A 56,722-nucleotide genomic window follows, 5' to 3' on the forward strand; every position below is an offset into this window, starting at 1 on the left:
ATTCACTCTGATCAAGGTTGGCACTATCAAATGAAACAATACCGCCATTCTCTTAAGAATTGTGGCATAACTCAAAGTATGTCTCGCAAAGGAAACTGTTATGACAATGCCGTTATTGAAAATTTCTTCGGTATTATGAAATCGGAATTTCTGTATCGAAAAGAATTTGAAAGTATAACACATTTCAAACAAGAATTAGCAAAGTATATAGAATACTATAATCATAAAAGAATTAAGGCAAAATTAAAGGGTATGAGCCCAGTACAATACCGGGCTCATACCCTAGAGGCTGCCTAATGAAACGACCTGTCTAACTTTCGGGGGTCACTTCATCTTGGATGGCTTTTGTTATGTTACGTGTATAAAGTTATTTTAAAATAACGACAAGATAATAGGTGAGATTATAACAATATTTGTGTAAGAGAATAAAAAATGTAGATAATTTCGATTTTCAAAAAAATCAATTTGAAAATATGTTTTTATTTTGCAACTAAATATGTTACTATATGTGTGATAAAAACAAAGAGGTCTGACAACTATACTCCACGTAATAACACTCTAATGATTTAAAAATTCAAAAAACTCAAAATTCAAAAATAACAATTGTATTAATGGTTAGAGTAAAAATAAGGGGAATGGAGAAATTATGGAGAAAGACACTGCTTTGTAAGGGGCATATTTTATCATCTTGAGCAGAGAGGAGGATGCATAGCATATTGTAAAATATAGAGATAAACAATGAAAAAATGCTATGCAAATGAAGAGCATGAAGGGACGTTTAAGGCCAGGTGATACGGTAGCAATTGGTTTAATGCTATTTGCATTATTTTTAGGAGCAGGAAATTTAATTTTCCCGCCAGTTTTAGGTCAACAAGCAGGAGAGAATGTTTGGATTGCTACAATAGGATTCCTTGTAACGGGAGTCGGATTACCCCTACTAGCTGTAACAGCTGTCGCGTTTGTAGAGGGGGACTTGAAAGCGCTATCTTCTAGAGTCCACCCTATATTTGCGTTTATTTTCCCATTGATTAGTTATTTAGCAATTGGACCATTTTTCGCGATTCCTCGTACTGGAGCTGTTTCGTTTGAAATGGGTATGAAGCCGTTTTTATCAGAGGCAATGGTTTCAGAGTGGTACATGCTATTTCTTTTCACGATAGTTTTCTTCGGAATAACGTGGTATTTATCATTAAATCCATCTAAATTAGTGGATTGGTTTGGAAAGTTTCTTACACCATTATTAGTATTAATTGTCGCTGTTATTGTCGGAAAGGCAATTATTGATCCAATTGGAGAGCCAGCTGCGCCGTTAGCTGCTTACAAAGAAAATGCTTTCTTTGGTGGATTTATTCAAGGATATTTAACGATGGATGCAATTAGTGCTCTCGTATTTGGGATTGTCGTTGTACAAGTTATCCGCTCTAAAGGGATAAAAGAGAGTAGTCAAATTGCAAAAATAACAGTCGTATCAGGTATTATTGCTGTACTTGGTTTAACGTTAATTTATTTATCACTTGCTTATCTTGGTTCAACAAGTACATCACTTGGTATTTCAGAAAACGGTGGTCTTATTTTAACGAATGTTGTAAATGAGCTATATGGGACGAGTGGTAAAATTTTATTAGGGCTTGTTATTATACTCGCTTGTTTAACAACTTCTGTTGGGTTAACATCTGCGTGTGCGGGTTTCTTTACAAACTTATTCCCAAAACTTTCGCATAAAACGATTGTAACAATGGTATGTGTATTTAGTTTAATTGTATCTAACCTAGGTTTAACACAATTAATCGCAGTAACATTACCTGTGTTAATGATCATTTATCCAGTTGCAATTGTATTAATCGTACTTTCGTATTTCCATAAGTGGATTGGGAAGCGTAATACAATTTATATTGGAGCTATTTTAGGTGCATTGTTAATTAGTTTCTTTAACGGTTTAGAAAGTGCGAAAATTAAAATTGACGCAATTTCTAATGTACTACAAATGTTACCGTTATATAACGAAGGAATCGGATGGTTAATTCCATCATGTATTGGCGGGATTCTCGGTTTCTTCTTCTATAAATCAAATGAATCAAGTGAATTACAAAAGAAAGGTGCTTAGGCACCTTTCTTTTTTTGAAGGGGATTTTTGTATTTTGTCTAAGTAATAATTGGGGGGAATGATAAATGGCTAATTTTGAAGATTTTTTAAATTTGGATTTGAGAATTGGAACTGTAATACATGCAGAGGAATTTAAAGAAGCGAGAGTACCAGCGATTAAATTAGCAATAGATTTTGGAGAAATCGGGATAAAGCAGTCAAGTGCCCAAATTACGAAAAGGTACAGTCCAGAAGATTTAGTCGGTCAACAAATCGTTGCGGTTGTAAACTTTCCACCGAAGCGTGTAGCTGGATTCAAATCAGAAGTGCTTGTGCTTGGCGGCGTTCCTGAAGCTGATGATGTTGTGTTGCTTCAGCCTAATATGGAATTGCCAAATGGAACGAAAATTAGCTAGGGTGAAGGTAGGGGCTAATATGGATATCGGACGAGAATATTTACAATGTGCGATTTCGAACTTTAAAGCAACAAAGAAGCAAGGGGAACGGGCACTTTCTCAATTATCATATGAACAAATACAATGGTATTCTCATGAAGAAACAAATAGTATAGCGATTATTATAAAGCATCTGCACGGTAATATGCGTTCTAGATGGACGGATTTTTTAACGTCTGATGGTGAAAAAACAGATCGTAATCGAGATGGTGAATTTGAGGGATGCTATCATTCAAAAGAAGAAGCCCTTATAGCTTGGCAAGAAGGATGGAAATATGTTTTTAATACGATGAATACTTTAACACCGGAACACTTATTGAAGACGGTATACATTCGCGGTGAAGCACATACTGTCATGCAAGCAATTGAAAGGCAAATTTCCCATTATGCATTGCATATTGGTCAGATTATTTACATTGGGAAGATGTTAAAAGAAAATGAGTGGGAATGTTTAAGTATTCCGAGAGGTCAGTCTGCACGTTATGTAGAGAAAAAACGTTCCACATAATAATAAGAAAGAAACCGATAAAAAATGGGAAAAAAGAGAATCAGCCAAATAATAGACGGTTCTGTAATCATAAGAATGCTGCCAAAAATAAGTCCATACATAATAAGAAAGAAATTGAAAAGTGTATTCACAGGGATAAATCGTGGGACGAACACTTGCTGTCGTTTAAAACAATCACTGTGAAATAAATAAAAGCGGAAGTACCATGTGGCGGTAATAAGATCTTTCTTTCTCACAATTCTTTTTTTGCATGTATGACAGATAAATGTTGGTTGCATTTCATTACGCTCCATTTTTTATTTTTATAATAATGTGAGACATAAGTAGGTACAACGTGTATGTTCCTATATACGCTCCTGCAATAAGGAAAAATGGATTCAGTAAAATCCCATGAATGCTCGTCATGAAAACTAAATCTTGTATTAAAACATCGTATATATTAATGGAAATAATTGTACCGAGTACATACAGTGCCAAGTACGCAGAAATATGTAGTACAATAAAGACTTTTGGATGCTTAGCGGACAAATAAAAAATGAATGATAGAGCGATTGGTAATATTCCTATTAATAGCTTCAATTCATTTCACCTCATTAACAATATAGCCGAAATTTTAACGGTCTATTCTCTAGGGCTTGTACATAACTTGAAATAGAGAGGTGATAGTATGAATCGGGGCTTTTTTTTTATGAAGTTTACAAGTATGCGTAAGTTAGTTTTATTTGTTATTACTACAGTGCTAGCGACTTTTTTTCTTATTAGTATGATGGTAACCTCTATGAAAGAGACGAAGTCAACGTATTTATATAATTGGTTAAATGAGTTATCGATGAATGGTTACATGTATGTACTTGGAAAAGAGAATCATTATTTTACACAGGAGTATCGAAAGTTGAATCAAGATTTTTCAATTTCTTCTTTTCTCTTTTCTATGGCTACAAATATTCGCTTTAATGATGTACGCAGTTTTGTCGGGAAAGAGCTACCCGGGTTTGGTAAGTACGATACAGAAATTGTTATTGCGGGTGAGGGCACAAACTATTCTAACTTACCGATAGAGTCGAGTGTACCTCTTGAAGAAGTAGTGAAAGAACGGACTAGTGGAACTGGACAAGCACCTAAACAAGATACGAATAAAGAGAAAAAACAGCCGTCCCAAACGACCGGGAAAAGACAAGTTGCGTTTATTTATCATACACATAGCTGGGAATCTTATTTACCTTTACTTAACTTAACGAATGACCCGAATCCGAATAAAGCAACGAGTTCTGTATCGAATATTTCTATATTAGGAGATCGTTTCCGTGAACAACTAGAAGGTGAAGGGATTGGAGCTACTAACGATAAGAGTGATGTTGGTCAAAAGTTAATAAGTAAGGGTTTAAACAGTAATAGTTCGTATAAAATGTCACGAGAAATTGTGCAGCAAGCTATGGCTGGAAATAAAGATCTTCAATACTTTTTTGATTTGCATCGTGATAGTGCTCGAAAGAATGTAACGACAAAAACAATTGGAGATAAATCATATGCGAAGCTTGCATTTGTAGTAGGGAAAGGAAATAAAAATTATGAAAAAAACTTACAATTAGCGACAGCTTTACATGAGGCGATTAATAAGAAATATCCAGGAGTGAGTCGTGGGGTCATTCAAAAAGGTTTTCAAACAGGAAATGGAATCTATAATCAAGATTTATCAGGACAAGCGATATTAATAGAAGTTGGCGGTGTAGATAATACGGAGGAAGAATTGAATCGATCAATTGATGCACTTGCTAAAGCATTTGGTGAATATTTTTGGCAGGCAGAAAAAGTGAATGGATAAAGTGAAACTTGAATTAGCCAGGGTATCTATCGATAATTATTAGCTCACTTCAATCTTGGAAAAGCGTAAGTGTAATGCTTACGTTTTTTGTGTTGGTTTGAAATGTGGATAGCAAGATGTCACAAAATGGACATGATTAATAATTATTATAGCGATATCGAAATTTGTCTAATTATAATAGGAGAATTAGAAAGGGATTTTTGAAATGGCAGAGAAAATCTTTTTACAAGGAAAATTTTTATATTATGAAATTGATAGGGTGATTTAGGTGATTAGGGAGATCAAAGTAGAAGATGCAGCATCATTTTTGCAATTAAGTAAGCAATTAGATGAAGAAACGAAGTTTATGTTATATGAACCAGGAGAAAGGAAAACTACAGCTGAGCAACAAGAAAAAATGATCCAGCGATTTATAGAAAATGAATATGCAACAATATTTGTAGCAGTTGAAGATGAGAGAATAATAGGTTTTATATTAGTGAATGGAAATAACATTCAAAGAAAGAGGCATGTGGCAAGCATTGTAATTGGTATTTTGCAAGAGTATAACGGGCGAGGTATTGGGACGAGATTGTTTAAAGAGGTTGAGAAGTGGGCAAAATTACATGATGTATGGCGTTTAGAATTAACAGTAATGGCCCACAATACAAGAGCTCAGGCACTATATAAAAAAGCTGGATTTGAGAAAGAAGGTGTCAAAAAAGCTGCTCTTATTATCGATGGAAAGGACATCGATGAGTATGAAATGGCCAAATTATTAAAATAAGAGGTCGTTATATGAAAAAAAGATGGGCACTACTCGGTATCGTAGCTGCAATAATTATTGTTGGAGTAGCAGGAATCAATTATAAAATGTATAAGGATAAGCAGGCGCGGGAAGTAAGTGTAAATAGTATATTTCCAAAAGCGAAAGAAACGATTGCTAATATGGATGGGGATATTGCGGTAATTAATAATCCGAATTCAATGCTTGTACTTGTGAATAAAAGTAGGCGTTTACCAGATGGTTATAGACCGCCAGATTTAGTTATTCCGAAAGTGCGCTACTCTAGTGAAGGTGATCAAGAAAAGAAAAAGATGAGAAAAGAGGCAGCGAGGGCGCTTGAGGAAATGTTCCAGCAAGCTAACAACGAGCGTATTTTCCTTTTTGCAGTTTCTGGATTTAGATCCTTTGATCGACAAAAAGCATTAAATACGATGTATAAAAAACAAGATGGGGAAGCAAAAACAGCAATGTCTAGCGCGGTTCCTGGCACAAGTGAGCATCAAACTGGATTAGCTATGGATATTACGTCTCAATCTGCTAAATTTCAGTTAGAGACGTTTTTTGGGGAAACGAAAGAAGGTCAGTGGCTTTCTGAAAATGCCCATAAATTTGGTTTTGTGATTCGATACACAAAAGCGAAAGAAACGATTACGGGCTATCGGTATGAACCATGGCACGTAAGGTATGTGGGAAATCCACAAGCTACATATTTGTATGATAATCAACTGACGCTTGAAGAAGTAACAGAGTAAATGATTGAGGGGAGAGACGTATAATGACGATGTTATATAAGAAAAAAGTACATGCATATATTACAAGAGAAAAAGAGGGGGTTATGCAATTACTGGTTTTTAAACATCGTGATATACATGAAGCTGGTATTCAAGTGCCAGGGGGAACGGTTGATGAAGGTGAAACGTTAGAAGCGGCTATATTGCGTGAAGTACAGGAAGAATCCGGATTACGTCATTTATGTATAGAGCGTTTTTTAGCAGATTACATTATACATGTGAAGGAAAAACAGGAATATGAAAAACGTCACTTTTTTCATGTAACTTTACTAACTGATGTAAAAGATACATGGGAACATATAGTAAGTGCTGGTGAGAAAGATCAAGGTTTAGCGTTTAGCTACGAATGGGTTAATATTGCAAAATGCCCTGAATTAGCAGGGAAACAAGGAGAGTTTTTACACTTATTGGATGAGATATATGTAAAGTAATAAAAGAGTCTGAAGCGAAAGTTCATTCGTTTCAGACTCTTTTTATTTTTTGGGAAATTAAAGGCTTTTTGAATAGATAAATTGAATTTCTTTAAAGGAATATTAGTTTGGAATAGTTGGGGTGAAAAGATGAAAAAGTAAGAGTTATACGCAAAAAAGTTGCTATAAGGGAGAATATAAATGGAGATTCAGTTTAATCCAGTATTAAAAAAAGAATTAACAATTCATGATATACAAACCGAAATGGAATCTGGGCAGTTAACTTCAAAGGAATTAGTGATGTATTATCTTCATAGAATCGCAAAGTATGACCAAGACGGACCGGAAATTAATTCTATTTTAGAAATCAATCCAGATGCTATTTTTATTGCAGAAGCGTTAGATTATGAAAGAAAGACAAAAGGTATAAGGGGTCCATTACATGGTATACCTGTTTTGCTTAAAGACAATATTGAAACGAATGACTCCATGCATACAAGTGCAGGTACGATTGCTCTAGAACAAAATATAAGCAGTGAAGATGCATTTCTCGTTACAAAATTACGAGAAGCCGGAGCAGTAATAATAGGAAAAACAAATATGACAGAATTAGCAAATGCAATGTCTTTTGAAATGTGGGCTGGATATAGTGCAAGAGGTGGTCAAACAATCAATCCATACGGAACGGGCAAGGACCATATGTTTGTTGGCGGATCTAGTACAGGATCTGCGATAGCAGTTGCCGCTAACTTTACAGTAGTATCTATTGGGACAGAAACCGATGCTTCTATTTTGAGCCCCGCTGTTCAAAATTCTGTAGTAGGTATTAAACCGACTGTCGGTTTAATTAGTCGTAGAGGAATTATTCCATTTACTTATTCGCAAGATACAGCTGGACCATTTGCTAGAACGGTAACAGATGCTGCTATTTTGCTAGGGAGTTTAATTGGAGTAGATGAGAAAGATGTTGCTACTCATAGAAGTGAAGGCAGAGCAGGATTATACAAAATATCTTAATGTTAATGGCTTAAATGGAGCGAAGATTGGTGTGTTTAACGATGCACCAAAAGATTATTACGAAAATGGTGAGTATGATGAAATCTTGTTTAAGGAAACGATCCAAGTATTACGTAATGAAGGAGCGACAGTAGTAGAAAATATTAATATTCCTTCTTTTCATAGAGAATGGAGTTGGGGAGTGCCGCTTTATGAACTGAAGCATAGTTTAGATAACTATCTTTCTAAATTACCTTCTACTATTCCGGTACATTCTATTTCGGAGTTAATGGAGTTTAATAAAAACATAGCAGAAAGAGCTTTAAAATATGGACAAACTAAGTTAGAGGGAAGAAAAGATTTTCCTAATACGTTACGAAATCCAGAATATTTAAATGCAAGATTAGAAGATATATATTTTTCACAAGAACAAGGCATTGATTTTGCATTGGAAAAATATAATCTTGATGCGATACTGTTTCCTTCCTATATAGCTTCTACTATATGTGCGAAAGCGGGTTATCCGTCTATAGCAATACCTGCAGGATATATGGAAAGCGGGAGACCTTTTGGAATTACGATTGCAAGTACTGCCTTTAGTGAAGGGATGTTAATTAAGCTAGCTTACGCTTTTGAACAGGCGACAAAACATAGAAAAATCCCAAACTTGTCATGAATAGAATAAATAAAAAGGACAGGGAATGCCTGTCCTTTTTGTTTTAGTGATTAAAGTGAAATATCGTTCTGCTCTGTTTTATGATATTTTAATAAACTAAAAGATAAACAAGCGGAACATAAAATAAGAATAGATGCGATGATATAAATTGTACGAACACCGAACATATCAGTAATAATGCCAACGCTAAGCATAGAAAGACCAGAAGCTGTTGAAAGAAGGGCGCCATGTGCTGTATACATTTTTGATAATAAAGAAGGGGTGACACTTGATTGTAAAACAGTCGTTTGAGAAATATCTCTAATTTGATAACATGGTCCCATTAGAACACATAGAAAAAGCGCAATAAATCCGCTGCTCGTCATACCATATAAAAATGTAAGAATGCTAAATATAAGAGAGCCAATCGACATAGATCGTATTAAATTGTTTTGAATATAGGAACTCATTTTCCATGCTAATAGACCACCGATTAACGTGCCAACATAATAACTTGTATTAATATATCCCCACCATTCTTCGCCTTTATGAAGAATAGTCGTAACATATGCCATCGTAATAGCACCAATCCATATTGTCCCGGCGAAAGTTTCAATTAAGTCCATATATGTAACGGTACGGAGAGAAGGATTTTGAAATAAGAGTTTCCAACCTTCCGATAAAGCAGTACTTTTTGAAGAGGGAGGATCTGATATTCGTTCAGTATGTATGGTACGTAATGAAAAGTGTAATGCAATACATCCAAAAATCATTAACATGTTATTAATCATGAGTGTAGATGTAGCGCCAATGAGAAGAACGATAACACTCGTAAATGAATAAGCGGCGGCTTGCGCAATTTGTGTTGAAAAGGAAAAGATACTATTTACTTTTACTAATTTTTCTTTCGGTGTAAGGCGCGGAAGAATGCTGTATAGTAATGGAGCGCTCCATCCACTACATAATGAAATGAAAAAAATAAAAGTTAATAGAGCTATAATGTTTGTGGATAAGACCGGAAACAAAATCATTAATAATAGTAAAAAGACTGTTTTTAGCCATTGTAGCGTATATAACAACGTATAAGACGGAAAACGATTTATTATTAGTGGTGCAAAGATGTTAGCAATTAGATTTGTGATAACTTGTAATAATGGAAAAAGAGCAGTAATAGTAGCTGATTTAGTTGCTATATAAATATGAGTTGTAATAATCATTACATATACGATGTCAGCGAGAGTAATGCATGTTTTGGAACCTAAGTAGTAGGTTAGTGACAGGTTTCTCAATAAGAATAACACCTCTATAAAAATAGTATTTAGTAATTAGAATAATTGTAATTTAAAAAATGAAATTTTTAAAGAATTTAATTTTTTGTCACTTTTTGAAAGGAATTTTCATGTATAATGAAGAATATATTGATATAGTATTATATTAATAATCATAGTAACAGTGAGTATGTACAATAGCTTGTAGCAAACGCCCAAGTGTAAGAAAGGGCGGATAAACCATTCTTTTCTTCATATACATATAGAAAATGAGAAAGAAAGTGAGGGTTGCATATGGCTGCTTGGGTAATTTGGTTTATAATAGCTGGTATTTTATTTATTGCAGAAATGTTGTCGATTACATTTTACATGCTTTGGCTTGGAATTGGAGCTGTTGTCGGAGGTCTTATTGCTTTGTTTGCTCCTGATGCACTACTGTTACAAGTTACTGTTGGCGCAATTATAAGTTTAACTTTGACATTCTTTACGAAAAGAATTTCAAAAAACTTTCGAGAAGCAAAAGGTTTTACGGATACAGTAGATATGCTTGTTGGTAAAAAAGGGATTGTTATGCAAGCGATTACAAATGAAGCGAATGGTATTGTGAAGGTGGATGGAGATACTTGGACAGCTATTGCAGATTCTTCAATTGATGCTGGAGAAAAAGTCGTTGTTATAAAGAGGCATAGTACTATATTACAAGTAAAAAAGGAGAGTGAATAAATATGGTAGCATTAACGTTAACGATTATATTCGCACTAATTGTAGTTACATTTATCGCATTAACAATTAAAATTATTCCTCAGCAAAAAGTTGGGGTTGTTGAAAGATTTGGTAAGTTTCAACGTATCATGCACCCAGGATTAAATATTTTAATCCCAATTGTAGATCGTGTTCGTGTATATCACGACTTACGTATTCAACAAACGAATGTACCACCGCAAAAAGTAATTACGAAAGATAATGTTCAAGTAGAAATAGATACAATTATTTTTTATCAAATTGTTGAACCAGAACTTGCGACATATGGTATTTCAAACTATGAATATGGTGTTCGTAATATTACTTCAGCAACGATGCGTCAAATTATCGGTAAAATGGAACTGGATGAAACGTTATCTGGTCGTGAAAAAATTTCAACAGAAATCCGCTTAGCGCTTGATGAAGCAACAGAAAAATGGGGCGTACGTATTGAACGTGTCGAAGTTGTTGATATTAACCCGCCAAAAGATGTGCAAGCATCAATGGAAAAACAAATGAAGGCTGAGCGTAATAAACGTGCAATTATTTTAGAAGCTGAAGCAGCAAAACAAGATAAAGTTCTTCGTGCTGAAGGGGAAAAGCAAAGTAAAATCTTGATGGCTGAAGGGGATAAAGAAGCGCGTATTCGCGAAGCTGAAGGTATAAGAGAAGCAAAAGAATTAGAGGCACAAGGGGAAGCGCGAGCAATTGAAGAAATCGCAAAAGCAGAACAAAACCGTATTGAATTGCTTCGTGAAGCGAATTTGGATGAGCGCATACTTGCTTACAAATCATTCGAATCATTAGCTGAAGTTGCAAAAGGACCAGCAAATAAAGTCTTTATTCCGTCTAATGCAATTGAAACACTTGGTACTCTTGGGGCAATTGGAGAAATATTTAAAGAAAAACAAGCGAAGAAACTACCTTCAAATGATACAGGAAAAGAACAATAAAAGTGAGGAAGAGAAATGGGATACCATTTCTCTTTTTTTTGTGCGTATATTCCGAAAAGCTTGTACATATTCATGTATAAAGAAGGTGATGCAGTGAAAAAGTATGCAACTCGAATACATGGGAAGAAATTAATTTCGTTACTCCTTTTATATGCGCTAATAGTAATTATAATAGCGTCGATTTTGACGTCACTTTTACATACAATGAAATCGAATTATGCAAATCAATGGTTTGGAAAAGTATCGATGCAAGGTTTTGTTCAAATGATAGAAAGTGAGAATCACTATTACGGATTTGATTATTTTAAGCAGAATAAAAGAGAGTCAGTTGGGAATTTAATGTTCTCTATTGCGACAGATTTGAAAATTAAAGATTTAAGAACATTCGTCGGTAAAGAAGTACCTGGTATGTCAAAGTATTATTCTAATATTATCGTAGCTGGGGAAGGGACAAACTTGACGAATATCCCAAATGAATCTAGTGTACCGATTGAAGAAGTAACGAAAGAACGGGAAGTAGCAAAAGATAAAGTTACAGAAGCGGAAAAGAATAATCCGGTTCAGAAAAAGAACGGAGCGAAAAAAGGTGAAAGCGCAGTATATATTTATCATACACATAGCTGGGAATCCTTCTTTCCATTATTACCAGGGGCAACTGATCCATCTAGCCCAGATGTAAATGTGTCCTTACTAGGAAAACGTATGAAGGAACAACTTGAGGGGCAAGGAATTCCAGTAATTCACGATAAAACGAATATGGGTGATTTATTAGCGAGTAAAAAGTGGGTATGGTATCAGTCATATAAAGCATCTCATGAATATGTAAAAGGAGCATTAGCACAAAATAATAAAATTGCGTTTCCGATTGATATACATCGTGATGATCAGCGTAAGAAAGTAACAACAAAAGTAATTAATGGAAAATCGTATGCAAGATTATATTTTATTATTGGGATGGAAAATGAAGGCCGTGCTGAAAATGAAAAAATTGCAAGAGCGATCAATAGTTATTTAGATGAAAACTATTACGGATTAAGTAGAGGGATTTTTCCGAAGTATAAAAAAGATGGAAATGGCGTTTATAACCAAGATCTATCGAAAAATGCGATGTTAATTGAAGTTGGTGGTGTTGATAATACGTTAGATGAATTATATAACACAATTGATGTGTTAACAGAAGCGTTTAGTAAATATTATTGGAATGATGCGGAAAAAGTGAATGGATGAGGGACGGGAGACCGTTCCTTTTTATTTTGAAATCTTAAAATGTGATATAATAGAATTTTGTGAATGTTAAATAAAGGGGGAGAGAGAAACATGCAAATACTACTAATACGCCACGGAGAATCAGAAGCTGATATTTTACATGTGCATGAAGGACGAGCTGATTTTGAGTTGACTGACAAAGGAAGACGACAAGTACAAAGACTTGTACAGAAAGTGAAAAAAGATTTTGCACCAGATTTCATTTGGGCAAGCACATTAAAACGCGCTCGCGAAACGGGTGAAACATTAGCAGAAGCAATTGGTTGTCCAATTCAATTAGAAGAGGAATTAATGGAGTTTAATAATGGAATACAAGCTGGCTTATCATTTGAAGAAGCAAAGAAATATCCAGAGCCAAAATTTCTTCATGACCGTTTTGAAAACGGAGAGTCATTTATTGAGTTTCGAATGAGAATAGAAGGGATTTTTTCTAAAATTGTGACAGAGAATACATATGATCGAATTGCGATTGTTGCCCATGGAGGCGTAATTAATAGTCTATTACGTGCATTTTTCAATATGCCAATTTCAATGGACTACTATTTCAAAATGGGAGATACGGGAATAAGTTTAATTGAAATTGAGGGTGAACAAAAAACGGTGCATTTCATTAATGATACGAATCATTTGGACGGGATGTAAAGACTTATGTACAAAGTTGCATTTTTTGATGTTGACGGTACGCTTTTAAGCGAGATTGATAGAAGTATGCACGAAAGTACAAAAGAAGCGGTACAAAGATTAATAGATAAGGGGATTCACGTAGTTGTTACAACAGGGAGACCATATAGTTTATGCTCACAATTTAAGGGGCTAGGCATAAAAACGTATATTTCTGCAAATGGTGCACATATAAAATTTGGGGAAAAAGTTATACATAAATCAGTACTTTCAAGCGAAATCGTTCATGATATTTCAAATTTTGCTGAATTACATGGTCACAGTGTTTCTTACTTTACAGAAGAATTTGCAATGAATGATATTGCCTCCAAAGATGAACGTGTCATACGAGCGTTAAATGAAACTTTAAATTTAGAGCGGTATCCTGACAAAGTTAAAAACTTGTCAGATGAGATGTATTGCATATGTCTGTATGCTGATGAAGCAGAAGCTCAAAAATTCATTGAAAGATATCCAGCACTTACGTTTGACCGTTTTCATGGTTACGTTATGAATGTATTGGAAGATAGTAAAGTATCGAAGCTAACTGCAATTCAAAAAGTATTGGAACATTTAAATATTAGTAAATCAGAAGCCATTGCTTTTGGTGATGGTGGAAATGATATTGAGATGTTGCAGTATGTAGGATTAGGAGTTGCGATGGGAAATGGTGGAGAGGAGTTGAAGAGAAGGGCTGATTTCGTTACAACGAAGGCGAGTGAAGGCGGAATTTCTTATGCCTTAAAGAAGTTGCACATTATTTAAAACGGATAGCTAGTCAGTGTGAAAAATCCTGTTTTAATAATAGGATTTTTTTGTTCAACAATGTGCTTGCAATAAAAGGAAAAATATGAGTATAATGAGAAAGTAATTAGGTAAGCTAATCATTTAATGAGAAAGGAGAGTGAAGATGAATGGATTCAAGAAAAGATTCTCTTCCTTTAGGGATTGAGCCGTACGCAGAGTTAATCAAAAAGACAGCATCAGCGGAAACGGATCCAATCGCAGCAAAACTTGGTTTGTTAATGTTATGGACGTCTGATAATGTTCTTGATGCGGTTGACGTAGATTTAGCTCCGCTTGGTATTTCAGAGAGTAAATTAGATTTTTTACTATTGTTTATTTTGCGTGAAATGGAAGCGAATCGGGAAGAGGTGAACATGAGTCCTTCGGATATTGCGAGTCGATTAGGGATTACACGTGCTTCTGTCACTGGCTTATTAGATTGGATGGAGAAACGAGAGTTAATCGTAAGATTCCACCATTCTGAAGATCGAAGAAGATTAAAGGTGAAAATTACTCCGAAAGGAAAAGAACTAGTTACACATTCTTTACCAACTTTTTGGTTATCTTGCGCTTCGTTAGTTGATGGCTTTAATCAAGAAGAGCGTCAAGTTTTAGAAAAGTTATTAAATAAAATGCAAACAACTATGCAGGTGAAATTAGGAGAAGGTAGGTAAATAAGTTGATTATGAAGATCAACTTATTTATTTGGACATATAATTAGCTTACCTTATTATATGCTTAACTAACTTTATGAACGGTGATAATTTTTGCTATGTAATTAAAATAAATAAGAGTTAAAGGAATGCTATTTTAGTAATTTAGAGAGTTTAAACTAATAAAAACAAATCGTAATAAGGGAGAGAGTTTATGATGGAAATAGGAAAGGAAGTAAATAGTGAAAAGAATTATACAATAATGACAGCAGTATTATGTTGGTCGGGTATGGTAGTTATGTCTAGCCTATATGTAACAATACCTTTAATCTCTCTATTTTCAAACATTTTTAATACGTCATTAGCACAATCGGCAGCTACAGGAAGTATATTTTCTGTTGGCTTTGCTATAGGGTGTTTGTTATTTGGGGCAATTTCTGATAAATATGGACGAAAAAAAGTGATTTTTATTGGATTGCTTGCACTGTCGATTGTTTCTTTTTGCTTAGGGTTTGTAGATAGTTTATTTTGGCTTGTTATTTTTAGAGGTATACAAGGGATAGCAGCAGCTACATTTTCTCCAGTAGCGCTAGCCTACGTTGTAGAAATGTTCCCAGTAGAAAGAAGGGTTACAACAATAGGATTTGTTAGTACTGGTTTTTTAGTAGCTGGAATTGTAGGGCAGGTAATAAGTACTGCTGTTAGTCAGCATTTTGGATGGCATATGGTTTTCTTTCTTCTTAGCATTGTCTATATAAGTACTGCTATATGGGTTTATTATTCTCTTCCGAAAGGAGAGACGTCTCAATCCTATACTGATATTTTGGGGCCAATTAAACAGATGGGTAAAGTTTTTACAAATAAAAGCTTAGTATTAAGCTATATAATTGCATTTGTTTTATTAATGGCTTTTGTTAATATATATACTGTTTTAGGGAATTATTTGAGCTCTCCTACTTACAATTTAACTGCAGAACAAATTCTTTATTTTCGCTTAGCGGGGCTATTTGGTATGTTGCTGTCACCGCTTGCAGGTCGTTTAACGAAGAGGTTTGAAGTAAGAAAAGTTCTTCAGGGAGGATTGTTGATCGCTATTTTTAGTCTAAGTTCAATGGGATTTGTTTCGTATCTATCTCTACTTGTAATGATGAGTGTCTGTTTTGTAATAGGTATTGCTATATCCGTTCCGTCTTTAGTTTCTCTTGTAGGTCAATTAGGAGGGAAAGCGAGGGGAATAGCGGTATCTATTTATACTTTTATTTTATTTTTAGGTACTAGTATAGGACCTATCATTTCTATTTATCTAATGAAAATAGGAGGGTATGCTCAAACATTTATTTTATTAGGAATGCTACTTTTTATTGGTTTTGTAGCTTCTCTATTTATAATTAATGAATAAGTGGAAAATCACTCAAATAAAGGAATGCGAGGATCTTTCATATGCTCACATAATAAAAGATGAATTTGTCCACGATGATGATAAAAGTGTGCAACGATTTCAAGTAACCATTCAAAGCGCGAATAAGAAATACCCCAATAGGCAGTCATAACTTCTGCTAATTCTATTTGGGAGTAGGAAAGAAATGTTTTGGAGAGAAGGTTGTATCCTTCAATCATCGTTTGTTGCATTTGAGCAACTGTTACGGGCGTATGTTCTATATAAAAGGTATGTAATTCTTTTTCTGGAATACCATTTAAAATGAGCAAATCAGCATGACAAATAAGAGAAAGATGTGTACACATTTCAAATAATGATCGTTTTGAGTGAATCGGTTGTATTTTTAAATCGTTTTCACTATATTGGTTAAGCATATAAATAGAAGTATCAATAGCAACTTTTAGTTGATGTAATGCAGATTGAACAAACATTGTAATTCTCCTCGTCTCCGTATATAATAGTTTCTTGAGGATATTATATCATACTCAAAATTCCGAAAATTCTAGTAGTTTGACTAGCATAATGAAAAGTATTATATTGTAAAAGGTCATATGAAACGTGAAATAGAATGGAATGCAATTATTGAGTTAGGAGTTAGACCAATGAGTTTGAAATATGGAAGAGATACAATTGTAGAAATTGACTTAAATGCTGTAAAACATAATGTAAAAGAATTTAAAAAACATGTAAATGATGAAGAAATTAAGATGATGGCTGCTGTAAAAGCGAATGGGTATGGCCATGGGGCAGTTGAAGTTGCCAAAGCTGCAATTGAAGCTGGAATAAATCAACTTGCAGTTGCATTTGTAGATGAAGCAATAGAATTAAGAGAAGCAGGAATTACTGTGCCGATTTTAATTTTAGGATACACACCAGTAGCGGCTGTAGAAGATGTAATTCAATATGACGTTATGATGACTGTTTATAGAGTAGAAGATTTACATGGTATAAATGAAATTGCAAACCGTCTTCAAAAGAAAGTACAAATTCAAGTGAAAATTGATACAGGAATGAGTCGTATCGGTTTACAAGAAGAAGAAGTTAAACCATTTTTAGAAGAATTAAACCGTATGGAGTATATAGAAGTAGTAGGGATATTTACGCATTACTCTACGGCAGATGAAATCGATAAATCATATACGAATATGCAAACAAGTTTATTTGAAAAAGCTGTTAATACAGCGAAAGAATTAGGAATTCAAATACCATATATTCATAGTTCAAATAGTGCAGGATCAATGGAATTAAGTAACACATTTCAAAATATGGTGCGCGTTGGAATAGGAGTGTACGGTATGTATCCATCAAAAGAGGTGGATCATTCAGTCGTTTCTTTACAGCCTGCGTTGTCGTTAAAATCAAAAGTGGCTCATATTAAACATGCGAAGAAAAATCGTGGTGTAAGTTATGGGAATACGTATGTAACAACTGGTGAAGAATGGATTGCGACTGTACCAATTGGTTATGCTGATGGTTATAATCGTCAATTATCTAATAAAGGCTATGCGTTAATTAACGGGGTTCGAGTACCTGTAATTGGCCGTGTTTGTATGGATCAGTTAATGTTGGATGTTTCAAAAGCGATGCCAGTACAAGTAGGAGACGAAGTAGTATTCTACGGTAAACAAGGTGAAGAAAATATCACAGTAGAAGAAATAGCGGATATGTTAAGTACAATAAACTATGAAGTTACATGTATGCTAGATAGAAGAATTCCGCGTGTTTATAAAGAAAATGACGAAACAACTGCAGTTGTAAATATATTAAGAAAAAACTGAATCATTTAGATTCAGTTTTTTTATTTTTGGCAAGTGAAAAATGCTCTATTTGTACCGTACGATTGAATATTTTTAAAACCTACAGATTGTAATGCATGAGTAATTTCGTCTTTAGTGTAACATGTTTCTTTAAAAGAAAAGTCACTTCTTTTCCAAATATCATTTGTATCACGTGTAAATAATATGAAATTCATTTCTGCTTTTTTGTTTTTATTATCAAATGTAGAATCAATCGTACAAACATATTCTTTCTCTGAAATATGAAACGAAGCAATCCAGTTTTCAAGAAATCCTTTTTCCATATTCATATCAAATGCGAATATACCCTCGTTATGTAATACGGAGTAAACGTTGTGAAACACACTTTTTAGTTCATCTAAATTCATAATATGGTTTAAACTATCACCGGCAGAGATGACGTAGTGGAATTGCTCATTTATATTGAAATAGCGAGCGTCATCGACGAAAAAGGTTGCATCTGGCGCATTTTCACTTGCATATTCAATCATTTGAGTAGAACCATCTATACCAGTTACTACAAAATTATTATCAAGTAGTTTCCTTGTAAGATGACCAGTCCCGCAACAAAGATCTAAAATATGAGAACGTGGTTGTGCATATTGTAAAACGAGTTTTTCAAAAGCTAGATAGGAGTGTTCGGCAAAATTTCCCCAATGTTTATTATAAATAGATGCGAAAATATCGTAATCAGAATAAATAAGTTTTTTAGACATAAATATTCTCCGTGCTATTCATTAAATTATAATAGTCATGCTTCGTTTTAATTTTAAAACCACATTGTGTATATAGTTTTAAAGCATGGTTATTTTTCGTTTCGACGTCTAATTCAATTGTTGAAGTTCCTTCTGTAATAAGGGTATGTACCATATAACTAAGAATATCTTTTCCATATCCTTTACCTTGATAAGAAGGGTGAACGGCGAATCCTGATAGTGTAGTAGATTGTTCTTGCTCAGTAACTGTAATTGTTCCAATAGCTTTTTCGTTAATAAGAGCACTGTAAACTTTATGAGAAGGTGAAGCCATCATTTTTTGTAACCATGTAGCCGTATTGTCTACTGAATCACCAAAAGCTGTACTAGAAATTTCAATAAGGTCAAGAAGTGATTCTGAAGTTGCAAGAGTAAGCTGTATATTACTTTCTGTTGTTTTTTGAATTTCGTTTGTTGTGAACTCCATACTATATTCACTATATAAATACGGTAACTTCATATGTTTTACAAATTCATTCCCAGAAATAGAATCCCCATTGATAATAAGAAGAGCTTCATCTGCCTCTCTATTTTGTATTTCTTTCATTGCAGTTTGTAAAAGGGTAGTTCCGAAACGTTGTTTTCTAAAATGAGGATGTACAAAGCCTATTAGTTCAAGCTTTGTTGGTCTTTCGAAATCATACATATTTAAAGTGCCAATTAATTGAGTACCGTTATAAAGAAGAAAATCGTTTATATGATCTTCATTTCGATTTTTTAAAAAGTTGATATGTAAATCTGAAGAGTAATCAAGATTGTCTTGTTGCCCGCAAATATAAGCCAAATCCTTCATTTGCTGTATTTCACTTTCTGTTACAGAACGCTTTTTCTGAATATCCATTGTATACTCCCTCTCAATTGTATTTAAAAATAGGATGGGTGACTTAACCATTCCTTTAATTCCACACTACCTTGCACAGATAACAGTCGGTATAAATAACGATATGGTCGTCTACATTCTTCAAGATGAGGAATAGGCATAATTGTTTCGTAACCACTTTTAAAGGCATGTGCTTCTTTTTCGGTAAGTACATATTCTAGTCCGATAAAATCAAACTCTCGCGGGGCAACCGCGTAAGCTTCAGTATCTACTAAACCCGTAATAGTTGTACCGTCATATAAAAATTGGGTAGGGTCCATATCAAGTAAGACGAGTGTAGCTTCTTTTGGTACGGACAGGGAAGAAAGCTGTGATTCAAAGGTAGGAAAAGCATTTTGTATGCTTTCATCATCGGAATAAAACATATTCACAAGCTCTTTACTCACGTTTAAAATATGTGATTGGAATTCATCTAGTGGAACTTGGAACGTGCCTGACGGATTTCCTATAAAATCGGCTTTAAACTTATGTATTTCTGCAAGTCCTTTTCCTAGGCTAAATAAAATAGAATCTGGTTGCTCGATAAAAGATTGAACTGTGTTACCTACTAACTTTTCGACCACCACAAATTCACGGCCATTTAAAACATGTTTTTCTAATATTGTTGGGATAGGAAGATTCGTATGTTCTTGCAGCAATGTATGTACAGTTTCTAAATGATGGACGTTCCTTGGATCAATTCCAAATAGATTTTTACATCCCCACCAAAAATCATTATTTGGTTCTTCATTCATTTTAGAAGTACGAACGATAACTTCTGTATCTTCTGTTTGAACGAGAAAAACATCACTTGCATGATCTTCATAACCTGGGTGCAAGGCCTGAACGGATAGAATAGTTGAATTGAATAGTTGTTGTAGCATGAAAAGACTCCCTTTTCTGTAAATTCTATAAATTCATTATATAACAGATGATGTGTTATGAGGATAAAGATAAAAAGATTGAAAGCATAGTTACATTTATAGCGAAAATTCATTAAAAACATTATATTTCTACATTTTTGTGTGAATTGTCTAAAAGTATAGTAGTAAGACTTGAATGTAAGACTCATATCTTTAAATCTATGAAGAGTAAAAGTAAAATTAAGCATTCATTTATAAGATTGTGAATCAAAATAATGTAGACTATAGAAAATATTTCTCAATAATAAAATGAAGAGAAAAGCATGAAGAAGTAGAATGCATTCATTTATAATAGACTTAAATTAATTAATATAATTAATTGTTAACTTTATAAGATTGACTGGATAGGAGAGAATATTATGGCAAATGTACTCGTAATAAATTTCCCTGGGGAAGGTCATATTAATCCGACTTTAGCTATTGTAAGTGAGTTAATCCAACGAGGAGAAACAGTTGTTTCGTATTGTATTGAAGATTATAGAAAGAAGATTGAAGCAACAGGTGCAGAATTCCGAGTGTTTGAGAATTTTCTCTCTCAAATTAATATTATGGAACGAGTAAATGAAGGTGGGAGCCCTTTGACGATGCTATCTCATATGATTGAAGCATCAGAGCGTATTGTTACTCAAATTGTAGAAGAAACAAAAGAGGAAAAATATGATTATTTAATATATGATAATCATTTTCCAGTAGGACGTATTATAGCGAATATTTTACAATTACCAAGCGTTTCATCTTGTACAACGTTTGCTGTTAATCAGTACATTAATTTTCATGATGGGCAAGAATCGAGACAAGTAGACGAAATGAATCCATTATATCAATCTTGTTTAGCGGGAATGGAAAGATGGAATAAGCAGTATGGAATGAAATGTAATAGTATGTATGATATTATGAACCATCCTGGTGATATTACGATTGTATATACTTCAAAAGAATATCAGCCGCGTTCAGATTTATTTGATGAATCGTATAAATTTGTAGGTCCATCAATTGCTACTCAAAAAGAAGTGGGGAGTTTTCCTACCGAAGATTTAAAAAATGAAAAAGTGATTTTCATTTCTATGGGAACAGTTTTTAATGAACAACCTGCTTTGTATGAAAAATGTTTTGAAGCGTTTAAAGATGTAGATGCGACAGTCGTATTAGTCGTTGGTAAGAAGATAAATATAAGTCAATTTGAAAATATCCCGAAAAACTTTAAGTTGTATAATTATGTCCCGCAATTAGAAGTTTTACAGCATGCTGATGTATTCGTGACACATGGTGGTATGAATAGTTCGAGTGAAGCGTTATATTACGGTGTTTCATTAGTTGTAATTCCGGTAACAGGAGATCAGCCATTCGTTGCAAAACGATTGACTGAAGTAGGGGCAGGCATAACACTTAATCGTAACGAGTTAACTTCTGAATTGTTACGTGAGACTGTAAAGAAAGTAATGGATGATGTGACGTTTAAGGAAAATAGTCGTAAAGTGGGAGAGTCGCTTAGAAATGCTGGTGGATATCAAAGGGCAGTTGAGGAAATATTTGAATTAAAAATGAAGCCGTACGTAAAGATTAAATAGATGTTAGAAACACACTTACTTTTAATTTGTAAGTGTGTTTCTAGTATTACGTGTTACATAAAAATAGCGATAAAGGTGAAACTTTTTTTTATATAAATCGATACCTTTGAATTAGTAGTAAAATTACGTTAAAATAATACTAAGAAAATATATAAGTTTTGGGGGTAATGAATGAAGAAAGTATTTGAATACGTATTATTAACAATTGGCTCAATTATAGTAGCAGGTTCATTAGAGCTTATTTTAGCACCTAATGGATTAGTAGATGGCGGGGTAACGGCTATTGCTATTATGGCAAATAAAGTCGCAGGATTGCCGCTTTATGGTGTGTTCTTAGGAATTAATATCCCAATTTTATTATTTACTGCAAAAGTAATGGGAAAGAAATTTTTTATCCGTACATCTTATGCGAATGTAGTTACAACACTCGGATTAATTTATTTAAAACCATTTCCAGCAATTACGACTTCTGAGTTATTAATTGTACTTTATGGTGGAGTGCTGTTCGGAATTGGTGTTGGGATTGTTGTTAAAATGGGTGGAGCAATTGACGGTTCGGAAATGTTAGCAGTTTGGATGAATAAACACTTTAATGTACCGATTAGTACATTTTTACTTGCAGTAAATGCAGTTATTTTCATCTTTGTTGCCATTTTATTTTCAATCGAACAAGCGATGTTCTCATTAGCCATTTTCTATATTGTTACGAAAATGATTGATTTTATATTAGATGGTATAAATCAAGGTAAGAGCGTTATGATTATTTCTGGTAAGAATAAAGAAATAGGCGATTTACTTATGAAAGAATTGCAACTATCTGTTACGTATCTACATGGAGAAGGTGGTTTTTTAGGGGAGCATAAGAGAATCATTTATTGTATTACAAACCGATTCATTTATCCGAAAATGAAAGATCTCGTTCTCTCTGTAGATCCAACCGCTATAATTGAAGCTTCTTATTCAACAGAAACGACTGGTGTGAAACGTCCGGGAAGGAAAGCTAGGTCAGGTGAATAACTAGCAGAAGGCTGTCCAAAAAGTTATTTTGGAACAGCCTTCTTTTTTATTTTGTTGAATTGTTAGTATGTTACAAGTTAAACCCGCTGTTAACAAGTTTCCTTGCAACTAGGGAACCAAGCGTTTTTCAATAATATAGCCAACGTTTCAATTTTATTTTCTGGAATGCTACCAAAACCGAGTAATACGTATGATTCCTTACGTAAATCATTCACGAAATCATATGGAGAAAGCGGGTATAATTTAACGCTTTGTTTTTTAGCGGATTCAATCAGTTCGTTTTCATTCATACTGTTATGGACACATAAAACAATATGAAGTCCGGACTGTTCGCCAAGAATTTGAACATTAGCCCCCATTTCTTTCATAATGGATTTTACTAACGCATGATGTTTTCTTTTATATAGTGTACGACTCCGGTTAAGATGACGTTCCCAATTCCCGCTTTGTATAAAGTTAGCAAAAGCAAGTTGTTGTATTGTAGCGACTGTTTGTTTGAAAATTCCATGCAGTTCTTGATATGTTTTTAAAAGATGTGGTGGTAAAACAACATATCCCATTCGTAAAGAAGGTAAAAAAGATTTTGAGAAAGTCCCCATATAAATAACGCGTTCATTTGAATCAAGACTTTGCAAAGAAGGAATCGGCTTACCAGCGTAGCGAAACTCACCGTCATAGTCATCTTCAATAATGTATCCATTGCAATCATTAGCCCACTTTAACAATTCTGTTCTTCTAGATAAAGGCATAATAATCCCGAGTGGAAATTGGTGTGATGGTGTTACGTATGCGACATTGGCATTTGTGTTATATAAGCTAGAAATATCAATACCTTTTTCATCCAATGGTATGGGATGAATTTGTCTATCACAGCTTTTAATGATTGCGTGTATACGGTGAAATCCAGGGTTTTCAATGCCGTATTCTTTTGTAGGGCCAAGCAGTTGAAGTAGTAGCCAGAGAAGTGGCTGCGTTCCGGCACCGATCACAATTTGATCAGGTGAAGAATGTACACCGCGAGAATGATATAAATATGTTGATATATGCTCTCGAAGAGCGAATTCACCTTGAGGGTCTTCTTTGGCAAATAGTGCATTTTCGTATGTAAGTATGGATTCTTGTAATGCTCGTTTCCAATTTGTAATCGGAAATGTATTTTGATCAATAAGCCCTTGGCTACAATCATATTCGAATTTTTCGTCTATTAAATTGCTCGTCTTCATTGCTGCATTTCGTTTTTTATTTGGGATAACGTCAATATCGAAATTTGCTACAAAAATACCACGTTTCGGTTTACTTTCTACATAACCTTCAGCTAATAATTGTTGATAAGCTGATTCAACAGTGATGCGGCTAATATTAAGTTGTGATGCTAAATTTCTGTGTGAGGGTAGACGTGTGCCAACAGAAATACTCCCTTGTATAATTTCAGCTTTTATATAGTCGTAAATTTGCAAGTAAATAGGTGTGTTACTTTGTAATTGCAATGGGATAGTAAAATCCATATAAAACTCTCCTTTAAAACTGGCCTTATAAAAAATACTTAAACTGTCACTTAAGTAAAGGGCAGTTACTTTCTATAATAATGATATAACATTTAGAAAATTAAATAAATAGTTAGAGGAGAGTTAAAAATGAATGTTAAAGAAGTAGTAACAGAAGAGCAATTACATGAAGTATTACCTGTTTTACAGCAATTAAGAACGAAACTTTCAAAAGAGGAAACAAGCTCTTTATTTCGAAATATGAAAGAAGAAAATTATAAACTATTTTCGCTGCGTAATGAGGAGGATGAAGTTGTTAGCCTTGCAGGTGTAGCGATTTGTACGAACTTTTATAATAAGAAGCACGTTTTCGTATATGACCTTGTAACGGCAGACGCACATCGTTCAAAAGGACATGGAAATGTATTACTTTCGTATATAGAGAACTGGGGAAAGGAAAACGGATGTGAATCTATCGTCCTCACATCAGCATTTGCAAGAATTGATGCGCATCGTTTTTATGAAAGAGAAGGGTATGATAAAGTGAGTTATTCTTTTCATAAAGAATTATAAAAAATAAGAAGAAGTTGTCCCGCAAAAGTTGGGAACAGCTTCTTCTTATTTTTTAAGTTATTATTAAACCGTAAATAGGTTGTAAGTTATGGTATATGTATTTGAAAAGGTTATATAGTGTATTTTGTCGAATTATTTTAATTTAATAAAGAGAATGATTGGAGCGCTTATACTTGAAGAAAATAAAGAAACTATCAATCCCTAATGATGCTAGAGTTATCGTCATATCTGATATTCATGGAGAATTAAATCTTTTAAAAGAAGCACTACATAAAGTTAACTTTAAAGATGAAGATTATTTAATTATTAATGGAGATCTTTGCGAGAAAGGACGAGATAGCGTAGGCGTAGTAAACTATGTTATGAATCTTGTAAAGAACAATTCAAAGGTTCACGTTGTTGAAGGAAATTGTGAAGTTTTAGTTGATGCTCTTCTAAATGAAAATCCTCGTCTTATTAATTATTTATGTACGAGAAAGCATTCGATTTTTAATGAATGGCTAGAGCAATTGGATTTTTCAGTTCATGAAGGCACTTCAATTCGTGAAGTGAGAGAAGCATTGCAAAGTGAATTTTCACAAGAAATACATTGGCTAACGGAGTTACCGACAGCGATTGAAACAGAAGATTATATTTTTGTGCATGCCGGGCTAGAAGATAGAGTAGATTGGAAAGAAACAGAGCGCAAAAATGCGATAGCAATGCCAGAGTTTTTTAATAAATCACATAAAGCAAATAAGTATGTAATAGTGGGTCATTGGCCTGTCGTGAACTATTCTGAAGAAGCACCGTCTAACAATCCAGTTATTGATGAGGAGAAAAAAATTATTGCAATAGATGGAGGAAATGCAATTAAAGAAGCAGGACAATTAAATGCATTTATCATTCAGAGGAAACAAACGGGCGATACGTTTTCTTATACATATGTAGACTATTTTCCAGGGTACGAAGTAATAGCGGATTTTAATGCGAATTCAGAAATGCAGGGCGGAGTGACATATCCGTATTATTACATAGAGCCTATCGAGAAGATGCAAGATTACACAATATGTAAGCAAAAGGAAACAAATAAATTACTCACTGTAAAAAATGAATACATGAAACAACTTGAGTCAGGTGAATATACAGTGAAAACTGATATTTCTTGTGCGCAAATAAGCGTTAGAAAAGGAGAGATCGTTTCTCTCATTGATGGTAGTTGTTCAGGATATGATTTAATTAAAAAAGATGGTGTAGAGGGGTGGATAGAGAAAGGCATTTTGCTTGAGCAGAAATAGGAGGGATGTAACCTCCTATTTTTTATTGCCTATTTTGCGCCTTCGTACTTCAATTAACCTTTTAAATTAGTGGACTGCCTGCTGTCTTTAATAAGTAAATAAATCGTACTCGGTAGAATGATAAGCGTCATTCCTAAAAGAATTGCTAGTATGCCATAACCTCTATAGGGAGCAGAAACGCTAAAAGGAAGTATCGCTAAAAAAATACCTGCTATCATCATTGAAATACTACTAATATTTGAAGCTCTTTTTTCGAGGTGCTTATCATTCCATTCTAATGAAACGGTTGATTTAGTCGTATCAATTTTGGAACTGAAATAACCTATTAATATAAATAAAAGCCCTAATGCTAAAAATATGAAATGATCAAGAGGAAGTGAAAAGCCAAGAGCGATGAGGGCAATGACAATATCGACAAAAAATAAGAATAGTAACATTGTGTTGCCGATCCAATGTAGAAATTTCTGGTTACTCGCTGCTTTAGATAAAGCTAAAAATACAAAGAATAAGAAGGAACATATAATTATATTTACGATTACAAAAGTGCTTTTATCCATTGTTGATGTAGGCGTTCCATTGAAGTCCCATTTCGTAACAATATTTGATGGTAAGAAGAAATATAGAATAATATTTGTCGTAATAATAGTGAGAAATAAAGCAATACTAAATTGATTATTCATTGAATCATCAGCTTTCTAAATCAATAATTGGTATCTTATAACAAAATTATACAATATAATATATGATATTAGTTTTGATTTTTCTGAAAAAATATTATAATTATATATGAAATAAAGGTGAATGCAGGAGGGAATTATGCAAAACGTTGTATTAAAGGGGAAGAAAGTTACAATTCGTACAATAGAAGAATCGGATATAGAAACATTATGGAATATCATATTTAAAGAAGAAAGCCCAGAATGGAAGAAATGGGATGCGCCATATTTCCCGTTCTCAATGCAAGAATACTCTTCCTATAAAGAGAAGATGCAAACTCGTTTGAAAGAAGAACCACTGTCAAATTTAATTATAGAAAATAACGGTCAAATCATTGGGACAGTCGGGTTTTATTGGGAATATAAACCGACGCGTTGGTTAGAGATGGGGCTTGTGATTTATGATCCAACATACTGGAATGGTGGATACGGTACAGAAACATTGACATTATATAGAGATTTGCTATTTGAAAAAATGGAGATTGGTAGAGTAGGAATCACGACTTGGTCTGGCAATGAACGAATGATGAAAGTAGCGGAGAAAATAGGAATGAGCTTAGAAGGTAGAATGCGAAAGTGTCGTTATTATAAAGGAACATACTATGATTCTATTCGAATGGGAATGATTCGTGAAGAATGGGAAGCACTATGTGTAACGAAGGGGTGAGAAAGATTGTACGCTATTATTGCTACATTTGATCGTGTATTTACTAATAAAATTACAGAACTGCAAAATGAATTAACGAATATAATGGGAACAAATCAATTAGCTGGAGTAGAACCTCATATCACGATTGCGGATTATAATGAGTTAGATGTTCATTTGTATACGGAGAAACTAGGGGAGTTTGTAGCTATTCAAGAAAATATGGACGCAGTAACTTTTCCTTCTGTTGGAATTTTTCCTACTAATGGAACGGTCTTTCTAGCACCGATTGTTACCGATGAATTGTTAAAACTTCATCATTCTTATCATGATTATTTTAAAAATTTTCATGACAATCCAAATTCATATTACGTACCGGGAAAATGGGTTCCGCATTGTACGATTGCGAATCATTTGAATTCAACTCAGTTTTTAAGTGCGATGGAGTATATATATGAGAATTTTGATGTTACAACAGCCTCGATTGAAAAGTTAAAATTAATTAAGGTGAATTATGAAAATGGTTCTGCCGTTTCTTCTAGTATATTAGCAGAATGTAATTTAAAGAGAATGGAGACATCGAGATGACATATATAATTAGAGAAATGAAGCAAGAAGACATTCACGCTGTACAATCAGTAGCAAAAATAGCTTGGCATGATACATATGAAGGCATTATCCCAAGAGAAATTCAAGACAGTTTTTTAGACGAGGCATATTCTGATGAAAAAATGAAATATCGTCTTAAAAATACACATTTATTCGTTGCGGAAGAAGGGGGAGAAGTAATAGGATTTGCTAACTTTTCACCTGTTAGACTACAAAATGAAGCGGAATTAGGTGCGATTTATTTGTTACCAGATCAGCAAGGAAAAGGGATCGGAAGTGCTTTATTACAAAGAGGGATTAAGGAATTAAATGGGATACGGAAATTGTACATACATGTAGAAGCAGCAAATGAAAAAGGAAAACGCTTTTATGAAGCGAAAGGTTTTGCTGAATTAGAGCAATTTGAAGAAGACTTTGAAGGACATATGATGCAGACAGTAAGGATGGTTTTATATGTATAAGGAGGACTAGCAATGAAAATTTTTGATTTTAGTGAAAAAGTAGGAAAGCACATATCAGTATTTCAATCTAATTTCATAATGTCGAAAATAGTAAACCATCAAGGAAATGTACATATCGGTGCTATGCGTTTACAAGAGAATGGAATCATCGGTTATCATGAAGCAGTTGTATCTCAACTGCTTCTTATTGTGGACGGAGCAGGATATGTATGTGGGGCAAATAAAAAAAAGATAAAGGTAGAGGCGGGACAAGCTGTGTTTTGGGAGAAGGGAGAGCCCCATGAAACAAGTACAGAACAAGGATTAACGGCAATTGTTATGGAGGCGGAGAATCTTGAACAAGGGATAGTAATGCCTATTATTCCAGGGGAGTTGTGAAAAATGATAATTAAGGCAAATCAAGAAGATACCAATGAAATATTAAAACATACAGCTCAAGCGCTTTTTGAAGGGACGAGAGGAAATTGTCAATTAAGTACCGAGAAAGCGATTGAAATTACAAAGCCGATTGTAGAAAAAGGAGCATTTTATTTAATCATTAAAGAAGAAAATAAAGTAATGGGATGGATATTAATAGGGGAAAATACAGACTATTTTTCTTGTGAAAAACTTGGATTTATATATGAATTGTACGTTTTCCCAGAATATCGCGGGAAAGGATTATCGAGAGAACTGATGGAAGCTGGTATTAAGGAATTGAAGGAGAAGTATTCAGAAATTAGGTTGAATGTATTTACTGGGAACTTTGCAAAAGAGATGTACGAAGAGTTTGGGTTTGTTGAAAGACAGGTAATTATGACTTTGAAGTGAGTATAATAGTCTGAATGAGGGAAGCGAAAGCATGAGAAAAGAAAATGAGTATGTATAAAAGCCGATTTTAAATCGGCTTTTAATTATCGATACATCGTCTATTCTTATATTTTCTATGTTATTGCCATATAGCCTACCTAAAAAGATGGCTCTTATTATTTTTGTTTTAATTTTAGGAGCTATTTCCTTAGGGGCGAATAAAGTGGTAGGACGAATACATAACAAATTTAAACAATAATAAAGTTTGAAAAAGGATAGGGATAATCCACTATTAATTAGGAAAAGAAACGGGATTATACGTTAGAGATGGTTATCGGATAGGTGGTACCATTAAATTGAAGGATTAAGAGAGGGGCATATTAATATGCAATCATTTAAGGCTGGAAAATATATTACATATGTTGCAGTTGTGATACTTCTTATATTTTCTATGTTATTGCCATATAGCCTACCTAAAAAGATGGCTCTTATTATTTTTGTTTTAATTTTAGGAGCCATTTCCTTGGGAGCGAATAAAGTAGTAGGACGAATATATATAAAATTTAAACAAAAATAAAGTTTGGTATAAGGGAGGAGTAATCCAATAATAATACGGAATTCACTTGAAGTTTTGTTGCAAGAAAAAAATTTTTCAGCAATTTAATTATTCATAGGATTTACTTCAAATGTTGTTTTAGAATCCATTTTCAAATTTTTAATGAAAATGGATTAGAACTATTACAGATGCTTAAAAAAGGAGAAATAAACAAATGAAACTATTACCAATTGGAACAGTCGTTAAAATAGAAGATATAGAACAAATTGTAATGATTATTGGAAGAATGGTCATATCAGCAGATAAACGTGATTTTGATTATGTGGGTGTTCCTTACCCAATAGGCTATCTAGGGGATGAAAAAGTATTATGTTTTAATCACGATAAGATTGTAGAGGAAATGCATAGAGGGTATATGACTGAGAGTGAAATAGTTCTACGCGAGAAATTATTAGAATTATAGACTAGTTGGAAAATACGATAGGGGAAAATAATGAGAACCCTTGTAATCATTGGCATACTTATCCCGCCGATACTGCTGTGGAGTGTTCCGGATACTCCTCTAAATGATAAACTATTGTTTACAGGTTTACAACTAACTGTAGGATTCACCACAGTAGTAGCGTTAGAGATTATATTTAAAAATCGAAAAAAGAAGAGGGCAAAATAGAGATAGATTGTATGGAATAACAGCTGAAAATATGTAACATGTATTATTAATCGTTTTACTTGGGAGGTGACCTACTGGTTGCCTCTTTTAACGTTATGCTTATAGTTTTATCTGAAAAAGAAAAAAGGAGCAATCAAGCATGTTTAAACAAGGGCGTATTTTAATGTGTACTTTTACCGCAGTGCTATTTTTTCTCCCTTCTTCTTTCCACAGCCAATGGGAAAAAAGGTTTTAACAGCTATTGTTGCTCTAATTATTGGTGGAGTATGTATTGAGATTTCCTGTTTATTGGAAAATTTCAGTAGCAAGTCGAAAAATATATCTAAATAAGAAAAGAGAATAACGATAAAGCGTTCCTAATTGGTTCAGTTGAAAAGATAAAAGATTTAAATTGTTTTTTTATGTTATAAAAATTAACAAGCGTTAACAAGTAAATGCGTAGTATATCATATAGTAACGGCAAGCGGAGTACATGTGAATAGATATTAGTTAAGAAGAGGCTACTTATAATAGGCAGCCTCTCCTGCGTGTATTATGCATTATTATCGATACATCGTCCACATCCCAATGTCTTTAAACCCTAGTCGTTTATAAATTCGTCCAGCAGCTGGATTGTTACGATTTTGGAAAACGGTAAGATGGGAAAAGAGTTGTGGATAACGATAGAGTGAACGTATAAAACAAACGTATTAAGGGGATGAAAACAATACTAAATTGTTCAATAAACGGTTATGGATAACGACCTTCTTAGCGATGAAATCAAATCGTTAGGGAGGTTATTTATTTTGTCGTTAAAAAAGAGAAAAAGGATTATGAAGATATCTAGTGACGGAAAAAAATACCCTAAGCTAACAATTCAACAAGCGCTTGATCTTGCTATCTCAGGTAAGCGCGCGGAAGGATGTAGGGAAAGGACCGTAAAGGATTATATCAAAATGTGGCGGTATTTCACCGATTGGTTATACGCGAATTATGAAGTAGAGTATATCGATGAATTAACAGCGGAAGTCTTTCGAGAATATATAAATTATATGAAACACGATAAAAAGCGCTACGATACCCATAAAGTGATACACACAGACAACCGAAAAGTTGGTTTAGCTGATACGACGATCAATATTAATCTTAGGACGTTACGCTCAATTTTTAATCATCTACAACGGGAAGAAATTATTCCAGTGAACCCGATGGAAAGAGTTAAATTATTGAGGCAGGATATCGATTTAACGAATTGTTTAGAAGACGAAGAAGTCAAAGCGATATTGCAGCAACCCAAATTAAGAGATTTCGTAGGGTTTCGGGACTTCGTAGCGATTAATCTGTTACTTGATTCGGGATTAAGGATTCGAGAGCTTGTTAGTTTACGTATTGCAGACATCGACTTTCAATCACGATTTATAACAATTTCACCAGATAGAAGCAAAAATAGAAAGCCACGCTTAGTGCCAATTTCTACACACGTTACTAAATTAGTTCTACAACTCGTTAATGAAAACAAAGCAAATTTTAAAAGTGATTTGATATTTTTAACAAGTTACGGTGATCCATTGACTAGCATTCATTTTAATAAGCGATTGAAGCATTATGCAGACAAAGCGGGAGTTAAAGGGAAGAAAGTATCCGCACATGTTTATCGTCATACATGGGCAAAAAACATGATATTAAATGGGTGCGATGTTTTTACTTTACAAAAAATCGGCGGATGGGCTGACATACGTACTATGAGACGATATATACAAATGGATGTTAAAGAAATGAGAAAGAGCCATGATGAATATTCACCGCTAAACAAACTAAAAAGAACGAGATAAAAGAAAAAGTCCCCAGCGCCAACTGGAGACTCAAAACTATACACATCTAAACTGAATACAGGACAAGCCGTATCAGTCCGATCATCTACTTTGCATTCTATCGAAAAAATTCGAAGATTGCAAGGCGTCTTTAGTAATGTCTTTTTTAGGTACTGATGCGGTAAGTCGAAAAAGCGGAAGCCGTGCCGCTATAAAAACGTAAAAGGGGAGCTAGACCGCCGCAAACACTAGCGCTATACAATTGACGTAATTCCGTTCCCTTACGTGTATAGGTCTAGTGGGTAGCGCACATAATCGGCTAGGGTGGTGTTTGTTGCGATTGCGGTCGCAGGAATCAACGAAAGATATCGCATACAGGGGCAAACTTGTATGTAGAAAGTTGTTGAGTACAAAAGTACACGGACAGGAACGGCAAGTACTAGAAACCTCGTTATGCGTGACGTGACGCTAGTTTGATCCGCTTCTCTATTCGCCTTTACTGCGAGTAGGGAACGAACTGCGCGCCTATTTCCTGTTATCGTTCCATTCTGCTAGTAAGTGCGTCACCAATTGTCAATAGTATAAATTCGGTATTAAACGCTACTAACAGAGTGAGTTGAATATCGGAGGATGACAAGGGCGCGGCAAAAGGTGGAAGACTTACGCATGGAAAACAGGCTTACTATAAGACAGACAAAAACGAAGGCGAAAATATAAACGTAACACTAAATAGGATGGCGATACTAGCTAAAAAAGAAGTGGAAGATTATTACACTGGAATATGCGATAATGATAATAAATATATAACGAGGATCGAGGCGCACTACATACCGCTGATCGAACGGCTAGCTAAAGATAATTGGTATCGTATAAACAATGAAACGCATTTTATCGAGGATTGTTTCCGTAAAATAAAGTATGCAATCAGATCATTTGATTCCGCTAGAGGTGCGGTGAGAGAATTTAAGCAGAGGTTACGCAAAAGGAACGTCAGGAGGGAGGGTATTGCATGAAGATAAAAATTAAAATAAAAAAGGGGCGGAAACCTTCCGCAATTCTGTTAATAGTTGCGTTCGTACTTTTGATAGTTACGAAGATAATAGGGAACGTCATTATAGGAGGACTGGCGGTAGTGTTTGCAATGGCGGTAGCTGCATCGATTGTTACTGCTAGGGTTGGCGAGTTTATACGCAAGAAGAAAGAAGAAGAGGACGTATAAAGGTTTGATTTAAGAAAAATCGAGGCGGAATAATACATAAAGGGCAATATCGAAGTGCGTTACGTATGTAAAGTTGAGTGCTCTTTATGAAATTTACTATTAATATATAATGAAATTAATATAGAATGATTAATATGCATTAAACAACACTGGGGGAATTACTGTGAAGTCATTGAAGAAAGTAGTTTTATTAGGGGTGGCTACAACGTCAATCTTTAGCGCTTGCTCTACGAAAGAACAAGCAAACTACGAGCCGTATAAAAAACACGAATCTGTTGAAAATGCGCAAGGAGAAGAGGAAACGTCCAATCCGACTAAGGTAGAAAAGGTTGACGAAGAACCTGCGAAGGACGCGAAGCCGCAACAAGTGGAGGAATCCACGAAGGAAGATTCGGAGGTTAACGACAGACGTCCGTATTATAAAGATGCGAATAACGATGCACCAACCGTGTCACTAGAACAGTATGACGGCATCAAGGTTGGAATGTCTGCGAACAAAGTCAAAGAGATAGCGGGAACGCCTAGATTCATCGAGAAATATAAGTCGTTTTCTATCTACGGATATCTAGGTCATGGTGGAAAAGGTTCGATGACTATAACGTTTAATCCTGATGGAAGTGTAACGAAGAAAGCGCAAGACGGTCTTAGAAATACTGCGGTTAAAGATGCGAAAGTTAATGAAGACCGTGCAACAGGTAATCGTGACCATAATTCTAAACCTGCTACGAAATCTAGTACTAAAATTCCGAACGATTATTGCGGACACGGACACGATGAAACGAAGGAACCAGCGCATGACTGCGAAAAGATTATTGATAAAGAGGCTCATAGAAGACATCTGGAGCAACAGGAAAGAGAATATGAAGAACAACAACGTGAGGAAGCGAAGAAATACCAATCTGAAATGACGGAAGAAGATAAGGCGAGAATTCTTCGTCAAGAAAAGCGCTGGAATACGCCTAGCGGTGGTATCGGTGATAAGTGGCAGGACGAATTAAAAGAAATGGAAGGGCAGGAAGGGGCGCATTAAGGTTCGATTTAAGAAAGAAGGGGGGCGCGTGAAGATTTTACGCGAAGAAAAGAAGATGAAATTAGGGGATAAACAGATGACGATTAATACATATATCCATGTGCTGCCGACGATGCGACGTGAGGTGGCTGAGAAGCTGGATGAGATATTTTGGGTAAAGTAAGGGGTATAATACGAGATATTAAAAAAGTATCGACAGGCAAAAGCATGATGTTAAAGTATCTGGATGGTACGACTGTAGAGTACGTTCAATTTTCGAGTGAATTCCACCAGAATTAAGAAGGTTAACAAACGAGGCTACCTTAAGTGGTGGTCTCGTTTGTGTGCCGATTATGTATTGGTAGCAGAGGAAGAAAAACTAGTGTACATTTACAGCAAACGTAAATTATTATCCTGCAAAATCAGGGAATTGATTTAAATAGTTAACTGCTAATCTAATCACGGTATTACAATAAGCTGTTTCCATTTCTCTATCTTCATTTTCATAAGTAAACGTTGGGATTAATTGTTGAATATGATTAGCAACCTCTTGAATGAATAGCGGTCGATCATCATCTTTACTTTTGTCCCTTTGTAGATGATACGGTTCTGTATAATCAGGATATGCGTAATAACAAATAAAAATCAAAAATGAGACATATACATAACGTTTAATGTCCTTTTCTAATTCAAATATGTGATTATAGTATTTATCCCATTTCTCAATAAGTATTTCTGAAAATCTTAGGAAAGTTCTAGGATTATGAAAATTAATCTGACTACCTAAAAGTTCTGCAACAATGTTATATGAATTTCTAATGTTATAATCCCCAGAGTCATTTCTTAATTTATAATTATCGGATAATTCAGGCCGGTAAAAACTGGGAGATTGTTTGGGGCTATATACATAATGCGATTCATTTAAATAAAAATACGCTAATATAGCCTCTCCTAATGCATTATGTGATTTAGAATCAAAATTTAAATGTTCCAAGATAAAATTTTGAGAAAGCGTTCTAATTTGATATTTTGTATTTATCAAATATCTTCTTTGAAAAATCTTTTGTAAGTAATATTCTGGTTTGCTTATGCCCTCTTTTTTCAATGCGTCGAATACTACCTCTTGGTCCATTGCTATTACAAAAAACAATCCTGGTAAGTCTAAATTAGACTTTATCATTTGAAAAATAGTAATGACCTCTTCAGGAAATAATCTATCTAATTCGTCAATCATAATGACAATTTTTCGTCCATCTTCTCTAACGGTCTCATCCATTATTTTGTTCAATTCATGTTTTCTTTTCGATAAAGGCTTATCAAACACTAAATCACCAATACCTTGTACTGTCTCACCTGTAACATTAGCCGTTGTATTAGCTACTGTAGGATTAACCCCGTTTAAATAAGCTGTAGCAAACGTTGCCACCTTTGTCAGTGGAGATACTACTTTCTCTGCGTATTTGAAAAATTTATCCCTAGCTTTATGAAAATTTCCTTCTCCCATTGCATAGTATATTTCTTCAAATAAATTCTTGATTAGTTCTTCACGTTCAGAAATCATCCAAGGGTTAAAGCGGACCGTTATACATTTCCCTTTATCTAAATTAGTTGCTATAAAATTTAGCATTGTTGATTTTCCAGCTCCCCACGAGCCATTGATAGAGAGACAGTAAGGTAGTTTAGGAGAAAAGTCATTGATAAACCCCGCAATTTCTTCAGCCTTCCCTCTAAATCCAAGCCTATCTCTATCTACATCATCTAATGGTAAGTATTGTAATTCTTTTATCATGTTTTCACACCTATCATAGTAAAATTACCCAATCTGTATTTTATAATATGCTATATACTTCCACATTAAAGAAAAAAACAAACCGCCAGAAACGGCGGCCTCTACTCGTCTTTCTTTGCCACATTATATGGCTTCTCGTAACGCTTCTAATTCCTTACGTTTCTCCTCGACATCTGCATGTAAAAACAAGTTAACTTTATCGAACTTTTATACCAGCGTTATCTTACCTTGCTTAATTAACTGAATTAACTTATCCTAGTATCCTACAACAAGTCGTTCTTCTTTAATTTGCTGAAGACTATAATATAATTTCATATTTATTTCTTTATCAATTTGACATATTATATCGTCTAATAAATCCGTCAAATTTAAGATATATTGATTTATGCGTTCTGGTATAAGCATACTAATTAAGTCCTCAGTCTCATTTTCAGGAGTTGTTTCAGCAAACATTATAGGTAAATAACTTGAAGTTCCTAAAAGCTCCGTAGGATTTTCTTCCCAATGCGTTATAAAGTTTCTTTTCTTCCTCAGATTTTTGAGATTATCAATAGCTATAAGATTTGTAATAATACCTTGACTAATTAGAGTATCAACTCTAGCAGCGAAGCGAGTTTGGCTTATGCCAAATTCTCTCGAAGTTAAAGCTACAATTGTTTCTAGCGCAGCATTAATACTATAAATTGCTAAAACACCATATCTCGTATTATTTGAAAAAATTTCAAATTCTTCTATATCATAACTAAAGCCTATCTCTTTAGGTGTAGCTTGTTGCATTTTTTCTACAGAATCTTTTGCGTTGTTCATATGTACCGCACCAATTGAGTATTCGAAATGATGAGTCAATATATCTCGTCCCTTTCAAAATGTTTGATGCTAGAAATGTATAATCCCGCCTAACTCTAGCACCCACAAAGAATTTATAATATATTCCAATTATATCATCGTTAAAGAAAACAAAAAAGAGAACCACTCAGCTTTCTCCGATAAAATAAATTCTAACCGTCTGCAACCGCGTAAAATCCCGAAATTTCTTACGAGTGCATCACAACCAATGTAATATCTAACGATTGGAAGTGCCGATTTCACTACGTATTTATAGAAACAACTATAATAACGACTTCCCAACGCTTCCCATTTCATCAGTTTTTCGTTCCTTACAGACGTCCTTTGACGAAATTTCAATAAGGAACTATAGTGCCAATAATCTGCGGCATATATAGAAGAAACTCGCTGAAGTAACTATAGTATGGTATAGTAATTTGCACCTTTTACCAGACGAAGGGATCGGATGGACACGCCTCCGAAAATTTTTGATAGTAAAAAGTCACAATGCAAACGTTAACTAATTTTCGTTTGAATCCGTGTGAATAAAGGCTTTTATTCAGAAATTCTAGTATTTCATCATTACGAACCATTGTGATTTATTGTGTGTTTCAGTAGCAAAACGCTCTTTATACGTCCCCCCTCCGAAACTCACTCTTCAAGTAGTGTATATCGCATGCGTTATCTTATTATGCAACCGATGTATAAACCGCATAGCATCAACGTTTATTAACTATGCATAAACGTCAGCATTTCATTGGCGCTAACCTCAATGTAAACTCGTATAATATTTCCGATGAAACGGCGAATCTGTTGCGAGAGTAGGGTTTACGGTGGTTTACATGTAACGAAAATAGTTACATTGATTTACGTATATACGAAACTCATAGGGATCGGTACACTTCGCTACATTTCGGTAGTGACCGCTATACATCAGCAGAAGCCGATCGGAAAGGGCTATTCGAAATCTCAAGGGGTTTTTATCCGCCAACCTGATCGCCGTGTAGTCATAATTTTATTTAATTTATTTTACAATCGTATACAACTCGCTGCGTCATAGAGGTCTAGGGCTTCGATCTCAGCGCACAAAAAGACACCGACGTTATTTCGCCGATGCCTCGTACTCTTTTACCTTCTTATAAAATGTCGCTTTCTTCATATTGACCGCTGCCATAAACTCGACTGCCATGATCTTCTTCGCTTTCCATTCACCATATAGTCGATCCCAGTCTGCGGGAAGTTCCATGATCGGGCGTCCGAGGTGTTTGCCCTTCTCTTTTGCCGCATCGATACCTTCTCTTTGACGATCTTTTGTTGTTTTTCGTTCTTGTTCTGCTATTGACGTATAAACTTCGATAATAATGTTATTGATCATATCGATAACCCAGTCTTGACCTTCGGGAACATCTGCCATCGTCGTAGGAAGGTCGATGATCTTAACGCGGATCTTTTCTTTCTTAAAGTATTCTAAGTACTCTTTGATCTGCTGCTTATTGCGACCCAGTCGATCGACCGATTTAATATAGAGCGTATCGCCTTCGCGCATTGCTTTAAGCATATTCTGAAAGCCTTCACGATCCATATCCTTACCGCTCGCCTTATCGCTATAGATATACTTCGCGTCTGTTACATAAGGTTCTAACGCTTTGTATTGTCGATCTAGGTTCTGATCCTTACTTGATACGCGGATGTAACCGAAGCTGATTGCCATAATGAAAACCCCGTTTCGTTTAACTGATACGTTAAATATATAATATCGGTCTATAAACGTCAATTATTTTATAGACGTCTATTAAGGTTTATTTATGTGTGTTAGTAGACGGGTGTAGGATCGTTTTCTTAGCGTCTACAAACGTGTACCTTTTTAGACTACTACCCACGACGCATATTTATATAACAGTACCTCACTATATGTTTTGTGTTATGAAACACCGCCGTACCTAGCCGCGTATCTGATCGACCAACACCCCGCACTATATTACCAACAGGCGACCACATATCCAAGACACCCGACCATATACCCACACACCTTACGGGACGACGCCACACGGCTATACATGCTGCGCTATATCGTCTCAGCTAACGAATATAATCGAGTAATCTAGAGACTCGTACGGGCTAATCTATAGCGCCTGATAGGGGGTGTTGTACATACCGCCATACATACGCACACTATACGGCTACACTACGATGTACTACATCAGCGCAGAGATAATCGTATTGAATCGTGAGTAGCGAGAGAAGTATTCGATTGCTTTCGCTCTTCTTTAATTGTTAGCGATTGAATTCGTTTAAAGAATTGTTCTCGATCTTCTTTCTTCTCGTTGAGTTTCGAATGCTGAAAGTCTTATCGATTAAGTTCACGCGATTCTTCTCGTTGAGTTCGATTGCGATTCGTTTCTTCTTTCTTCGCATTGAGTTTCGATTGCAATTCGTAATTGAATTCGAATTAATGTTTCTTTCTTTGTATTTCTTTCGTGAATCTTTCTTGATCGTGAAACTTCGAAACCTCTTTTAAAGGCTCTCTCGCTCACTGACGCACGAAGAGGACGACGATATTCAACAACGAGCCAACCCGAATCGGAATTTTCCCGAACCCCCCAAAGGCACGGAGGCAGGCGCTCACACAGTCGGTTCAGCAAAGCGACCACCATTTTTAACTCAGGGCGTTGATCTTAACGCAGCAGGTTACACGAAGTCTAGTTTCTATTATTATAGATCCGAAAAAATATCCGTATATATTTTTTTAAAGGTATTTAACCCAAAATGTGCCGTTGCTGCGTTTATGTACGTGTAAGGATATCCGCAGCCTGTACGAATTGCATACGAAGTCACCCGAAATATGTAAAGGTTGGCGTCTATGTTTACGTAAGTACGGTGACGATGCGAACAAAACTTATCCTCTTATTACGCATTACTTGACCGAAAATGATCGAGTCGTCGCGTATATATTAACGTCAGGATGGCGGCGGATATTATTTAAATGTCTTTTACGCTCTATCACGATCTTATTAATGTCTATATTGCTGCGTAAAATCACTGTAAGAATTCGCTCTTTGAATTCGATACAGAAATATTATTTTTATAATAACGTCTTTTTAATAACGTCTTTATTACGTAAGATACATCACACTAACGAACAGTGACTGATCCAACTAACGAACAGTGACTAATCAAACGAACATGAAAGGAGAGTGCTTATTATGGCACTAACAGAAGAGCAACGACAGGCACAAAAGGATAGCCGATCGAGAAAGAAAGAGATGGTCAAGGATCTAGAATCGATCACGAAGAAGTACGACGAGCAACCATTCTATGATAAGCACGAAAAAACGGAGAGTGGATTCATCAAAGTGCCGAGGAATATCATGCACTACATGAACTTGCAGCCGTACGGATTCACGACAGAAACGATATTTCTATATCAAGTCATCATTCAATATACGGCAAAAGACACTAAATATGCTTATCCATCTCAATATGAGCTGGCAAACCTACTAAAGAAAACGACATCGACGGTTAAAAGGCATATTGCACTACTGAAAAAAGTCGGACTTATCCGCGTCGAACGCGCCAATAAAACGAATTCCAATCGCTATGTACCGTTAGCGCCATTAACAGAAGCGGAACTACTGCAACGCTACCCACTCGCGAAAGAGTACCATGACGAATTCGAACGAAGCATGACCGAATTTAGCGCGTCGGAAACTGAACGAATGAGGAAGTATCGAAAAGAAAAGGGGCGAATGTAAATGACTAAACTAATAAACATAAGAGGCGAAGAGGTACGAACGGAAGAGCTTACGAGGGGCTGCGAAATTCCGTCTACTATACCTCTAGAGTTGTTAACTTTACTTAAGCGATTGGGCAACGATAGCGGCGAAGTTAAAGGTGTAGCACAGTCGGCAATGACTAAAATGATGTCTATCAGTAGTCAAAGTATATTGGATTCACTGGACTATCCGATATTCACCGTCATATATACGTTAGAAAAAGCGAAGATAATCGAGCGGACAGGAATGATCGAGGGGACACAGAGTTACGCCATTCTATTCGATCGTGTAAATGAGATCTCAAATTACATTAATGAAAAACGAATTAAACGCGAAAAACAAGAAAAGGCACGTCGGGAAGAATACGAGATACGAAAGTCTGATACGTTTTTCTAGGAGTGAGAGCGACGTTCACGATCTCAGCAATCGGAATTATGAGACAAACAAAAACAAACGGAGGTAGTACAAATGCAAATGACACACATCGAAAATAAATCAAGAGCACAACGAACAAGCGAATTATCCGAGGTTATCGCTGAGGGTCGTAGGAAATACGGCGAGCATCACATTATCGTCAATTCGGGTACGGAATCGCACCCGAATTGGATCGCCATACCGCAAACACCAAAGGGAGCTGCGGGCATAAAAACGCCTGACATATTCGATCCTTCGTGGTATCGAAACGACGCTAATGATAACGCCTAGGGGAGCGGTTAAGTTGGTGCAAAAATACATAGGAGATCCGCGCTTAGATGAGAGTTGGACGAAATTCGGAAACTAGCTAATCGGCGTATCAAGAAAAGGAGCGCGAGACAGGAGGTGATGAATAATTTCACATATCACAAGGGTAATAAAAAGAAATACAAAAAGTTTGTATAGAATATACAATTAAATAGTAAATAGAACTACATATATATTGAGAAGAAGATTTTCCTTTTCTCCCCCTGAGTTCCTCTTTTCGTAGTGTCAGCCGTAGATTATTCCCGATCTGCGGTAATGGCACATTGATAAATTAACAAATATATCGCACTTGGCGCGGAAACGTCTTATTAAAAATAACGACCTGATGCGCGTAAATAATCGTTTACTTCTTCTTATAAGCTCGATTACACTGGCGGGTTTACCCGCTCTTTTTTAATCTCACATGTATAAAATACACGAAACAAGGAGGCGAAACGTAATGTACAACCACCCGTCATATAATGCGTCAGTCCTTGCGTTAATCTTAAAGCTCGCACAGATTACGCAATTCGACCTAGCGAATCTATTAGGAACGACACAGGCGAGCATATCACGCTATATATCAGGCGATCAAAAGTTACCATCAGAGAAAGCTGAACTTCTTACTCAGATCATCGGCGAACGCAATCTATTTTTATTACAAACGTTCGACGGCAGTATGATCGCCATAAGCAACGATCTACAAAAACGACTAAAAACGAAGGGAGGCGATTGATATGCGACCACTGATAGTAGCTAACGTGCATGAGCTGCGGGGTAAATACTTCTTAGTTGCTTACCTCTATAGAGATAATGCATTACTAGCGAAAATCATAGCGCCTTTAGAAGAGAAACCACTAGCCGAGAAACTACGAGAAATCGTATATCTAAACTGCGAAGACTTTCCTAGTTTTGACGTATGGACAAGCACAGAAGACATATACCTTGCGTGTTTAGGTACGCTCGATATTATGGGACACTATAAAACGCAGGAAGATACAAGCGAAACGCTTAGATGTTTCGAAGACGAGCGGACACGAACCGCTTTAATAGATGTTTACGAGTTAAAAGATCCGAACGAAATAACACAAATAAAATCAATACCGAAGCGGCGCACAGTATTAATCGAGTGGCTGCGTAAGGGTATCAAACTACTAGAGGGAAATACGAAAGGGGAAATAAAAGATGGAATGGAAACTATACGATGAATTCGCAGTACAAAATGATAAGGCGAATGAGTTTATCGCAGGTTATCGAGAAAAGATAAAAACTGCGAAAGAGGACGTAGCGGCTGCTACAAAGGCGTATGAAGCGATCCTACAACAAGAATTCGCAGGGGAAAAAGTAGCGACGCAAAAGAAAGCAGCGCTGGCAGATATCGAAAAGGCTCGGGCGGTTTTGAAAGTTGCCGAAGGCGAGTACAGTAAGGCGAATGATTATGCGATGGCGAATTTAGCAGGTACGATCACACTCGACGACCTTGCTCGTGACTGGCGAAATAACTTCGTACCAACCTTACGACAAGAGAAGGTCGATCCACTGCGTCAGAAGGCGGAACAAGGACTAAAGGATTACTTCGCGGCAGTCTTAGAAATATTACGTATCGAAAGCGAGAATCAATGGGCAGTCGAGTTTATGAATGAGCGCTTTAGAAGTCGAAAAGGCGCTAGACCGATCATGCAGAATGCGGCAGGTATCGTCGATATTCCCGTACCGCCAAATGATAGCGATTGGAATAATATCTTGAAGTATAAACAAATACCTGCGAGATTCAAGAGCTAAGCGATATTAATAGGCGATATGCCTTTAAATATAAATAAAACAAAAGGGAAAGTCATCTGTAATCAGGTGGCTTTTTTCTAATTCTAAGGGGGAAATAAAAATGGTAAAAACTTATTCTAATGAATTAATCGGCGTCAAAGAAAGTGTAACGGATGAGATGTTATTACTAAATCCGCTACAAACACCTATGCTCGACTTACTCGGTTTCGGCGATCCAGTAACTAACGTAGAACATGTATGGTTCGAAGATGAAATGTTTGCTCAGGATGGCATCGCAGCGAACGAAGCGTCGGCAGAAGCTACGACGATTACAGTTGAAGACGCGGAAGCATTCCGACCTAATCAAGTCATTCGTAACGGTGAAGAGTTAATCCTAGTCGGCAAAGTCGAAGGTAAGAAATTAACAGTAGTTCGTGGATATGCGGGCACAACTGCGGAAACTGTAGAAACTGGCGCAACTTTAGAAGTTATGTTCGTAGAAGGTTCGGAAGGTGCGGACGCTCGTGACGCTCGTTATAAGCCTCGTAATCGTGTATCGAATCTTACGCAGATTTTCGACGAGACAGTCGAGTTAACAGGTACGGCGCAGGCAATCGCGCAATATGGTGTAGATAATGCGTTCGAACAAGAGAAGCAAAAGAAACAATTAGAGCTAGCGCTGCAATTAGAAAAAGCGGTTATCAATGGTATTCGTTACGAGCGAGGCAATACACGTATGATGCGTGGTATTCGCTCGTTTATTAAAACAAACGTAATCCAAGCAGACGGCGCAGAAATTGCGGACGAGCATCTGATCGAAGCATTCCGTTTAATCTTAGAAAAAAGCGGATCTAATGCAGGTGGTAACTACAAAATTATCACGGGTGCTACTCAAAAGATCGCTATCTCAGCTTTCCAAAATGCGTTAGTTCGCTTAGATCGTCTAGATAATGGACGGGGTCAAGTAGTAGATCACTACATTTCCGACTTCGGAGCGGCTGAGATCTTACTAAATAAAAACATCCCTGCGGGCGAGATCTTAGTAATCGATGCGAATCGTTTATCTATCCGTCCACTAGTAGGACGCGACTTTTCTCACGAGTACTTAGGTAAAAAAGGCGATTACATGCAAGGAATGTTAGTCGGCGAGTACACGCTAGAAATGTTACAAGAAGCGGCACACGCTAAGATCACGGGTCTTGCGACTAAAAAATAAAAGTAATCGAAATAGATCGGCTAGGGCTTCGGCTCTAGTCTCTTTTTTAGTGGATTATCTTTTGTTTCGTGGGTATAGTATCGTCTAAATGCGTTCTATTTCGTTTAAGTGGATTAAGAGACGGGCGGAAGTGAGGTGAACGGTCGATTTGTTACACCTTTTTATTTTTTATGTGATATATTTAAAAAGTTATATTGTAAAAATTAGATAATATAATATTGCGCAAGTTGCGTAATAAGAAGGAGAGGATCATGTGAAAATCGAGGAAGTAATAGCGTCATTGAAAGAAAGTAACGCTAAGGAAGTTGGAAAAGAAATTGGTATGTGTGATAAAAGGTTGTTAAAGGGGTTAAAAAACGCAGGGTATAAATATAGTAAAAAAGATGGTATAGGTTGGTATTTTACAGGACAAGGGGAAGCGCCTTTAAAAGCGGATATCCGAGAATTTGTAGAGGTTGCCGATGCTAAGAAGCTAGAAACTACAAATGATGCACTTACGAAAAAAGAAGTAAATACGCTACGGAAAATCATGAGCGAATGGGGCCCGACTAAAAACACAGTTAATACGATAAAGCAACAAAAGGAAAAGACTTTGGCTCAGAAGAATACTAATCCGATTCATTCGTTGCACGACCGCATTAGAGAAAGTGAGGCGAAAGAAAAGGTTAGCAGAACGGTGAATCTCGACAAGGAAGCGTGTACCATGTTAGATAGATTCGAAGATAAGCATCGTTTGAATCGTGATGAAATTGTAGAGATTGCGCTCTATGAATTTTTCGAGAAGTATAAGGCGCAATAGTTGCGAGAGGGGGCGTGGATTTCATTATCTACGTCTTTTTTTGTGGATAAATTCGTAGGAAAACGCAATTTATTGCGGTATTTATTTAACGAAATCCACACTTTACGGCTTGTACAAATAGTAAGATGTGCGGTAAAATGTGGATAACGATAAACATCGTTAAGAGTGAACGATATCAACAACCGTATTGAACAAAAACATTCCTCATTATACGTTTTCAACCTCTAAAGTATCGTAATTAAGCGAACACGGCTTTTTATTATCGATACATCGTCCACATCCCAATGTCTTTAAACCCTAGTCGTTTATAAATTCGTCCAGCAGCTGGATTGTTATAAAATAAACAAAGTGTTCGGCCTTCTTTCGTAAAGTCTTGAATCATTTTTTGTAATATGAGTGAAGCGTAGCCATTTCCGCGATAATTCGGGTGTGTACATACACCAACTACCATAGCAGATAATGAATTTTCAGCGGAAGTAGAGGCGGATGCGATGATTGCACCGTCTTTTTCAATATAATATGTACGTCCTGTATTTGTTTCGATAGCCGGCCTTAATATTTTCTCTGATTCATTAGTAGTCGGAAATTCAGCGATGTCACTTCTTAATTGCATAATTCGCTCTACATCATCTAGTGTGGCAAGTTTAATTGTTTCTTGGATAGGCGTGCTAGGTAAGTTGTTGTCATTTAGACATTCGCAAAAATACATTTCATTTTTGGCGCCCAATTGTAGACTTGGAGAAGTTTCAAACCTTTCTACAATAGTTGACTTGCCAGAGAGTTTAAGCGGTTTATATGCGGAAAGAAGTGCCTCATAATCAATGGTAACAAAGTCTTCTTTACTATATGGTATAAATGAATCGTGGAATCGGAGTAGAATTGATTTTAATGTCCCATTCTCTTTAAATACTCCCCATAATTCTTGAAAATCTGTGTCATAACCGAAAGCTTCAATATCTCCAATAATAAACAAGTTAATGGCTGCTTCTTCTTTTAGGTAAGCGAATACTTGTTCATGATCTTTCTTTGTTAATTTTCGCATCATAACGAATCGACCTCTTTTTTATTTTTTCTAAATATTACAACTTAAGTTTTTTGAAATCAATATAAAATTTTATGTTTAGTTCACAAACTTTCGGAAAAACTAGGAAAGATATGACAAAGGAGGTTATGAACGGTGGATCATCCAATTCAAGGGTTAATGAAAGCAGCAATGGAAAATTTAAAAGAAATGGTTGATGTAAATACGATTGTTGGAGAGCCTGTTCAAACGGCTGACGGTGGTGTGGTGTTAACGGTTTCTAAAGTAGCGTTCGGTTTTGGAGCAGGAGGTTCTGATTTCCAAACGAATGATGGACAAAGAGCGAACGGTAACCCTGCATTTGGTGGCGGTAGCGCGGGTGGTGTTTCTATTACACCAGTAGCATTTCTTGTGGTGAATAAAGATGGAGTAAATATTCTTCATCTACAAAATGCGACACATTTAGCAGAAAAAATGATTGAATTAGCTCCACAAACAATTGATAAAATTCAATCGATGTTCCAAAAAGAAGAAAAGAAAGAGGGAAATCATCATCCTCAAAACCCAGATGAAATCCTTTAAAAACGCCTGCTTATGAGCAGGCGTTTTTTCTTGTAATCACTATGTAATAAAACACATGAAATTGTAAATAGTTTTTGAAGTTTTTTCTATGTTTCTAAAATTTTTCATGTTAAAATATGCTATAGAATTGAAACATATAAAACGAAGGTGGCTAGGTGCTTTGTCTGGAGGATCTGACCAAGTAAAGAATATGATATATATTAATGGTAATCGTCGAGGTCATTGTTTTATTACATCAGGAATTACGTTTAAAGAGTTTGCGAGTAACATCCCTTCACCGCTTCATCAAGTGTTGCTTTTGAAGCACAACTTTGAATGGACGGATTTTCATTATCATACTTTATTTGAATATGTTGAGGAAGAAAATATACATAAGTTAATTCAAGCAGAGATTGATGAATTTGATGAATTTTGTTGGGTAGATTTTGATGATGCAAGCGATTTAGATGAATTAGAGCCGAAAGAAATTGCAGAATTATTATATTTGGCTCACAAAAAAGAACCACTTGCAAGAACATTCTTTCCGTTACTGAAAAATAGATTTGTTTATTTTTCACATGATGACGGATGGTACAACAAAGTGTATTATCGTAGAATTGCCGATTTTGTAGGAATGTTAAGTAAAGTCATTCCGTATAAACTCGGTGCTTTCGGTAAGAAACGTTTTTCTTTCTTCCAAAAATCAAAAATTTTCCCAGCAATTTCAAAAGAATTGATTATGGGACTTATTCCACTAATGGAAGATGGTCTTTACATAGATCTAGCAGGGAAGATTGAGTCAAGAAGAGGTCTTGAAATTCCGGTATATGTAGTTGGTTCGTATGAAAGTACGGATGAGGTGCTAGATAATATCGATGAATTGAAAGAGGAAGTAACAGAAACAGGTTGGCTCATTTTTGATAAGAAAGAACAAGAGTGGCAATGGGTTGTTGACTAAGAAAACTTGGCGCATGAAGTCAAGTTTTCTTGTCATTTGAAAGGAGTACAAATGAAGAAATATTATACAATTGTGGGTATTGTAAGTATTATTCTCGTGGCAATATTACTTATAACTTGTCCGAAAGAATCAGATTTTAAAGTGTATGTAGAGGATAAGTATGCGTTGAATTGTAATGAGAGTAGTTTTGAATGCACGCAAAATGTAGATGGTAAAAAAGAAAAACTACAATTTGAAAGTACAGATGCACGAAATGGTGTATTCTTTATGACTGTAAAGCAAACATTTAAAACAGAAGCTGGTGTTTCAAAAGAATATAGCGGAGTAGGAATGTTTGGTACATTTCTTTTTGTTTCAGAGAAGACTTTCTAGTAATAGAAGGTCTTTTTTTTATGCTTATGTTCATATAGATGAAGTAAGACAAGCATAGGAGGGATAGCGATGAAGAACACATGTATCGTTTGCGGTGGTGAGGAGTTTTTTTCCTCAACATTATATGCACGTACGAAACAAGATTGGGCATATGCACCAAACATGTATCGGTTTGAAAAAGTATTTATTGAGCATAGGGATGAAGAAAATTATCCAGTGTTTCAAGAAATTACAGCGAAACATTGTTGTGGATGCGGTCATATTATGTTGTATCATGAATGAACACACCAAGTATAACTTGGTGTGTTTTTTTAAAACGCTGACAAAGCAAGCGGATAAAGTAAAGTAAATAAAACAGAAAAACTACCAAAACCAATTGCTGTATATCCAAGTGTTCTTGCTCCGAAATTGACAGCTAATAGGCCAACTAAAATTGCTAGGGAGCCGAGCGTAACTGGATAAAAAGCAATGGAGAATAACGAAAGAAATAAAGCGACATAGCCTACCATTGCGCCGGTATTTGTACCTTCTATTTCATTTGCAATTTCTTTACGCTTATGTCTAATTGGTATGCCAGCTGGTGATATTTCAGCAGCATACTCTTCGTTTTTTTCACCACTTTTAAAATGATGATTTCTCTTTCTTCGCATGTACATCCCTCTCTTTCAATTGGGTGTACCTATAGTATCTTACATAAAGGTAAGAACATGAGTATGAGTTAAACCCAAGTAAAGCAAAAAATGGAGAATACGTATTCCATCGTTAACATATCCATTTCCTATTGAAGATAAAGTGCGGGATTTTTTCCATCACAACTGATTATCAGCCAGCAACAATTGGATTTTTATGAGCAGTTCTCTCCCATTAACTGGTCCGCATCCATTGAATTTTGAGGTAGGTGTCTTACTGCAAGCGGGATAAAACAGGAATTTTGGAAAATGATGTAGAATGAAATGAATGATAATACGTGAAGGTAGGGGAATGTATGACAACATTTAATTGGCATGAATCAGCAGAGAAGAAATGGGATAGTAGTGCGGAGTTTTGGAATAAAAATAGTCAGGAAATGTGGGATAGCGGGAGTAGGAGCACAATTATTCCGTTTTTTGAACAATACGTAAAGAAAGAAGCACAAGTGCTCGATGTTGGTTGTGGTGATGGGTACGGTACATATAAATTAAGTAGCGCAGGCTATAAAGCAGTGGGAGTAGATTTATCGGAAGTGATGATTCAAAAAGGTAAGGAGCGCGGAGAAGGACCAAATTTATCTTTTATAAAAGGAGATCTTTCTGCATTACCATTTGAAAATGAGCAATTTGAATCAATTATGGCAATTAATTCTTTAGAGTGGACGGAAGAGCCATTACGAGCGTTAAATGAAATAAAGCGTGTGTTAAAGAAAGATGGATATGCATGTATTGCAATTTTAGGACCGACAGCAAAGCCACGAGAGAACAGTTATCCTCGCTTGTATGGAAAAGACGTTGTTTGTAATACGATGATGCCTTGGGAATTTGAACAGTTAGCGAAAGAACAAGGTTTTAAAGTTGTAGATGGCATCGGCGTATATAAGCGCGGAGTAAACGAGAAGATGTTAGGTCAACTACCTACAGAGTTGCAACAATCGTTAACATTCTTATGGGTATTTATGTTAAAAAACGTATAAAGAAATGAAAGAATTTTTAGGAGGTAAATAAGTGCAGAAAATACAAAAAACTGATACAATATCATCAGAACCAATTAAAGGGGGACTAGGGTATATGACAACTACTACAACAGTGAAATCCGATATTGAAATCGCACAAGAAGCGAGTATGAAGAAGATTCAAGAAATTGCAGCTGATTTAAATATTTTAGAAGATGAATTAGAGCCATACGGGCATTATAAAGGTAAGTTATCTCTTGATATTTTTAAGCGCTTACAAGATGAGAAAGACGGTAAAGTTGTTTTAGTAACAGCAATTAACCCAACTCCAGCTGGAGAAGGTAAATCAACAGTAACAGTTGGTTTAGGTCAAGCTTTTAACAAAATTGGTAAGAAAACAGTAATTGCACTTCGTGAACCATCTCTTGGACCGACGATGGGATTAAAAGGTGGAGCAGCAGGTGGCGGTTTTTCACAAGTCGTACCAATGGAAGACATTAACCTTCACTTTACTGGAGATATCCATGCGATCACAACTGCCAATAACGCATTAGCAGCGTTTATTGATAATCATATCCAACAAGGAAACACACTTGGAATTGATACGCGTAAAATCGTTTGGAAACGCTGCGTTGACTTAAATGATCGTGCCCTTCGTAACGTAGTAATTGGTCTTGGTGGACCTGTACAAGGTGTACCACGTGAAGACGCTTTTGACATTACAGTAGCATCTGAAATTATGGCCGTGTTCTGCCTTGCAACAGATATTCAAGACTTAAAAGCACGTTTATCTCGCATCGTAGTTGCCTATAACTTTGCAAATCAACCTGTAACGGTTAAAGATTTAGGTGTAGAAGGTGCGTTAACACTATTATTAAAAGACGCATTAAAGCCGAACTTAGTACAAACGTTAGAAAATACACCAGCTATCATTCATGGCGGACCATTTGCGAATATCGCTCACGGTTGTAACAGTGTTATCGCTACAACAATGGCAGCAAAATTAGGTGATTATGTTATTACAGAAGCTGGATTCGGTGCTGATTTAGGCGCTGAGAAGTTTTTAGATATTAAAGCTCGTGCAGCTGGCATTAAACCAGAAGCAGTTGTTATTGTTGCGACGATTCGTGCGCTTAAAATGCATGGCGGCGTTGCAAAAGATCAATTAAAAGAAGAAAATGTAGATGCATTAGCAAAAGGTATGGAAAACTTACAGAAGCATGTTGAAACAATTCAAAGCTTCGGTGTGCCTTTCGTAATTGCAATTAATAAATTCATTACAGATACAGATGCAGAAGTTACATACTTACAAGAGTGGTGTAATGAGCGTGGCTATGCAGTATCCTTAACAGAAGTTTGGGAGAAGGGTGGCCAAGGCGGAGTTGACCTTGCTGAAAAAGTACTAAAAGAAATCGAAAAAGGTGAAAACAACTACGCACCACTTTATGAATTAGAATTACCATTAGAAGAAAAAATTCGTACAATTGCTCAAAAAGTGTATGGCGCAAAAGATATTGAATTTGCTCCGAAAGCACGTAAGCAATTAGCTCAATATGAAGGAGAAGGTTGGAGTAACCTACCAGTTTGTATGGCGAAAACACAATACTCTCTTTCTGACGATGCAACAAAATTAGGTCGTCCATCTGACTTTATCGTTACAATTCGTGAGTTAAAACCATCTATCGGTGCAGGCTTTATCGTTGCGTTAACAGGTACAATGTTAACAATGCCAGGTCTTCCAAAACAACCAGCAGCACTTCAAATGGATGTAAATGAAGATGGAAAAGCAGTAGGTTTATTCTAAAAGGTTGTAATTCATCTCGTTTATCTGTAAACTATATATACATCAAGTGGCGCCTTTCCATCGAAAGGCGCCTGTTTTTTGGAGGAAATTATGTTTGATCCAACTGCTTTTGACAATTTAAAAGTAATCGTAGAAGGTGCTGTGTATGATTTTGATCTACATGGAGATATTCTTGTAACAGATCGAAAAGATATGATGGACCTTGCCTCATTAAGTCGTATATATCATATCTCATTTCAATTAACAGAACCGTTCGAACCATTAGTAGAAGCAACATTTTCATTATCTGTGGATGCAAAGAACTTGTCTGGTGAAATACTAGAAGTGCCTCAGTTTACACCAGGTTGTGAAATGAAGCTAGCATTTTCATTCCCGTTAGAACAACCAGAAGTAGGATGCGAAGAAATTGAAACTTTAATGCGTTCTATATGGGGAAAAGAAAGAATGATTATGCAGAAAGTTTCATACGAATATAATAAGCAAGCGATTTCATATCATAATAAGGTAGAGGTTCTATTTCAAAAAGCGATTACAGAAGACCATGTTGATGATTTAATAGCTGTTATTTCACACATGATAGAAACGGTGCGAACAATACAGCATTTTCTTCAAAAATAGAGATAAAGGAGAAAAACAAATGATAAAAGATATGCAACCATTTTTACAAGAAGCTTGGGAGAAGGCTGGTTTTAAAGAATTAACTGAAATTCAAAAACAAGCGATTCCAACTATTTTAGAAGGACAAGACGTTATAGCTGAATCTCCAACTGGAACAGGAAAAACATTAGCGTACTTATTACCCCTTTTACATAAAATTAATCCTGAAGTAAAACAGCCACAAGTTGTTGTTTTAGCGCCAACACGTGAACTTGTAATGCAAATTCATGAAGAGGTTCAAAAGTTTACAGCAGGAACTGAAATTTCAGGTGCATCTTTAATTGGTGGTGCAGATATTAAGCGCCAAGTTGAAAAATTAAAGAAACATCCGAGAGTAATTGTCGGTTCACCAGGACGTATTTTAGAATTAATTCGTATGAAAAAGCTAAAAATGCATGAAGTGAAAACAATTGTATTTGATGAGTTTGATCAAATTGTAAAACAAAAGATGATGGGCGCAGTACAAGATGTAATTAAATCAACGATGCGCGACCGTCAATTAGTATTCTTCTCAGCGACAATTACCAAAGCGGCAGAAGACGCGGCACGTGATTTGGCAGTTGAACCACAAGTGGTACGTGTAACACGTGCAGAGTCAAAAAGCTTAGTTGAGCATACGTACATCATTTGTGAGCGACGCGAAAAAAATGATTATGTAAGAAGAATTATGCATATGGGCGATGTAAAAGCAGTTGCTTTCTTAAACGATCCATTCCGTTTAGATGAAATTACTCAGAAATTGCAGTTCCGTAAAATGAAAGCAGCAGCTCTTCATGCAGAAGCAGGTAAGCAAGAGCGTGAAGCAACGATGCGTGCATTCCGCGGCGGAAAATTAGAAATTCTACTTGCTACTGATATTGCAGCACGCGGTATTGATATTGATGATTTAACACATGTAATTCACTTAGAATTACCGGACACAGTAGACCAATATATTCACCGCTCAGGACGTACAGGACGTATGGGTAAAGAAGGAACTGTCGTATCTCTTGTAACTCCACAAGAAGAGCGCAAATTACTACAATTTGCGAAAAAACTAGGCATCGTATTTACGAAGCAAGAAATGTTCAAAGGAACATTTGTAGAATCGAAGCCACCAGCACCTAAGAAAAAGAAACCAGCATTTACTGGGAAGAAAAAGCCTAGATAAATAATGGGGAAGGCGTAACTATTTATAGTTACGTCTTTTTGTTTGTAATTGAATAACAAAGGGAATTTAAATGTATCTATCTTATAAGAATTATCGATAAGGGTGAATCATTTCTCATTTAGTTTGTACAAGGAAGTAATATAAAAAAGTCGAATATTAAACTGATGCGAAATAATAAAAAGAAGGTACATATATGGATAGGAAATTAGGAATGTTTTTGAATACGAAACATATTGAAGTAAACGAAGGAATACAAAAAGCAAGGGAATGGGATTTAGAATATATTCAATTATATGCTATGAATAAAAACTTCAACTTAGCTAATATTCCAGTGGTAGAATGGACTGCTTTAAAGAAAAGCTTATCTTTTAATGGGATAAAGATTCCATCATTAGCAATTAGTTTTGGAGAAAATGGAATTACAGGAACAGAAGCTGACAGTGCAATAAATCAGATTAAATATATTACTGACAGAGGTTTGGAGCTGGGAGCAAAGATAATAACAGCTCATATTGGGAAAGTTCCAGATGATGAAAAAAGTGAGAGCTATGATAAAATGGTGCGGGTTTGTTATGAGATAGGGGAATTAGCATTCAAATTTGGGGGAGTCTTTGCTATTGAGACAGGATCTGAAAAAGCAATAGTATTAAAACGATTTTTAGAAAATGCAAACTCGAAAGGACTAGCTGTTAACTTTGACCCAGCAAATTTAATAAGTGATGTAAATGAAAATCCGTTAGAAGGTTTATTACTATTAAAAGATTATATAGTACAAACTCATATTAAAGATTGTAAAGAAGTGAAAAGTAATAGTTCAAGTAAGTATATAGAAGTAGCGGTAGGAAATGGTGAAGTGGATTTCGATATATTCTTCAAAGTATTAGATGAAATTGGATTCGACGGATATAACATGATTGAAAGAAACAATTATTTTGACGAACTGGATGGGATGAGTCAGTCGATAAATTTTGCAAAGAAGTACATACCAACTCAAAAGGAATAACGATACCAGCTGTAGAAAGCTACATAGAATGTAAAAAAACAATAGGAGGAATACAAATGATTCATAAAGTAGGACAAATTATGTTATATGTAAATAATCAAGATGAGGCAGTAAATTTTTGGACGGAAAAGGTAGGGTTTCATGTAGTTGCGGAGGAAGATAACAAGCAAGGAATGAGATGGATTGAAATTGCTCCAACTAACGGTGCTGAAACGAGCATTATATTACATAATAAAGAAGTTATTTCGAAAATGAGCCCAGAATTAAATCTTGGTACACCGTCCTTAATGTTCTTCTCAGAAAATCTGGATCAATTATATGCAGGTTTAAAAAATAAAAATGTTACTGTTGGAGAAATGGTAACTATGCCTTCTGGTAAAGTGTTTAACTTTGCTGATAGTGAAGGGAATTATTTTGCGGTTATGGAGAAGAACCAATAATAATATTGCTATGTGAAAATCCCCCTCAAATATATTGAGGGGGATTAAATCTTTGAAGTGGATTTTTCATGAGAGAGTTGTGTAATAAAAAATGCACCTTTTTCAATAGCGGTTTCAATGTAACCGACAATTTGATTAAACGTAAACACCTGTAAGTCTTCATGCAAATGTTGCTCGGGATACAACATATCTTCAAAAAGATACTTTCGAAAAGCTAAAACGTTTTCTTTAGAAACCTCTTCAATATCCACAATGTGAGCCTCTTGATTGAGAAGAGAGAAGAGCTGTTGTTCTTTATCGTAATGATGAAGCAACTTTGCATTTAACAATTTAAAATCGTTATAGTACAGGGGTGCGATAGTTTCGTCATTTTCTATTCTATTTTTTAGCCATGGTAGAAAAAAGCCACTTAGCCAATTATCATCGGCAATGAGGTGGGTGTAATAGCCTAAAATAAAGGGGGAATCTATATGTGCTTCGTATTTATGAAAAAATGAATCATAATCTATTCTTCTCGTATAGTTCTTCGTTGTACCAGCATAAAAATGTGAGGTTCCTTTTTCTTTTTTTGAATGAACAGCATCAGGGGCTACAGCTCCAAGTAAGAAAGAAGTTTTATCTTGAATACATAGTTTCTCAGCAATACCGTTAGCGATAATAACATGCATAATTCGTGATCCCATGAATGCCACCTCTGTTTCAAGTATTCATTTCAGGAAGAAGACTGAACAGTTAGTATTACTTTCCCTGTACTTTTTCTACTTTCGACCCATTCATGTGCTTTCCCTGCATCTGGAAGGGGAAAAGATTTTGTAGCTTTCATTTGCAAACTTCCGTCACGCAAATAACGGAAAACTTCATTTGCCGTTTCTTGGAGTAGTTCAGGACGTTTTTTCCGTGTAGTGCCAAAGCTAAAGCCTAGTATAGAGCGGCAACTTGCGTGTAAATCTTTCGTTTTGAAATTGCCAATTTTACCGCTTGCATTACCGAAATGAACGAGGCGACCGTAATAAGCTAGGCAGTTTAAACTTCTTTCAGAGACAGTTCCAGAAATAGAGTCCAAAATTATATTCACTCCTTCTCCGTTTGTCAGCTCATTGACTTTCTCTGCAAAATCTTCATCTTGATGACAAATAACATAATCAGCTCCAGCATCTAAAGCGATTTCTTTTTTCGTTTCACTTCCTACAGTACCGATAACTGTTCCAGCCCCTAATCGTTTTGCAAGTTGAATCGCGGTAGTACCAATTCCGCCAGCAG

67 protein-coding genes and 4 pseudogenes (1 of these 71 cut by a window edge) are annotated in these 56,722 nt (G+C 35.6%); 53 read left to right on the top strand and 18 right to left on the bottom strand.

Annotated features, from left to right (window positions below):
* From ATL10_RS04240 to ATL10_RS04255, 4 genes are all read left to right on the top strand, one after another.
* On the top strand, positions 1–297 hold a 297-nt coding region (locus tag ATL10_RS04240), incomplete at its 5' end, for an IS3 family transposase (protein WP_142669926.1).
* 469 nt (positions 298–766) lie between these two features.
* Entirely contained in the window at positions 767–2,104 is a 1,338-nt protein-coding gene (gene brnQ4 / locus ATL10_RS04245; protein ID WP_011110049.1) for a branched-chain amino acid transport system II carrier protein BrnQ4, read from the top strand.
* 65 nt (positions 2,105–2,169) lie between these two features.
* Positions 2,170–2,499, top strand: a complete 330-nt coding sequence (gene csaA / locus ATL10_RS04250; protein ID WP_001263018.1) for a chaperone CsaA — start codon at positions 2,170–2,172, stop codon at positions 2,497–2,499.
* Positions 2,480–3,046 carry a DUF1572 domain-containing protein gene (locus tag ATL10_RS04255; protein ID WP_139213214.1) on the top strand — a complete coding sequence of 189 codons (567 nt, stop codon included), beginning with the start codon at positions 2,480–2,482 and terminating at the stop codon, positions 3,044–3,046. Before csaA ends, ATL10_RS04255 begins: the two co-directional genes overlap by 20 nt.
* Here ATL10_RS04255 and ATL10_RS04260 read toward each other — a convergent pair.
* Together ATL10_RS04260 and ATL10_RS04265 are read right to left on the bottom strand one after the other, a co-directional pair.
* Entirely contained in the window at positions 3,019–3,324 is a 306-nt protein-coding gene (locus ATL10_RS04260) for a permease (protein ID WP_139213215.1), read from the bottom strand. The two genes, ATL10_RS04255 and ATL10_RS04260, sit on opposite strands and share 28 nt — an antisense overlap.
* Before the next feature lie 4 nt (positions 3,325–3,328).
* Positions 3,329–3,625, bottom strand: coding sequence for a hypothetical protein (locus tag ATL10_RS04265; protein WP_090976262.1), 297 nt, complete (start codon positions 3,623–3,625; stop codon positions 3,329–3,331).
* Between the two features lie 88 nt (positions 3,626–3,713).
* Between ATL10_RS04265 and spoIIP (ATL10_RS04270) the strand changes: the two genes are divergently transcribed.
* The 5 genes and pseudogenes from spoIIP (ATL10_RS04270) (at position 3,714) to ATL10_RS04295 (ending at position 8,507) form a co-directional block, all read left to right on the top strand.
* A complete protein-coding gene (spoIIP, locus tag ATL10_RS04270; protein WP_001079282.1) occupies positions 3,714–4,868 on the top strand; it encodes a stage II sporulation protein P in 1,155 nt (384 codons plus the stop codon).
* A 268-nt stretch (positions 4,869–5,136) separates the two neighbouring features.
* Positions 5,137–5,634 (top strand): GNAT family N-acetyltransferase, encoded by a 498-nt coding sequence (locus ATL10_RS04280; RefSeq protein ID WP_002093964.1) that lies wholly within the window; start codon positions 5,137–5,139, stop codon positions 5,632–5,634.
* An 11-nt stretch (positions 5,635–5,645) separates the two neighbouring features.
* A complete protein-coding gene (locus ATL10_RS04285; RefSeq protein ID WP_090976264.1) occupies positions 5,646–6,386 on the top strand; it encodes a M15 family metallopeptidase in 741 nt (246 codons plus the stop codon).
* Positions 6,387–6,409: 23 nt separating this feature from the next.
* Entirely contained in the window at positions 6,410–6,856 is a 447-nt protein-coding gene (locus ATL10_RS04290) for an NUDIX hydrolase (protein WP_016512975.1), read from the top strand.
* 180 nt (positions 6,857–7,036) lie between these two features.
* A pseudogene (locus ATL10_RS04295) lies at positions 7,037–8,507 on the top strand (amidase family protein).
* A 50-nt stretch (positions 8,508–8,557) separates the two neighbouring features.
* Here ATL10_RS04295 and ATL10_RS04300 read toward each other — a convergent pair.
* Positions 8,558–9,775, bottom strand: coding sequence for an MFS transporter (locus ATL10_RS04300; protein WP_110496485.1), 1,218 nt, complete (start codon positions 9,773–9,775; stop codon positions 8,558–8,560).
* A gap of 273 nt (positions 9,776–10,048) precedes the next feature.
* On the opposite strand from ATL10_RS04300, the gene ATL10_RS04305 reads away from it, so the two are divergent.
* The 7 genes from ATL10_RS04305 (at position 10,049) to ATL10_RS04335 (ending at position 16,212) form a co-directional block, all read left to right on the top strand.
* The gene (locus tag ATL10_RS04305; protein WP_000741971.1) at positions 10,049–10,477 is read left to right on the top strand and encodes an NfeD family protein; all 429 of its coding nucleotides are present in this window, start codon (positions 10,049–10,051) and stop codon (positions 10,475–10,477) included.
* A gap of 2 nt (positions 10,478–10,479) precedes the next feature.
* A complete protein-coding gene (locus ATL10_RS04310) occupies positions 10,480–11,448 on the top strand; it encodes an SPFH domain-containing protein (protein WP_000226254.1) in 969 nt (322 codons plus the stop codon).
* 15 nt (positions 11,449–11,463) lie between these two features.
* Positions 11,464–12,675 carry a stage II sporulation protein P gene (gene spoIIP / locus ATL10_RS04315; RefSeq protein ID WP_002093965.1) on the top strand — a complete coding sequence of 404 codons (1,212 nt, stop codon included), beginning with the start codon at positions 11,464–11,466 and terminating at the stop codon, positions 12,673–12,675.
* Between the two features lie 90 nt (positions 12,676–12,765).
* Positions 12,766–13,356: a histidine phosphatase family protein gene (locus ATL10_RS04320; RefSeq protein WP_001166442.1), complete on the top strand. Its 591-nt coding sequence runs from the start codon at positions 12,766–12,768 to the stop codon at positions 13,354–13,356.
* Between the two features lie 6 nt (positions 13,357–13,362).
* Positions 13,363–14,139: a Cof-type HAD-IIB family hydrolase gene (locus ATL10_RS04325; protein ID WP_000278721.1), complete on the top strand. Its 777-nt coding sequence runs from the start codon at positions 13,363–13,365 to the stop codon at positions 14,137–14,139.
* A gap of 149 nt (positions 14,140–14,288) precedes the next feature.
* Positions 14,289–14,834, top strand: a complete 546-nt coding sequence (locus ATL10_RS04330; RefSeq protein ID WP_090976270.1) for a MarR family winged helix-turn-helix transcriptional regulator — start codon at positions 14,289–14,291, stop codon at positions 14,832–14,834.
* Positions 14,835–15,030: 196 nt separating this feature from the next.
* Positions 15,031–16,212, top strand: a complete 1,182-nt coding sequence (locus ATL10_RS04335) for an MFS transporter (protein ID WP_139213216.1) — start codon at positions 15,031–15,033, stop codon at positions 16,210–16,212.
* A gap of 8 nt (positions 16,213–16,220) precedes the next feature.
* On the opposite strand, the gene ATL10_RS04340 is transcribed toward ATL10_RS04335, so the two are convergent.
* Positions 16,221–16,682 carry a DinB family protein gene (locus tag ATL10_RS04340; protein WP_000498006.1) on the bottom strand — a complete coding sequence of 154 codons (462 nt, stop codon included), beginning with the start codon at positions 16,680–16,682 and terminating at the stop codon, positions 16,221–16,223.
* 171 nt (positions 16,683–16,853) lie between these two features.
* Here ATL10_RS04340 and alr point away from each other — a divergent pair, with 171 nt between their 5' ends.
* Positions 16,854–18,029 carry an alanine racemase gene (gene alr, locus ATL10_RS04345; protein ID WP_002093966.1) on the top strand — a complete coding sequence of 392 codons (1,176 nt, stop codon included), beginning with the start codon at positions 16,854–16,856 and terminating at the stop codon, positions 18,027–18,029.
* Positions 18,030–18,049: 20 nt separating this feature from the next.
* Here alr and ATL10_RS04350 read toward each other — a convergent pair whose 3' ends face one another.
* From ATL10_RS04350 to ATL10_RS04360, 3 genes are read right to left on the bottom strand one after another with little or no spacing between them, the layout of a single operon-like run.
* Positions 18,050–18,763 (bottom strand): class I SAM-dependent methyltransferase, encoded by a 714-nt coding sequence (locus tag ATL10_RS04350; protein WP_000038495.1) that lies wholly within the window; start codon positions 18,761–18,763, stop codon positions 18,050–18,052.
* Entirely contained in the window at positions 18,756–19,643 is an 888-nt protein-coding gene (locus ATL10_RS04355) for a GNAT family N-acetyltransferase (RefSeq protein WP_110496487.1), read from the bottom strand. The genes ATL10_RS04350 and ATL10_RS04355 overlap by 8 nt, the downstream gene beginning before the upstream one ends.
* A gap of 23 nt (positions 19,644–19,666) precedes the next feature.
* Positions 19,667–20,545, bottom strand: a complete 879-nt coding sequence (locus tag ATL10_RS04360; RefSeq protein ID WP_016512970.1) for an aminoglycoside phosphotransferase family protein — start codon at positions 20,543–20,545, stop codon at positions 19,667–19,669.
* Between the two features lie 398 nt (positions 20,546–20,943).
* Between ATL10_RS04360 and ATL10_RS04365 the strand changes: the two genes are divergently transcribed.
* Both ATL10_RS04365 and ATL10_RS04370 read left to right on the top strand, forming a co-directional pair.
* On the top strand, positions 20,944–22,152 hold the full coding sequence (locus ATL10_RS04365; protein ID WP_090976274.1) for a macrolide family glycosyltransferase: 1,209 nt from the start codon (positions 20,944–20,946) through the stop codon (positions 22,150–22,152).
* A 171-nt stretch (positions 22,153–22,323) separates the two neighbouring features.
* A complete protein-coding gene (locus ATL10_RS04370; protein ID WP_000755126.1) occupies positions 22,324–23,169 on the top strand; it encodes a YitT family protein in 846 nt (281 codons plus the stop codon).
* An 89-nt stretch (positions 23,170–23,258) separates the two neighbouring features.
* Here ATL10_RS04370 and pdxR read toward each other — a convergent pair whose 3' ends face one another.
* The gene (pdxR, locus tag ATL10_RS04375) at positions 23,259–24,674 is read right to left on the bottom strand and encodes a MocR-like pyridoxine biosynthesis transcription factor PdxR (protein WP_090976276.1); all 1,416 of its coding nucleotides are present in this window, start codon (positions 24,672–24,674) and stop codon (positions 23,259–23,261) included.
* A 129-nt stretch (positions 24,675–24,803) separates the two neighbouring features.
* Here pdxR and ATL10_RS04380 point away from each other — a divergent pair, with 129 nt between their 5' ends.
* Both ATL10_RS04380 and ATL10_RS04385 read left to right on the top strand, forming a co-directional pair.
* Complete coding sequence (locus tag ATL10_RS04380; RefSeq protein ID WP_001101119.1) at positions 24,804–25,226, top strand: GNAT family N-acetyltransferase; 423 nt, start codon at positions 24,804–24,806, stop codon at positions 25,224–25,226.
* 173 nt (positions 25,227–25,399) lie between these two features.
* Positions 25,400–26,503, top strand: a complete 1,104-nt coding sequence (locus ATL10_RS04385) for a metallophosphoesterase (protein WP_100910335.1) — start codon at positions 25,400–25,402, stop codon at positions 26,501–26,503.
* 53 nt (positions 26,504–26,556) lie between these two features.
* Here ATL10_RS04385 and ATL10_RS04390 read toward each other — a convergent pair whose 3' ends face one another.
* Positions 26,557–27,183, bottom strand: coding sequence for a DUF1648 domain-containing protein (locus tag ATL10_RS04390; RefSeq protein ID WP_053564673.1), 627 nt, complete (start codon positions 27,181–27,183; stop codon positions 26,557–26,559).
* 136 nt (positions 27,184–27,319) lie between these two features.
* Here ATL10_RS04390 and ATL10_RS04395 point away from each other — a divergent pair, with 136 nt between their 5' ends.
* From ATL10_RS04395 to ATL10_RS32165, 9 genes and pseudogenes are all read left to right on the top strand, one after another.
* Entirely contained in the window at positions 27,320–27,886 is a 567-nt protein-coding gene (locus ATL10_RS04395) for a GNAT family N-acetyltransferase (RefSeq protein ID WP_001181849.1), read from the top strand.
* 6 nt (positions 27,887–27,892) lie between these two features.
* The gene (locus ATL10_RS04400; RefSeq protein ID WP_090976278.1) at positions 27,893–28,453 is read left to right on the top strand and encodes a 2'-5' RNA ligase family protein; all 561 of its coding nucleotides are present in this window, start codon (positions 27,893–27,895) and stop codon (positions 28,451–28,453) included.
* The gene (locus ATL10_RS04405; protein WP_090976280.1) at positions 28,450–28,935 is read left to right on the top strand and encodes a GNAT family N-acetyltransferase; all 486 of its coding nucleotides are present in this window, start codon (positions 28,450–28,452) and stop codon (positions 28,933–28,935) included. The genes ATL10_RS04400 and ATL10_RS04405 overlap by 4 nt, the downstream gene beginning before the upstream one ends.
* A 12-nt stretch (positions 28,936–28,947) precedes the next feature.
* Complete coding sequence (locus tag ATL10_RS04410; RefSeq protein WP_000688071.1) at positions 28,948–29,313, top strand: cupin domain-containing protein; 366 nt, start codon at positions 28,948–28,950, stop codon at positions 29,311–29,313.
* A 3-nt stretch (positions 29,314–29,316) separates the two neighbouring features.
* On the top strand, positions 29,317–29,745 hold the full coding sequence (locus ATL10_RS04415; RefSeq protein ID WP_000584233.1) for a GNAT family N-acetyltransferase: 429 nt from the start codon (positions 29,317–29,319) through the stop codon (positions 29,743–29,745).
* A gap of 364 nt (positions 29,746–30,109) precedes the next feature.
* Positions 30,110–30,301, top strand: coding sequence for a hypothetical protein (locus ATL10_RS04420; protein WP_090976282.1), 192 nt, complete (start codon positions 30,110–30,112; stop codon positions 30,299–30,301).
* A 193-nt stretch (positions 30,302–30,494) separates the two neighbouring features.
* Positions 30,495–30,743, top strand: a complete 249-nt coding sequence (locus ATL10_RS04425) for a DUF4176 domain-containing protein (RefSeq protein ID WP_000771614.1) — start codon at positions 30,495–30,497, stop codon at positions 30,741–30,743.
* Positions 30,744–30,773: 30 nt separating this feature from the next.
* Positions 30,774–30,950 (top strand): hypothetical protein, encoded by a 177-nt coding sequence (locus ATL10_RS31095; RefSeq protein ID WP_090976284.1) that lies wholly within the window; start codon positions 30,774–30,776, stop codon positions 30,948–30,950.
* 139 nt (positions 30,951–31,089) lie between these two features.
* A pseudogene (locus tag ATL10_RS32165) lies at positions 31,090–31,280 on the top strand (hypothetical protein).
* 212 nt (positions 31,281–31,492) lie between these two features.
* Here the strand turns inward: ATL10_RS32165 and ATL10_RS32290 are convergent.
* Positions 31,493–31,567: pseudogene (locus tag ATL10_RS32290) on the bottom strand (GNAT family N-acetyltransferase); the annotation flags it as partial.
* Between the two features lie 168 nt (positions 31,568–31,735).
* On the opposite strand from ATL10_RS32290, the gene ATL10_RS04440 reads away from it, so the two are divergent.
* The 5 genes and pseudogenes from ATL10_RS04440 to ATL10_RS31730 all read left to right on the top strand — a co-directional run bounded on the left by ATL10_RS04440 (position 31,736) and on the right by ATL10_RS31730 (position 35,152).
* Positions 31,736–32,761, top strand: coding sequence for a tyrosine-type recombinase/integrase (locus tag ATL10_RS04440; protein WP_110496490.1), 1,026 nt, complete (start codon positions 31,736–31,738; stop codon positions 32,759–32,761).
* A 645-nt stretch (positions 32,762–33,406) separates the two neighbouring features.
* Positions 33,407–33,720, top strand: a pseudogene (locus ATL10_RS31725) (hypothetical protein); the annotation flags it as partial.
* A gap of 29 nt (positions 33,721–33,749) precedes the next feature.
* Positions 33,750–33,959, top strand: coding sequence for a hypothetical protein (locus ATL10_RS04450; RefSeq protein ID WP_110496492.1), 210 nt, complete (start codon positions 33,750–33,752; stop codon positions 33,957–33,959).
* A gap of 163 nt (positions 33,960–34,122) precedes the next feature.
* The gene (locus tag ATL10_RS04455; protein WP_110496494.1) at positions 34,123–34,989 is read left to right on the top strand and encodes a hypothetical protein; all 867 of its coding nucleotides are present in this window, start codon (positions 34,123–34,125) and stop codon (positions 34,987–34,989) included.
* A 28-nt stretch (positions 34,990–35,017) separates the two neighbouring features.
* Complete coding sequence (locus ATL10_RS31730; protein WP_258375763.1) at positions 35,018–35,152, top strand: hypothetical protein; 135 nt, start codon at positions 35,018–35,020, stop codon at positions 35,150–35,152.
* Between the two features lie 225 nt (positions 35,153–35,377).
* Here the strand turns inward: ATL10_RS31730 and ATL10_RS04460 are convergent, their stop codons facing one another.
* The 3 genes from ATL10_RS04460 to ATL10_RS30905 all read right to left on the bottom strand — a co-directional run bounded on the left by ATL10_RS04460 (position 35,378) and on the right by ATL10_RS30905 (position 37,900).
* Positions 35,378–36,757, bottom strand: coding sequence for a KAP family P-loop NTPase fold protein (locus ATL10_RS04460; RefSeq protein ID WP_110496497.1), 1,380 nt, complete (start codon positions 36,755–36,757; stop codon positions 35,378–35,380).
* 255 nt (positions 36,758–37,012) lie between these two features.
* Entirely contained in the window at positions 37,013–37,564 is a 552-nt protein-coding gene (locus tag ATL10_RS04470) for a hypothetical protein (RefSeq protein WP_142669927.1), read from the bottom strand.
* Between the two features lie 129 nt (positions 37,565–37,693).
* On the bottom strand, positions 37,694–37,900 hold the full coding sequence (locus tag ATL10_RS30905; protein ID WP_142669928.1) for a hypothetical protein: 207 nt from the start codon (positions 37,898–37,900) through the stop codon (positions 37,694–37,696).
* Positions 37,901–38,378: 478 nt separating this feature from the next.
* On the opposite strand from ATL10_RS30905, the gene ATL10_RS30910 reads away from it, so the two are divergent.
* Positions 38,379–38,642: a hypothetical protein gene (locus ATL10_RS30910; RefSeq protein ID WP_142669929.1), complete on the top strand. Its 264-nt coding sequence runs from the start codon at positions 38,379–38,381 to the stop codon at positions 38,640–38,642.
* Positions 38,643–38,684: 42 nt separating this feature from the next.
* On the opposite strand, the gene ATL10_RS04475 is transcribed toward ATL10_RS30910, so the two are convergent.
* Positions 38,685–39,293, bottom strand: coding sequence for a recombinase family protein (locus tag ATL10_RS04475; protein WP_110496501.1), 609 nt, complete (start codon positions 39,291–39,293; stop codon positions 38,685–38,687).
* A gap of 1,552 nt (positions 39,294–40,845) precedes the next feature.
* On the opposite strand from ATL10_RS04475, the gene ATL10_RS04480 reads away from it, so the two are divergent.
* The 7 genes from ATL10_RS04480 (at position 40,846) to ATL10_RS04515 (ending at position 45,851) form a co-directional block, all read left to right on the top strand.
* Complete coding sequence (locus ATL10_RS04480) at positions 40,846–41,334, top strand: helix-turn-helix domain-containing protein (protein WP_223260375.1); 489 nt, start codon at positions 40,846–40,848, stop codon at positions 41,332–41,334.
* Entirely contained in the window at positions 41,335–41,751 is a 417-nt protein-coding gene (locus tag ATL10_RS04485) for a hypothetical protein (RefSeq protein ID WP_110496503.1), read from the top strand.
* A 784-nt stretch (positions 41,752–42,535) separates the two neighbouring features.
* Positions 42,536–42,811, top strand: a complete 276-nt coding sequence (locus ATL10_RS04495) for a transcriptional regulator (RefSeq protein ID WP_110496505.1) — start codon at positions 42,536–42,538, stop codon at positions 42,809–42,811.
* 1 nt (position 42,812) lies between these two features.
* Positions 42,813–43,283, top strand: a complete 471-nt coding sequence (locus ATL10_RS04500; protein ID WP_110496507.1) for a hypothetical protein — start codon at positions 42,813–42,815, stop codon at positions 43,281–43,283.
* The gene (locus tag ATL10_RS04505) at positions 43,261–43,857 is read left to right on the top strand and encodes a hypothetical protein (protein WP_002172409.1); all 597 of its coding nucleotides are present in this window, start codon (positions 43,261–43,263) and stop codon (positions 43,855–43,857) included. Before ATL10_RS04500 ends, ATL10_RS04505 begins: the two co-directional genes overlap by 23 nt.
* 100 nt (positions 43,858–43,957) lie before the next feature.
* Positions 43,958–45,052 carry an SU10 major capsid protein gene (locus tag ATL10_RS04510; protein ID WP_110496509.1) on the top strand — a complete coding sequence of 365 codons (1,095 nt, stop codon included), beginning with the start codon at positions 43,958–43,960 and terminating at the stop codon, positions 45,050–45,052.
* Between the two features lie 253 nt (positions 45,053–45,305).
* Positions 45,306–45,851, top strand: coding sequence for a CopG family transcriptional regulator (locus ATL10_RS04515; protein ID WP_110496511.1), 546 nt, complete (start codon positions 45,306–45,308; stop codon positions 45,849–45,851).
* 259 nt (positions 45,852–46,110) lie between these two features.
* Here the strand turns inward: ATL10_RS04515 and ATL10_RS04520 are convergent, their stop codons facing one another.
* Positions 46,111–46,896, bottom strand: a complete 786-nt coding sequence (locus ATL10_RS04520; RefSeq protein WP_110496514.1) for a GNAT family N-acetyltransferase — start codon at positions 46,894–46,896, stop codon at positions 46,111–46,113.
* 132 nt (positions 46,897–47,028) lie between these two features.
* Between ATL10_RS04520 and ytfJ the strand changes: the two genes are divergently transcribed.
* The 4 genes from ytfJ to ATL10_RS04540 all read left to right on the top strand — a co-directional run bounded on the left by ytfJ (position 47,029) and on the right by ATL10_RS04540 (position 49,045).
* The gene (gene ytfJ / locus ATL10_RS04525; RefSeq protein ID WP_000349991.1) at positions 47,029–47,454 is read left to right on the top strand and encodes a GerW family sporulation protein; all 426 of its coding nucleotides are present in this window, start codon (positions 47,029–47,031) and stop codon (positions 47,452–47,454) included.
* Positions 47,455–47,614: 160 nt separating this feature from the next.
* Entirely contained in the window at positions 47,615–48,391 is a 777-nt protein-coding gene (locus ATL10_RS04530; protein WP_142669930.1) for an oxalate:formate antiporter, read from the top strand.
* Positions 48,392–48,442: 51 nt separating this feature from the next.
* Positions 48,443–48,763 (top strand): hypothetical protein, encoded by a 321-nt coding sequence (locus ATL10_RS04535; RefSeq protein ID WP_000761184.1) that lies wholly within the window; start codon positions 48,443–48,445, stop codon positions 48,761–48,763.
* A gap of 69 nt (positions 48,764–48,832) precedes the next feature.
* The gene (locus tag ATL10_RS04540; RefSeq protein ID WP_000798747.1) at positions 48,833–49,045 is read left to right on the top strand and encodes a hypothetical protein; all 213 of its coding nucleotides are present in this window, start codon (positions 48,833–48,835) and stop codon (positions 49,043–49,045) included.
* A 29-nt stretch (positions 49,046–49,074) separates the two neighbouring features.
* On the opposite strand, the gene ATL10_RS04545 is transcribed toward ATL10_RS04540, so the two are convergent.
* Complete coding sequence (locus ATL10_RS04545) at positions 49,075–49,413, bottom strand: hypothetical protein (protein WP_001253201.1); 339 nt, start codon at positions 49,411–49,413, stop codon at positions 49,075–49,077.
* A 335-nt stretch (positions 49,414–49,748) separates the two neighbouring features.
* On the opposite strand from ATL10_RS04545, the gene ATL10_RS04550 reads away from it, so the two are divergent.
* From ATL10_RS04550 to ATL10_RS04575, 6 genes are all read left to right on the top strand, one after another.
* Positions 49,749–50,429, top strand: a complete 681-nt coding sequence (locus tag ATL10_RS04550; protein WP_090976286.1) for a class I SAM-dependent methyltransferase — start codon at positions 49,749–49,751, stop codon at positions 50,427–50,429.
* Between the two features lie 94 nt (positions 50,430–50,523).
* Entirely contained in the window at positions 50,524–52,212 is a 1,689-nt protein-coding gene (locus ATL10_RS04555; RefSeq protein ID WP_110496620.1) for a formate--tetrahydrofolate ligase, read from the top strand.
* A gap of 90 nt (positions 52,213–52,302) precedes the next feature.
* The gene (locus tag ATL10_RS04560) at positions 52,303–52,830 is read left to right on the top strand and encodes a hypothetical protein (protein ID WP_000460216.1); all 528 of its coding nucleotides are present in this window, start codon (positions 52,303–52,305) and stop codon (positions 52,828–52,830) included.
* Positions 52,831–52,849: 19 nt separating this feature from the next.
* The gene (locus tag ATL10_RS04565; protein ID WP_016512956.1) at positions 52,850–54,019 is read left to right on the top strand and encodes a DEAD/DEAH box helicase; all 1,170 of its coding nucleotides are present in this window, start codon (positions 52,850–52,852) and stop codon (positions 54,017–54,019) included.
* A 193-nt stretch (positions 54,020–54,212) separates the two neighbouring features.
* Positions 54,213–55,022 (top strand): sugar phosphate isomerase/epimerase family protein, encoded by an 810-nt coding sequence (locus ATL10_RS04570; protein WP_110496516.1) that lies wholly within the window; start codon positions 54,213–54,215, stop codon positions 55,020–55,022.
* A 56-nt stretch (positions 55,023–55,078) separates the two neighbouring features.
* Positions 55,079–55,462 carry a VOC family protein gene (locus ATL10_RS04575; protein ID WP_000581475.1) on the top strand — a complete coding sequence of 128 codons (384 nt, stop codon included), beginning with the start codon at positions 55,079–55,081 and terminating at the stop codon, positions 55,460–55,462.
* A 44-nt stretch (positions 55,463–55,506) separates the two neighbouring features.
* Here ATL10_RS04575 and ATL10_RS04580 read toward each other — a convergent pair whose 3' ends face one another.
* The gene (locus ATL10_RS04580) at positions 55,507–56,145 is read right to left on the bottom strand and encodes a zinc dependent phospholipase C family protein (protein ID WP_090976290.1); all 639 of its coding nucleotides are present in this window, start codon (positions 56,143–56,145) and stop codon (positions 55,507–55,509) included.
* A gap of 29 nt (positions 56,146–56,174) precedes the next feature.
* On the bottom strand, positions 56,175–56,722 hold the 3' portion of the coding sequence (locus ATL10_RS04585; protein ID WP_048567938.1) for a quinone oxidoreductase family protein. The gene runs 439 nt beyond the window's last position; the window shows 548 of its 987 coding nt (coding positions 440–987); its start codon lies off the right edge, out of view — the gene reads right to left on this strand; it ends in the stop codon at positions 56,175–56,177.

Source organism: Bacillus sp. 196mf, from assembly GCF_003217275.1.
In the GTDB taxonomy this organism is placed as follows: Bacteria; Bacillota; Bacilli; order Bacillales; family Bacillaceae_G; genus Bacillus_A; species Bacillus_A thuringiensis_S.

Coding starts and splice junctions, on each gene's coding strand:
- ATL10_RS04405 (WP_090976280.1), top strand. CDS start 28,450: ATGACATATATAATTAGAGAAATGAAGCAAGAAGACATTCACGCTGTA.
- ATL10_RS04390 (WP_053564673.1), bottom strand. CDS start 27,183: ATGAATAATCAATTTAGTATTGCTTTATTTCTCACTATTATTACGACA.
- ATL10_RS04475 (WP_110496501.1), bottom strand. CDS start 39,293: ATGGCAATCAGCTTCGGTTACATCCGCGTATCAAGTAAGGATCAGAAC.
- ATL10_RS04485 (WP_110496503.1), top strand. CDS start 41,335: ATGACTAAACTAATAAACATAAGAGGCGAAGAGGTACGAACGGAAGAG.
- ATL10_RS04365 (WP_090976274.1), top strand. CDS start 20,944: ATGGCAAATGTACTCGTAATAAATTTCCCTGGGGAAGGTCATATTAAT.
- ATL10_RS04575 (WP_000581475.1), top strand. CDS start 55,079: ATGATTCATAAAGTAGGACAAATTATGTTATATGTAAATAATCAAGAT.
- ATL10_RS04470 (WP_142669927.1), bottom strand. CDS start 37,564: ATGAACAACGCAAAAGATTCTGTAGAAAAAATGCAACAAGCTACACCT.
- ATL10_RS04565 (WP_016512956.1), top strand. CDS start 52,850: ATGATAAAAGATATGCAACCATTTTTACAAGAAGCTTGGGAGAAGGCT.
- ATL10_RS04545 (WP_001253201.1), bottom strand. CDS start 49,413: ATGCGAAGAAAGAGAAATCATCATTTTAAAAGTGGTGAAAAAAACGAA.
- ATL10_RS04380 (WP_001101119.1), top strand. CDS start 24,804: ATGAATGTTAAAGAAGTAGTAACAGAAGAGCAATTACATGAAGTATTA.
- ATL10_RS04320 (WP_001166442.1), top strand. CDS start 12,766: ATGCAAATACTACTAATACGCCACGGAGAATCAGAAGCTGATATTTTA.
- ATL10_RS04255 (WP_139213214.1), top strand. CDS start 2,480: ATGGAACGAAAATTAGCTAGGGTGAAGGTAGGGGCTAATATGGATATC.
- ATL10_RS04570 (WP_110496516.1), top strand. CDS start 54,213: ATGGATAGGAAATTAGGAATGTTTTTGAATACGAAACATATTGAAGTA.
- ATL10_RS04510 (WP_110496509.1), top strand. CDS start 43,958: ATGGTAAAAACTTATTCTAATGAATTAATCGGCGTCAAAGAAAGTGTA.
- ATL10_RS04260 (WP_139213215.1), bottom strand. CDS start 3,324: ATGCAACCAACATTTATCTGTCATACATGCAAAAAAAGAATTGTGAGA.
- ATL10_RS04420 (WP_090976282.1), top strand. CDS start 30,110: ATGCAATCATTTAAGGCTGGAAAATATATTACATATGTTGCAGTTGTG.
- spoIIP (WP_001079282.1), top strand. CDS start 3,714: ATGAATCGGGGCTTTTTTTTTATGAAGTTTACAAGTATGCGTAAGTTA.
- ATL10_RS04285 (WP_090976264.1), top strand. CDS start 5,646: ATGAAAAAAAGATGGGCACTACTCGGTATCGTAGCTGCAATAATTATT.
- ATL10_RS04355 (WP_110496487.1), bottom strand. CDS start 19,643: ATGGATATTCAGAAAAAGCGTTCTGTAACAGAAAGTGAAATACAGCAA.
- pdxR (WP_090976276.1), bottom strand. CDS start 24,674: ATGGATTTTACTATCCCATTGCAATTACAAAGTAACACACCTATTTAC.
- ATL10_RS04330 (WP_090976270.1), top strand. CDS start 14,289: ATGGATTCAAGAAAAGATTCTCTTCCTTTAGGGATTGAGCCGTACGCA.
- spoIIP (WP_002093965.1), top strand. CDS start 11,464: ATGGGATACCATTTCTCTTTTTTTTGTGCGTATATTCCGAAAAGCTTG.
- ATL10_RS31095 (WP_090976284.1), top strand. CDS start 30,774: ATGAGAACCCTTGTAATCATTGGCATACTTATCCCGCCGATACTGCTG.
- ATL10_RS04415 (WP_000584233.1), top strand. CDS start 29,317: ATGATAATTAAGGCAAATCAAGAAGATACCAATGAAATATTAAAACAT.
- ATL10_RS04550 (WP_090976286.1), top strand. CDS start 49,749: ATGACAACATTTAATTGGCATGAATCAGCAGAGAAGAAATGGGATAGT.
- ATL10_RS04460 (WP_110496497.1), bottom strand. CDS start 36,757: ATGATAAAAGAATTACAATACTTACCATTAGATGATGTAGATAGAGAT.
- alr (WP_002093966.1), top strand. CDS start 16,854: ATGAGTTTGAAATATGGAAGAGATACAATTGTAGAAATTGACTTAAAT.
- ATL10_RS04350 (WP_000038495.1), bottom strand. CDS start 18,763: ATGTCTAAAAAACTTATTTATTCTGATTACGATATTTTCGCATCTATT.
- ATL10_RS04580 (WP_090976290.1), bottom strand. CDS start 56,145: ATGGGATCACGAATTATGCATGTTATTATCGCTAACGGTATTGCTGAG.
- ATL10_RS04310 (WP_000226254.1), top strand. CDS start 10,480: ATGGTAGCATTAACGTTAACGATTATATTCGCACTAATTGTAGTTACA.
- ATL10_RS04305 (WP_000741971.1), top strand. CDS start 10,049: ATGGCTGCTTGGGTAATTTGGTTTATAATAGCTGGTATTTTATTTATT.
- ATL10_RS04555 (WP_110496620.1), top strand. CDS start 50,524: ATGACAACTACTACAACAGTGAAATCCGATATTGAAATCGCACAAGAA.
- ATL10_RS04560 (WP_000460216.1), top strand. CDS start 52,303: ATGTTTGATCCAACTGCTTTTGACAATTTAAAAGTAATCGTAGAAGGT.
- ATL10_RS04410 (WP_000688071.1), top strand. CDS start 28,948: ATGAAAATTTTTGATTTTAGTGAAAAAGTAGGAAAGCACATATCAGTA.
- ATL10_RS04535 (WP_000761184.1), top strand. CDS start 48,443: ATGAAGAAATATTATACAATTGTGGGTATTGTAAGTATTATTCTCGTG.
- ATL10_RS04325 (WP_000278721.1), top strand. CDS start 13,363: ATGTACAAAGTTGCATTTTTTGATGTTGACGGTACGCTTTTAAGCGAG.
- ATL10_RS04340 (WP_000498006.1), bottom strand. CDS start 16,682: ATGTTTGTTCAATCTGCATTACATCAACTAAAAGTTGCTATTGATACT.
- ATL10_RS04290 (WP_016512975.1), top strand. CDS start 6,410: ATGACGATGTTATATAAGAAAAAAGTACATGCATATATTACAAGAGAA.
- ATL10_RS04500 (WP_110496507.1), top strand. CDS start 42,813: ATGCGACCACTGATAGTAGCTAACGTGCATGAGCTGCGGGGTAAATAC.
- ATL10_RS30905 (WP_142669928.1), bottom strand. CDS start 37,900: ATGAAATGGGAAGCGTTGGGAAGTCGTTATTATAGTTGTTTCTATAAA.
- ATL10_RS04520 (WP_110496514.1), bottom strand. CDS start 46,896: ATGATGCGAAAATTAACAAAGAAAGATCATGAACAAGTATTCGCTTAC.
- ATL10_RS04505 (WP_002172409.1), top strand. CDS start 43,261: ATGGAATGGAAACTATACGATGAATTCGCAGTACAAAATGATAAGGCG.
- ATL10_RS04480 (WP_223260375.1), top strand. CDS start 40,846: ATGGTCAAGGATCTAGAATCGATCACGAAGAAGTACGACGAGCAACCA.
- ATL10_RS04425 (WP_000771614.1), top strand. CDS start 30,495: ATGAAACTATTACCAATTGGAACAGTCGTTAAAATAGAAGATATAGAA.
- ATL10_RS04370 (WP_000755126.1), top strand. CDS start 22,324: ATGAAGAAAGTATTTGAATACGTATTATTAACAATTGGCTCAATTATA.
- csaA (WP_001263018.1), top strand. CDS start 2,170: ATGGCTAATTTTGAAGATTTTTTAAATTTGGATTTGAGAATTGGAACT.
- ATL10_RS04360 (WP_016512970.1), bottom strand. CDS start 20,545: ATGCTACAACAACTATTCAATTCAACTATTCTATCCGTTCAGGCCTTG.
- ATL10_RS04395 (WP_001181849.1), top strand. CDS start 27,320: ATGCAAAACGTTGTATTAAAGGGGAAGAAAGTTACAATTCGTACAATA.
- ATL10_RS04335 (WP_139213216.1), top strand. CDS start 15,031: ATGGAAATAGGAAAGGAAGTAAATAGTGAAAAGAATTATACAATAATG.
- brnQ4 (WP_011110049.1), top strand. CDS start 767: ATGAAGGGACGTTTAAGGCCAGGTGATACGGTAGCAATTGGTTTAATG.
- ATL10_RS04450 (WP_110496492.1), top strand. CDS start 33,750: ATGAAGATAAAAATTAAAATAAAAAAGGGGCGGAAACCTTCCGCAATT.
- ATL10_RS04495 (WP_110496505.1), top strand. CDS start 42,536: ATGTACAACCACCCGTCATATAATGCGTCAGTCCTTGCGTTAATCTTA.
- ATL10_RS30910 (WP_142669929.1), top strand. CDS start 38,379: ATGAAACGGCGAATCTGTTGCGAGAGTAGGGTTTACGGTGGTTTACAT.
- ATL10_RS04540 (WP_000798747.1), top strand. CDS start 48,833: ATGAAGAACACATGTATCGTTTGCGGTGGTGAGGAGTTTTTTTCCTCA.